This is a genomic window from Sphingobium sp. LSP13-1-1.1, assembly GCF_040676415.1.
GTDB lineage: Bacteria > Pseudomonadota > Alphaproteobacteria > Sphingomonadales > Sphingomonadaceae > Sphingobium.
The window spans coordinates 1-40775 of the sequence record NZ_JBEGHU010000016.1 but is presented as its reverse complement, the minus strand read 5'-3'; the positions used below and the strand labels follow the sequence as shown (position 1 = coordinate 40775).

Sequence of the window (40775 nt, the reverse complement as noted above, 5' to 3'; positions counted from 1 at the left end):
TCCGCTTCGCGTTCGCCTTCTCAACGCCAACCTCTTCCATGATCGAGCCGCGCCAGCTTGATACCACCGGGCGCCAATTTTCGGGGCTGATCCAGGGATTATGCTTCTGATGCTGCTTGGCGGCCGAGCCGATATCCCACATGATCGGTTCGCGATCGCGCATGATGAGCGCGCAGCGAAAATATTTGTCGCGCGCCCAATTGCCGATGTGCGCCGCAGTCGTATAGCGGATGTTGTTCATGTCGAACAACAGCACGGCGCCCATGTTCGACGTCTTCAGCTGGTCCTGAACGCGCTTGAACCGATATTTGCGAAGCCGGTCGAAATCGACCCGATTCTCCCAATCCACGGCCATGATCGCATTTTGCGAAGCACCCCGCTTGAATTCCTCCGGCAGCATCTCCGGAGTACAATGGATGTGTTGAGGGTGGCTACACATGTCGCTCTCCAATGGTCCAATTAAACAGGTGCGTATTCGTCGGCAGACGCCGTATCAAAATGCGCACAGGGCGAATCCGCAGGGGCGAATCCAGAGCCTGATTTCGGTCAGATAGTTAGGTGGCCGCTGCCCACCGGTCGCGCGCAATGCTTCATGAAATGCCATGCCCAAATCCCCTATCTTCAGGCTCGTCGCGTATTTCAGTCGCTACGCCGAGGACCCACACTCGGCGAACTTTGTAAGAGAATAAGGGCTGAATGGCCGTCGCCGTTAGGATTGAAGGCTTGATCGCTTGAACTACTTTGTCTGCTGCACAGCGTGCAAAGTAACTTTCTAGAGCGGGTTTCGATCTGATTGAATCAGATCGCCGCTCTGAATTCTTTGGCTTCCGCGATTTCTTAACCAGCGATCGGTTCCGATCGCTTGGAAATCACTCTATTCTTCGATCGCGACGTGATCTTTGGTATTCTGAACATACTTCAGCGGATTGTATCGCACCTCCGGTGCGGAGACGGGGGGTGTCGCCGCACACATGGATAGAACCGTCATCACCTGGGGATGATAGCTCAATGTAGACAACCAATACCCCCAGCCCGAGACGCAAATATATTTAAGTTCACAACGGTCATCGAAACGTGGCGAAGTTTTCCGACCCAGTTCCAAATGCTCGATACCGTAATGGCGGCATGATCGGCCTCCGCAGCACCGAGATCGAGTACGCGCCGACAACCGCGCAGGTGATGGGCTGGATCGTCCACATCGATCCAGCCCATCACCGGACACTTCAGCCATCGATCAGACACGCGTCAGATCGGTAGGCTTAACAGTGGTCAACAGATCCTGATCACGCCGGCTCGGCGGACAGTTCCTTGAGGACGTCCCGGGTCAATTCGGGAGTGAGCTTGATGAAATGCCCATCGACGGTCGGCGGAAAAGATGTGAGCCCGCCCAATATGTCGGTCTTCGCCAGGATTACCGTCGGCCGATCCGACGCAAGCGCATCATCCATGCCCTGCCGGAGCGCATCAATGTCATGGCCATCGCATTCGACGACGTTCCATCCGAAGGAACGCCATTTGTCAGCAATTGGTTCGACCGTGGTGACGAAGGTGATCGGCCCGTCAACCTGGGAATTGTTGACGTCCATCACCGCAATCAGATTGTTGACCTTGTGATGAGCGGCGAACATGGCCGCTTCCCAGGTCTGTCCTTCTTCCATCTCGCCATCGCTGATCAGCGCGATCGTTCGTCCGCTTTCGCCAGCAAACCTCTGGGCGAGCGCCAGGCCAATGCCGCCGGAAAGCCCCTGCGCCAGCGAACCGCAGGTGATGTCGACAATCGGCGTGCGTTCCGTACTGATCGCTTCCAGCAATGCTTCGTCCTTGCCATAGTCGGCCAGCGCCTCGCGCGGGAGAAGGCCGATCTCCGCGGCGACGGCATAGAAAGTAATGGCATAGTGCCCCGGCGACAGCACGAAGCGGTCCACGCCCTGCCGCCAGTAATTTTCGCCGAAGATCACTGCCATGATCTCCGCCGTGCCGAGCGCCTGGCCCAGATAGCCGAAGCCCTGAATATCAACCATATTAACGGCGTTGACGCGAATCCGTCGGGCGAGATCTTCGGTGTTGGTGGACTGTGTCATGCCCCATACTCCTTGCAATATTCAAACTTCAGCGAAATGGGGGCCTGTTGGCCGCCCTCGACCAGGGGAACAGACCTGCTGAAAGCAACTTTCCGAACAGATCAACTATCGGCTGGCTTCGCCGCCCTCCCCCAATCAATGGCGCTGGGCGCTGATCGCAGACAAATCGATCTCCGATAGCTGCCGACGCCGGAATTCGAGTGGCGACACACCCAGATCCTGCCGGAACCGCCGCGAGAAATAGGCGTGATCGTCGAACCCGCATTCAAACGCCACCTGGGACACCCGCCTGTCGGTATAGATCAACAACTCACGCGCATGCTGCAGCCGCGCCTTGAGCAGAAGCTCGCCGAATGTCTGCCCGGTCACCCGCTTGATGCGGGCGGCCAAGCAGCTGGAAGAGATTGCAAGGTGGCGGGCCGCTTCGTGGATCGACAGGCGCTCGGCCAGATTGGCGTCAATGAACTGACGCAACTCGTCGATCTTGTCCGAAGCACCTTCATGCTGCTCCATCTCGGCCACCTCGACGATCTCGCTCTCAAATGCCTCCACCACCTCAAGCAGCAGGATGGAAAGCTGCGCGCGCGCATATTGCTCAGCGCCCAGGCTTTGCGAGCCGTTGCGTTCGATCAGCGAGGTCCAGATCCCCTGGAGCTTCTCCGTCAGGCAGGGATCGCATTCATAGCGCATCTGCTTCTGCGCTACGAAGGGCAGAAGTTCAGGGGCCGCGCTCAGCGTACTGGGGTGCGACCACAGGCGTTGGGCATCCGCCGGCAGTTCGGGATGCAGGAATTTCAGATTGAACTGGATGGAAAGGCTGGCGGTGTGCCCGACGATGGTCGCGCCATGGCGCAGCCCTGGCGGGGTGAAGATCAGGCTGCCGGGATTGGCTTCAATCTCCGAACTGCCATAATGCTGCATGCGGCGACCAGAGAGGATCAGCAGCGCTTCGAAATGATCGTGCGAATGGACGGGAAATACGCCACCGCGATGGCTTTCCTGGCGCGCCATGAAATATTCCGCAGTGTCGCCCCAGGTAGCCGATGCCGATAGATCGTTCATCATTTCCCCTCATTACGGAGTCGAAGGACCGTGCTGTCGTACTGGAGCTAAGCATGCCAAATCGAAAGCCGTTAGGATAGCCAACTTGATTATTGGACGAATTGGCCGTCAGCACCGGCAGCTGAGGAGGTCGAAAGAGAATGGGTGTCCCGCGCCAGCCCATATTGATCGACAATGACGTGGGAGCGATCGCGTGCGTCAGAATCTCGGCGTGGATGTCGATGACGCCCTTGCATGAAGCATGATCATCCCGATGTCTTCTGCGCGACGCTGCTCAACGCCCAGCCCCTCCTGCTCTTAGTGCCAAGAGACTTAATCCATTTCCGCCTTCCACCGATGAAAGGACGGAGATTCGCAGGGATAGCGCGCCGGAAATAGTATGAGCCGCCGTCGCGCCTAAGGAGATATGTCGACAAGAATCGCCTGCTACGTTTGCAGCAGAAAGTCGTAACAAACCCTATTTTGCGGATTTTCTCTAACAAATTCAATGTGTTAGAGTTAGTGGTGCCGCTTACGTGACTCGAACACGTGACCCTCGCATTACGAATGCGATGCTCTACCAACTGAGCTAAAGCGGCATTGGGGCGGGCAGATAACAGCGCTTGACGGGAAGGACAAGGAGGCAAATGCGATTTGCCGGTCCTGCTCGTCATCAGACCGCTTCGGATCATCATTTTGTCCCGCCTTTACGTCATCTTTACCATCCCGTGGCACCGTCGATTCTCAAGGAAAAGCTTTACCTGAACCAAGGACCGATGGAATGGACACTCTGCGGGGGCATGAAATCGCCGATGACGAGGATGATTTCGGTCCTGCCGACGACGCGGCTATCGAAACGCCGCCGCTTGTCGGCGCGGATGAGCGCCGGATGCAGGTGCGCGCCTATAATTATTGGGCGTCGCTGCTCGGCGACCGCAGCCTGCCGTCCATTGAGGATCTCGCGCCTCAGGATCTGGAGGATTTCGGCCCTTACAGCGTCCTGCTGGATTTCAGCACCGGGCTGGAGAATCCCGCCATCGTCTATCTTGGCACCGCCTTGCGCGAGGAGTGCGAGATCGAGGGCTCCATCCAGTATATCAATGATGTGCCGGCCCGATCGTTGCTGTCACGGCTGACCGATCATTATCTGCAGATCATCGCCAATGCCGCACCCATCGGGTTCGAGGCCGGCTTCATCAACCAGCGCGGCGCTGAAATCCTCTATCGCGGCATTTTGATGCCCTTCTCCTCCGACGACGAGACGATCGACTTCGTCTTCGGCGTCATCAACTGGAAGGAAGCGGCAAGCCAGGCCGTCACGGCCGAAATCGATCGGGAGGTGGAGGCCGCCCTGCTATCCAGCCCCGCCGCGCCGCCCGTCGCACCGATCTGGGCGGACGGTCCGGCGGTCGACGGGTTCGACACGCTCGACCTGGGCGGCATGGAAAGCCCGAATGAGGACGCACCCCTTGCCGACTGGCTGGCCCTCGCCCGCGACAGTGCGGAGCAGGCACGCACCAGCGAAGCGCGCAGCCATGCGGCGCTCTATCGCGCCATCGGCCTCAGCTACGACTTTGCGCTGGTCACGCTTGCCCGGCCCGACGAATATGCCGAACTGCTGGAGGATAGCGGCCTCAAGGTCCAGGCGCGCGCGCCGATGACCGCTGTCGTCAAGCTGGTCTTCGGCTCCAGCTACGACAAGACGCGCATCACCGAATATGCCACGGCCCTGGATCATGCCCGTGCCAACGATGTCGCCTTGGGCAGCTTTGGCGATTATCTCGCCAATTATGATGGCGGGCTGAAAGCACTGGTCCGCAACGAACGCGCCCAGCGCCGCACCGACGGTCCGGCCCGACCCGATCGCCAGCAGACCGCCCGCGCGGCGATGAGGACGGCCGCCGCGCTTGATCCCTTCGCGATCGCCACCGACGGCGACGGGCTGGCCGTGGTAATCGCCCGGCGGGAAAGGGACGGATCGCTCGCCATCGTCGGCGCTCTGCCGGAAGGATCGGAAATCAGCCAGCGCGCCATTACCGCCGCTGCCGGTTGAACACGCGACCCGCGACGTCATTGATCCACCCGGTTCGTTCGAAACCCGTCGCCTCCAGACGGGTTTTTGCCAGCATGGCCTTCGGGCGATCTTCCCAAGCCGCAAATGGGTTCCCATCGCGGCTCAAGCCCTGTCCATCGGCAGAAACCGCCGCGGCAGATTGACAGAACGGGATCATGCCCCGATTTCCTGACCTATCCTCACGGGCCATCCGCCCCATGCTGCACCGCACATAATATTTCAATTTTATGTAACTTTATTTCTTATTCTGGGTTGAGCCTCCGGATGCAGTGGCGCATAGTGGACGGCATCGGTTTGAGAAGTCGCGCGGCGGTTCTCCGGCGTCTTCTCCGTTGACAGAAGCGGGACTGAACCCGCGGGCAAGAGGCAGGCGCATGACGGCATTGGCTGAATCGAAGCAAGTTGATCGGGGCATAAGCGACGCGCTGGAGGCAGCGCTGGCACGAGGCACATTGCCTGGCGAAAGCGAAGGCTTCGACCAGCACGCGATGCTGTCGGCAGCCGCCTTCATCGCCGGCACTGCAGCGACCCGCCGGCCAGGCAACGTCGCCATCGCCATGGAAACGCTGGGCGAAGGGGCGAATGGCCGCTACATGCGCATCGCCATCATCAATGACGACATGCCGTTTCTGGTCGATTCCATCGCAAATGCGCTGGCGGCAGCCGACATCATCATCCACCGCCTGCTGCATCCCGTGTTGTCGGTCGAGCGGGACGGCAACGGCCATTTGAAGGCGATCCTGGACAATGACGCCGCCGGCGCGCGTCGGGAATCAATGATCTATATCGAGGCGGACCGCGCCGATGCGAAGGCTCGCCGGACGCTTGAGAAAGCGTTGGAGGAAACGCTGGCCGACGTTCGCGCCGCGGTTATCGACTGGCCGAAGATGCGGGAGGCGATGGGCGCCGACGCAGACGCAGCGCCAGACGAGGAAGGCGCGGCGCTGCTGCGCTGGTTCCTTGCCCGTCACTTCACCCAGATCGGCCATGAAGTGCGTCATCGCGACGGGAAGGCGGGCGCACGCATCGGCGTCTGCGGCCTGCGCGACCGGCCCATGCTGGCACCCGCCACGCTGGAGGCGGCGTTCAACTGGTTCGAGGAAGGCAGGCGCGCGCCCCTCATCATCAAGTCGAACCGCCTCTCTCGGGTCCATCGGCCCGTCCTGCTGGACATGATCATCGTACCAGTGCGGGAGGGCAAGCAGGTGACGGCGCTGTCTATCCACGCTGGCATGTGGACCAGTGCCGGGCTGGCGACGACGCCTGACAAGGTGCCTCTGCTGCGGTCGGCCCTGTCGGCGCTGATGGACAAGTTCGATTTCGATCCGCACGGCCATGCGGGCAAGGTGCTGACCCATGCGCTGACTGCCCTGCCCCACGACATCCTCATCGGCTTCGACCGCGAGACCCTGGAACGGCTGGTGCTGACCTTCATGTCGCTGACCGACCGGCCGCGCCCGAAGCTGGTGCTGGGGACGAGCGCGCTCGCCCGCCATCTCTACGCCTTCGCCTGGTTGCCGCGTGAGGAACTGACCACGGCGCGACGCGTCGCGGTGCAGGACATGTTGAGCCAGGCCTGCAACGGCCCGGTGCTGAGTTGGTCGATCGCGCTGGAGGAAAGCGGCCTGGCGCTGCTGCGCATCACGCTCGATCTGCGCGACGGTGGCGTGGTGCCCGATGAACAGCCGCTCGACCGGCAATTGAAACAGATGGTGCGGGGCTGGCTGCCCGCCGTCGAGGAGGCATTGGCCGAAAGCGAGGAGGCGGGCCGCGCCGCAACGCTGGCGCAGCGTTACGCTCCCGGTTTCCCCATGGGCTATCGCAACGGCGCCGGCCCGGCGGAGGCAGCCATAGACATCCGTCTGCTCCACAGCCTTTCGGGGCCTGGCGACAAATCGATCCGTATCTATCGCAATGAAGAGAATGAGCCCGAACGGCTGCGGCTGAAGCTCTACAGCCATGACGCCATCGCCCTGTCCGAAGTGGTCCCCGCCTTCGAGAATTTCGGTTTCCGCGTCATCGACGAGATGCTGACGGCCGTTGATGCCAAGGGGCAGGAAGGTGCGCTTGGCCATGTCCAGCGCTTCGTCTTGGAACTGCCGGCGGGGGGCGATGCCGAAAGCGTGATCGCCCGCGCTGATGTCGTTACGGAGGCGATCGCCCAAGTCACAGAGGGTGTGGCGGAAAATGACCGCTTCAACGAGCTGATCGTCACCGCCGGGCTTGACCAGCGATCGGTCGTGCTGCTGCGCGCCCTGTTCCGCTATCTGCGGCAGACCGGCATGGCCTATGGCATGGCGACATTTGCCGAAACGCTGCGGCGGGAACAGGGCATCGCCCGCCAGCTCATCGAACTGTTCGAAGCGCTGCACAATCCCGAGGCGAAGGATGGCGCCGCCCGCGCCGCCGCCGCGCAACGGGAGATCGAGGCGGGACTGGGGAAGGTCACCGCCATCGACGAGGATCGCGTTCTGCGCCTGCTGCGCGCCGTGATCGCCGCAACCCTGCGCACCAATTTCTACAGCGCGGCCGCGCAGGAGGCGCTGGCGTTCAAGCTCGACAGCGCGCAGATCCCCGGCCTGCCCGCGCCGCTGCCATGGCGCGAAATCTGGGTCTATTCGCCACGGGTGGAGGGCATCCATCTGCGCGCTGGCCCCGTTGCGCGCGGCGGGCTGCGCTGGTCCGACCGGCGGGACGATTTCCGCACGGAGATCCTGGGTCTCATGAAAGCGCAGCGGGTGAAGAACGCCGTCATCGTGCCGACCGGCGCGAAGGGGGGCTTCTATCCCAAGCAGCTTCCCAGTCCGCAGGTCGATCGCGACGCCTGGTTCGCCGAGGGCACGGAAAGCTATCGCATCTTCATCCGCGCGCTGCTGTCGGTCACCGACAATATCGTCAAGGGCAAGGTGAAGCACCCGGCGCAGGTCGTCATCCATGACCGCGACGACCCCTATTTCGTCGTCGCCGCCGACAAGGGCACTGCCACCTTTTCCGACGTCGCCAACGCCCTGGCGCTGGAGCGGGACTTCTGGCTGGGCGATGCCTTCGCCAGCGGCGGCTCCAATGGCTATGACCACAAGGCGATGGGCATTACCGCGAAGGGCGCGTGGATCAGCGTGAAGCGCCATTTCGCGGAAATGGGCGTCGATGTGCAGAGCGAACCGGTCCGCGTCGTCGGCTGCGGCGACATGTCGGGCGACGTGTTCGGAAATGGCATGCTGCTCAGCCAGGCGATCAGGCTGGTCGCCGCCTTCGATCATCGCCACATCTTCCTCGATCCCGATCCCGATCCGGCGAAAAGCTGGGAGGAACGCAACCGCCTGTTCCAACTGCCCCGCTCAAGCTGGGACGATTATGACAAGAAGCTGATCTCCAAGGGCGGCGGCGTCTTCCCGCGCAGCCTGAAGAGCATTCCCCTTACTGCGGAAGTGCAGGCGATATTGGGCGTCACCGACACGGAAATGGAGCCTGGTGCGCTCATCTCCGCGATCCTGAAAAGCCCCAACGACCTGCTCTGGTTCGGCGGCATCGGCACGTATGTGAAGGCCGCTGCGCAAAGCCATGGCGACGTGGGCGATCCGGCCAACGACCGCCTGCGCGTCAATGCCGAGCAGCTTCGCGTGAAAGTCGTGGGCGAAGGAGCCAATCTGGGCGTTACCCAGGCGGCGCGCATCGCCTTTTCGCTGCGCAGCGGACGGATCAACACCGACTTCATCGACAATTCGGCGGGCGTAGACTGTTCGGACAATGAGGTGAATATCAAGATCGCGCTCAACAAGGAAATGGCGGAAGGCCGCCTGACCTTCGACGACCGCAACAAGCTGCTGGTCAGCATGACCGATGCCGTGGCCGACATCGTGCTGGAGGACAATCGCCTCCAGGCACTCGGCCTGTCCATCGCGGAGGCGGGCGGCGCGGCGGAGCTGGCGAGCTATGTGCGGCTGATCGAAACCTTCGAAGAGTCAGGCCGGCTCGATCGGCAGGTGGAGGGCCTGGCCGCCAACGACCAGTTGCTGCGGCGCGGGCAGGACGGGCTTGGCCTCACCCGGCCTGAACTGGCGGTGCTGCTCTCGACCGCCAAGCTGGCCCTGCAGGACGCGATCGAGCATGGCAACCTGGCCACCGATCCCAGCATGGACGACGAACTCGCCCAGGCCTTCCCACCCGCCATGCGCAAGAAGGAAGCGGACGCCATCGTCGCCCATGCGCTGAGGAAGGAGATCATCGCCACCAAGGTCGCGAACCGGATCGTCAACCGGCTGGGCCTTATCCATCCTTTCGAACTGGCGGAGGAAGAAGGCTGTTCGCTGGCCGACCTTGCCAGCGCCTTCCTGATCGCGGAGCGGCTCTACGACATCCGCCAGCTATGGGAGGATATCGACGCGGCGGAGATGTCCGAAGCGGCGCGCCTCGCGCTGTTCGGCGACATCGCCAATGGCATGCGGGCGCAGATCGCAGACATTCTCCGCAGCCTCCCGTCCGGCGCCTTGCCGCAGGCAGGGCATGGCGCACTGGCCAAGGGCGTGGACAAGCTGGCGAAGCGGGTGGACGACCTGCTCACCAGCGAAGCGCTGCGCCGGGTCACGGCCGTCTCCGACCGCCTGCTGTCCCTGGGCGCGCCGGAAGCGCTGACCCGCCGCACCGCCGGGCTGTTCAAGCTGGATGGCGCGGTCGGCATCGCGGCGCTGGCCGGACGCCTGTCACTCGACGAGGTCGCCCTCACCCGCGCCTTCACCCATCTGGGCGAAGCAGTCGGCATTGACTGGGTCCAGTCCACCGCCGCGCGCATGGCCCCGTCCGATCCATGGGAACGTCTGCTTATTTCCGGGGTGGCGCGCGACATGCAGCAGGTGCGGCTCGACTTCCTCGCCCAGGGGTCAGGCAAGGATATCGCCCATCATGTCGAATCCTGGCTGAAGGCAAAGGGTGCGCGGATCCAGCAGTTCCGCGCCCTTGTCCAACGCGCCAAGGGGGCGGCGACGCCCAATGTCGCGATGCTGGCGGAAATTGCCGGCCAGGCGCGCGGATTGCTGGGGCGGTAAAGCGCTTTTCCTCGATTGCCGCCCTTCCGCAAAGACAGGAAGGGCGGCAATCGAAGACGCTTATTCGACCGCTTCCGGCTCGGCCGTCACCGGCCCTTTGCCCATTCCTGGCCCATAGACCGGCGTCAGCGGCTCCACCACGCGCCCGTGCAGCGCCTCGATCTCGGCCTTGCGCTGCTTCAGATATAGTTCGCGATAATAGGCGTAGGGATTTTCCTCGTCACGGATCTGCTGGATCGTCTCGTCAAAGGCGGCGCGTTCGCCAAGCTGGTTCAGAATCGTCGCGGGGATGACATATTTGGGTTCGTTGAACGGCTTGCCGATGGCAAAGGGCACGATCATCTTGTCGACCGTGTCACCGATGATGTCGCGAAGGGTCGTGGGGCCGACGATCGGCAGATACATGTAAGGCCCCGGACCTACCCCATAATAGCCGAGCACATTGGCAAGGCCGTTGGGCCGATAGGGCAGGAAGAAGGGCTTGCGCTTCGCCACGTCGAACAGTCCCGCCACCCCCAGCGTGGTGTTGATGGTGAAGCGGCCGGCCGTCTCCACCGCCTTGCCCGGCTTGAATTCGAGCAGATAGGCCAGGAAGACCACAGGCTCCTGCAGATTGGAGAAGAAATTGCGCAGTCCCTTGCGCGCAGGCTTGGGCAGGCCCTTGTTATAGGCCTTGGCGACCGGCTCCACCACGGCCTTGTCGACGGACTGCACCGCCTCGAAGCTCTTTTCGTTCAGCCGCTCCAGCGGATCGCCCGGCGGCGGCCGGGTGTGGCCAGTCACCACGATCTCGCCCGGCTGCGGCGCTGCCGCCGCGGATGCGGTGCTGCCCGGCAGGTTCGGCATGACCGGCGGAGGCGGTACGACCAGCACCGGCGACGCACCATCCTGTGCCGCCTGCGGGTCCACGGAGGCTCCGGACGCCGGTGCAGCGATCGCAGGGGGGGCGACCGCTGGGGCGGTGGACACAGGGGAGGCCGGCGCCATCGTCCCTTCCGGTCCCGCTTGTACCCCCATCATCAGCATTCCAGCGGCTATGGCCGGCGTCAGCATATCGTCATTCCTTGCAGGCAGGCCTTTGCGACTGATGACATTTTCCGTGTCACGCTCGTCATCAAAGGCGGCTAGTTGCCAAGGGGTCACGCGTCAATAGCATGACGTCGCCCCCTGCGCCGGACCGCCGTTCATCGGCAAGGATCCGGTCGCATACATTTTGATACAAATTTGCCGTGGCCCCCGTTTGCAATTGCGAGTCGTTCGCGTTATGGAGGCCGCCTCTTCTCTACAGGACTCGTCCCGCTTCCGATGCACGCCCCCGTCCGCACTCAGCCGAACAAGAAGAAGAGCCCCAAGGCCTTCTGGCTGAAACAGCTTCATACCTGGCATTGGGTGAGTTCAGCGATCAGCCTGATCGGATTGCTGCTGTTCGCCTTCACCGGCATCACGCTGAACCACGCCGCCGATGTGGAGGGCACGCCGCAGACGGTGAGCAAATCCGCCATCCTGCCGCCCGCCCTGCGCGGGCAGGTGGCGCCCGACGATGCGCCCGACGCCAGGAAACCGCTGCCTGCTCCGATCGCCCAATGGGTGGAGAAGACGATCGGCCAAAGCGGCGCGGGCGAAGCGGAATGGTCAGCGGACGAAGTCTATCTTGCCTTGCCGCGCCCCGGCGGCGACGGCTGGATATCGATCGACCGGCATAGCGGCGAGGTCACCAGCGAGGCGACCAGCCGCGGCTGGATCAGCTATCTCAACGACCTGCACAAGGGCCGCAATGCCGGCGATGTCTGGAAGTGGTTCATCGACATCTTCGCCATTGCCTGCTTCCTCTTCGCCCTGACCGGCCTGCTGCTGCTCTGGCTCCACGCCAGGAAGCGCCCGACCACCTGGCCGCTGGTCGCCGCGGGCCTCGCCATTCCGGCCATATTGGCCGTCATCTTCATCCATTAAAGGGGGAGTTCCTCACCGCATGCAGATCAACCACAAGATCGTCCTGACTGGCGCAGCCATGGGCGCGAGTGCAATCGCCCTGCCTGCGGCCGCGCAGACGCTGGACGTCACGCTCACCCTGCCGCGCCTGTCGGTGGCGGAATATCACCGCCCCTATGTGGCGATCTGGCTGGAGAAGGAAGGCACGCCCGCCCGCACCCTGTCCGTGCTCTACGATGTCGACAAGCGCAACAATGGCGGCGTCAAATGGCTGCGCGACATTCGCATGTGGTGGCGCGCCTCCGGTCGTTCGCTGACCCTGCCTGCCGACGGCATATCCGGCGCCACCCGCGCACCCGGCACCCATAAGCTGAGCTTCCCCGCCGGCAAGGGCGGCATGCCGGCATTGTCCCCCGGCAAATACACGCTGGTGGTGGAGGCCGCGCGCGAATCCGGAGGACGCGAGGTGGTTCGCGTCCCGCTCAACGTGACGGCGGCCGGCGCCAAGGGCAGCGGCAGTGGGCAGTTCGAGCTGGGCGCGGTCAACGCCGTGCTGTCGCGCTGAGGGGAGGAAGTCATGATGAAGTTCCGCAAACCGCTGTTCCTGCTCGCCGCGACGGTCGCCATGGCTCTGCCGCAAATGGCGGGCGCGGCGCGGCCCTGGATGCTGCCCTCCGAAACCATGTTCGCCGGCTCCGGCAATGAATGGGTAACGGTGGACGCCGCCATTTCGAGCGATCTTTATTATTTCGACCATCCGGGCCAGGACTGGCAGCCGGTGGTGACCGCACCCGACGGCAGTGCAGTCCAAGTGGAAAATCGTAGCGTCGGCAAGTTGCGCCAGACCTTCGACCTGGGCATCAAGACCAAGGGCACCTACAAGATCGCCATCGTCAACGAGATGCTGATGGGCAGCTACATGCTGGATGGCGAGCGCAAGATGCTGCCCCGCGGCACCACGGCCGCGACGCTGGCGACCGCCGTGCCGCAGGGCGCGACAGACGTGCAGACGGCGACGGCGCGCACCCGGATCGAAACCTTCGTGACAGCGGGCGAACCGGACCGAAAGGTCTTCACAACGACCGGCACGGGGCTGGAGATGGTGCCCGTCACCCATCCCAATGACCTTGCGGTGGGTGAACCCGCCACCTTCCAGTTCCTGCTGAACGGCAAGCCGGCAGCTGGCATGGATGTCGTCGCCATTCCGGGCGGCATCCGGTATCGGTCGGACCTCGGGCAGATGGACGTGAAAACCGACGCCAACGGCAAGGTCAGCTTCACCTGGCCGGAAGCAGGCATGTATTGGGTCAGCATCAGTTCCGGCGGACGGCGCGGACCTGGTCCGGGTGCGGGCGGTACAGGCAATGCGCCCGGCGCGGGGCGGCCGCAGGGTCAGGCGCAGGGTGAAGGCGGCCCCCGCCCGCTCATGGGTCCGCCCCAGGACCGCGCCACCTATGCGATGACGGTAGAGGTGCAGGGCTGATCCCCGACGCGATCCGCATCGCCATCCCGCCCGGCCTCTCGCCCGCCCTGTTCGAATCGAGCAATCGGGCGGGCAGGATCAGCGCCCTTGGCGGTCCGACCATGGGCACAAGCTGGTCCGCCCGCATCGTGGACGCACCCCCCGACAGCAGAGCGGCGATAGAGGCAGTGCTGGGCCGGGTCATTGCGCAGATGAGCAATTGGGAGGAGCATTCCGCCATTAGCCGCTTCAACGCCGCGCCGGTCGGCGATTGGATGCCGCTTCCCCCTGACATGATGACCGTGCTGCGCGCCGGACTGGACATGGCCCGGATATCGGGCGGCGCCTTCGATCCGGCGGTGGGCCGGCTGGTGGAGAAATGGGGCTTTGGTCCCAACGGGCCGACGGGCCTTTCCGTCGTGCCCCATCACCCCTCCCCCTGGAGCGTCATCGAGATCAAAGGCGACAGCGCCCGGCGGACGGCTGATGTGACATTGGACTTTTCAGGCATCGCCAAGGGCTTTGCCGTGGACATGGTCGCCGATACGCTACGCGAGTTGGGCGCGGCACATTTCCTTGTCGAAATCGGCGGCGAATTGCGCGGACAAGGCGTCAGGCCTGATCTTCAGCCCTGGTGGGTGGATGTGGAGGCCCCTCCCGGTCTTTCGCTGCCAAGCCTCCGCATCGCTCTTTGCGGCCTGTCCGTCGCGACGTCCGGCGATTATCGCCGCTTCCGCGAAGAAGGAGGCGCTCGCCTCTCCCACAGCATGGATCCCGCCCGCGGCGCGCCGATCGCCAACGATGTCGCCTCGGTGACGGTGCTCCACGACAGCGCGATGTGGGCCGATGCCTGGGCCACGGCGATCACCGTCCTTGGCCATGACGCCGGCATGACCCTCGCCACCCGCCACGGGATCGCTGCCTGCCTGATCCGGAGGCTGCAAGGAAGGGGGCAGGAATATGTGACCCCTGCCCTTGCCGCCATGCTGGAGTGAATGGCGGATGGTCGGATCCTCCTCATCGCAAGACAAGGAGGATCGCCCGGCTCAGTTGCAGACCCGCACCTTCACGCGACGGTCGCGATAATGGTTGTAGCGCCACTCCGTCCAGCAACGCTGGCGATAATGCCCGCGCCAGTAGCGCCGGTCGCCGCGCCAGTGACGGCGGTCGTCATCGCGCCAGTCGCGCCTGCCGTCCCAACGGCGGTCATCCCAACGGTCGCCGTGATATCCGTCGCGATAACCGTAGCCGCCATAATATTGCGCCTGTGCAGGGCCTGCACCGACCCCCATGGCGGTGATCGCCAGGCCCAGAGCCGCCGCACCCTTCCACAAGATATTCATGTCCGTCTCTCCTCAACATGGACACCCGTCACCGGGCCATGGTGGGAAGATGCGCCGACCTTACTGAACCGTCCGGGAACGACGTCGTCAGCCCCCGTTCATGGATTCTCAGCGGCCGCGCAGGGCGCCTTCCGCCTCCAGCATATAGTCGCGCGTGATCGGCAGGCTGCGGCGGTCCCGGACATATTGGACCTGGTAATTCACCATGCTGCCATGCTCGAACACCGTGGCGGCACCCGCCAGATAGAAGGTCCAGAGGCGGAAGAACCGCTCGTCATAAAGCGCGATGATGTCGGCCTTGTGCGCCAGGGTCCGCTTGTACCATTCGCGGATGGTGAGGCCGTAATGCATCCGCAACACCTCCACATCCGTGACCATCAGCCGCGTGCCCTCGCTGCCCTGGATCATCTCCGACAGGGCGGGGATATAGCCGCCGGGGAAGATATATTTCTGGGTGAAGGCATCGGTGATCCCCGGCCCGTCGACCCGCCCGATGGTGTGGATCAGCATGACCCCGTCGGGCGTCAGCAGGTCGCGGCATTTGTTGTAGAAGGTGCGGTAATCCTTGGTCCCGACATGCTCGAACATGCCCACCGACACGATGCGGTCAAATGGCCCCTCCATGTCGCGATAGTCGATCAGTTCGAAACGCACATGGTCGGCCACGCCCAGGTCCTGCGCCCGCTGCCGCGCGACTTTCAACTGCTCCTCCGACAAGGTGATGCCGGTCACGTCGACACCGCAGGTGCGATGCAGGTACAGCGCCATGCCGCCCCAGCCGCAGCCTATGTCCAGCACCTTCATCCCCGGCTTCAGGTGCAGCTTGGCCGCGATATGGGCCTTCTTGTCCTCCTGTGCTTGTTCCAGGCTGATGCCCGCCTCATTGTCGGCATCGGGGAAATAGGCGCAGCTATATTGCCGGTCACGGTCAAGAAAGAGCGCGTAGAGCGCGCCCGACAGATCATAGTGATGCGCGACATTGGCCTTCGCACGGGAACGGTGATTGGCCGCCCACAGCTTCCGGCGGATCGCCTTGAAACCACGCTTGACGGAACCCAGGTCGCTGATCGACTTGCCCGTTTCCCACGCATTGTTCATGCGGATGAGCGAGATCAGTTCCATGATCCCGCCGCCCTCTATGGTGACCCGCCCGTCCATGAACGCCTCGGCCATGCCCAGGCGCGGATCCTTGATGATGTCGAACGGCACCCGCGCATCATGGAATTTCAGCGCCAGCGCAGGAAAGCCGGGTTCGGCGACCCCGACCGTGATCTTCCTGCCGTCATGATAGTAGATGTCGAGCTGGCCGCGCGTGACGAGCCGTTTGATGACGCGATCGAACAATTTCATGGGACCACCCTGTCAGGTCATTTCGTTCGCGTCAAATGCCTGCATACCAATCATAGCCGGCGCGGTCCTCCCAATAGCCGCCCTTCCCTCCTGCTATGCCGTGGAGACTTGCAACCGCTTCAATCTTCATCAGATATTTCGCCTGCTTGTAGCCCAGTTGCCGCTCCACCCTCAGCCGGAGCGGCGCGCCGTTCGCCACGCGCAAGGGCCGGTCGTTCAGCGCGAAGGCCAGGATGGTCTGCGGGTGGAAGGCGTCCACCAGATCGATGCTCTCATAATAGCCGCCTCCGCCGCCCATGTCGTCGGCGCAGTGAAAGACGATGTAGCGTGCCCCATCCCGCAGCCCCGCCACGTCCAGAATCCGCTTCAACGGCACGCCCCGCCATTTGCCGATGGCACTCCACCCCTCGACGCAGTCATGGCGCGTGATCTGCTCGCGATGGGGCAAGGTCCGGATCTGCGCCAGCGAAAGGGAAAGCGGCCGTGCCACGAGTCCGGCTACATCCAGCCGCCAGTCGGCAAAATCGCGGCGCCACAGCGCCTTATATTCGGGCGTGTTCGGATTGGCGGTGCCGTTGGGCCGGAAAAAGGGCGAGATCTGGTCGGGCCGAAACTCCCGCGCCAGCGCGTCCCGGGTCATCAGGCTGCGCTGCGCCCATTTGTGGAAATTCGCGGCGGAAAACAGCGTCTCGCGGACTGTCTCGTTCTTCGCAAGCCGATCGCATCCCACAAGCGTCGCAGCGGCGCCCAGCACCAGGCTGCGCCGGTTGAGGATCAGGCTCATCGCCGCACCTCGGGCAGGCGGTATCGACCGCTGATCATCGAGCGGATTTCGTTCAGGGGGCCGGCAAGCAGCACCATCAGCATATGCACCAGGAAGAAAGCCACCAGCGTGAAGGCCGCGATGAAATGGATCGAGCGCGCCGATTGCCGACCGCCGAACAGGTCGACCAGCCAGGGCCATGCCGCGTTCATCCCCGGCGCCATCGTCAGCCCGGTCAGTATCACGAGCGGCAGCAAGACGAAGATCACGCCGATATAGCTTCCCTTTTGCAAAACATTGTACCGCAGCGCCGCTTCGCCGGTCGGGAAGCGCAGCCGGGCATGGTCCCGGATGTCCTGCCAGATGTGGCGGGGCGCCAGCTCCCCCCGCCGGAAGGCGAGGTCACGCCCCAGATGCCCGCCGAACAGGCTCCAGAGCATATAGAGGAGCAGCGCAAAGGCAAAGATCGGCGCGGCGGTCAGATGCCAGTGCCGCGACATCGCCAGATCATAATGGGCGGGCAGGGTCAGCCAGCGTCCGAACCGCCCAAGTTCCAGCCAGGGCCGGTCGAAATTCGCGCCATATTGCCCCCAATAGAGCCGGGGATGCGCGTTGAAGATGCCAAGCCCGCTGGCGAACAACGTGTAGAGCAGCAACGCATTCAGCCAATGCCACAAACGCGTCGGCCACCGGTGGCGCAGCACCAGCTTCGGTTCGGCCGATCCTGCCTGGGATGAGAGACGGTCCATGGGCAACTGTTACCCCTTTGCACCAGCAGCGTCAAAAAGGATGGACTGCCCTGCCCCATGAATCATTTTTCATGCTTCCATTCATGTGGGAGCCAGATTTCGGGTCCATAAGCACCCCTGCCGGGAGCAAGTCAATTTCCCGGCTTTTGAAGCTTCTATGGATCGATGCCCTGTCAATTCAAGAGGGACAAAATGGAAAATATTTTACAACTCAGTCTCTTTTAAAAACCGATTGAGAACATAAATCGATCTCACCCGGTTCAGGGTATAGAACAAGTCAAGAGGAATACCATGAAAACTGCGATTTTCGCAGCGATTGCTGCTGCCACCGTTTCTGTTCCTGCCTTTGCTCAGGATGCTGCACCCTTTACTGGGCCGCGCGCTGGCGTCACCATGGGTTATGACAAGGTCCATGGCGGCGACGGCTTCAGCTACGGTGTATCCACCGGCTATGACCTGGCCGTCACCCCGCGCGTAACCTTCGGTCCGGAAGTGTCGTTCAGCGATTCCACGGCCAAGTTCGGCGGCGTCGATGCGAGCCGCGATCTCGCCGCATCGGTGCGCCTGGGCTATGTCGTGACGCCGCAGGTGCTGGCGTTCGGCAAGGTGGGCTACGCCAACAGCCGCTTCGAAATTCCCGGCGACCACCAGACGCTGGAAGGCGTCCGCTATGGCGGTGGCCTCGAATATTCGGTAACGCCGCGCACCTATATCTCGGCCGAATATCAGCGGACCGAATATGAAAATAATTTTGGCGGTCGGGACGCGGGCGTAGTGGGCGTCGGCTTCCGCTTCTAGAGCGGGTTTCCCGCGATTTCCTAACCAGCGATCGCTTCCGATCGCTTGGAAATCGCTCCAGGCGAGACGCGATTCAAAAATGGGGCGGCCCCAGCGGAGCCGCCCCATTTTCATGCAAAGTCAGACTGTTGCGAAAAAGCATCATACATTTGTAAAGTTCATATCCATGTTGCAACAATGACAATCTCGTTACATATGCGCGTCGTCAGCGATCAGTTTCGCTGCATGCAGGACGGGAGGATAGGCCGGTCAATATCGGCGTTCCAGATGACGATCAAATAATGACATGTAACGTCATCCCGTAAAAAGAACAAACGACAGTCCAAATTACAGGACTGTTCGTTTCTGATGATATGAGGATTTTATGAAGACTGTGATTTTCGCAGCCCTTGCTGCTGCCGCCATTTCCGCTCCCGCTTTCGCTCAGGACGCCGCGCCCTTCACTGGCCCGCGCGCGGGCGTCATCGGCGGCTATGACAAGCTCGGCGGTAACGACGGCTTCGCTTATGGCGTGTCGACCGGCTACGACCTGGCCGTCACCCCGAACATCACCTTCGGCCCGGAAGTGTCGTTCAGCGACACCACTGTCGGCGGCAATGGCACGGAAGTCAGCCGTGACCTGGCTGCTTCGGTCCGTCTGGGCTACATCCTGACCCCGCGCGTTCTCGCCTTCGGCAAGGTCGGCTATGCCAACACCCGCCTCGAAGCGTCGAACAGCAACTTCGGTGGTTCGATCGAAGGCGTTCGCTACGGCGGTGGCATCGAATTCGCAGTGACCGGCAACACCTACATCTCGGCTGAATATCAGCGCAGCGAGTATGAGGACAATGTCAGCCGTGATGCCGGCATCGTCGGCGTCGGTTTCCGTTTCTAATCCCTCTCGGATGGAACAGGGAAAGGGCGGTCCTGACGGGCCGCCCTTTTTCTATGCCCAAGGCAGGGGTTTCAGGTCCGGCGCCATCCAGGTCCGCCGCGCTTCCGCCGACATCAACCGCTCACGCGACCAATAGGCAAGCGGCCAATCCTTGTCGGCCATGGGGGAGGCCATCAGCGCGGCAAAGGCTTGCCCTGGCGACACGCCTTCCGGCAATCCCGCCAGGACCGCCCGCGCCGCGCCCAGCGACGCCTGTGTGATCGTCTCATGATAGCCGGACGTATCGCTGTTCACGCCGCCCACGCTTTCATTATAGGCCGCGATCATCCCCGGCATGTCGCGCTCCGGCACCAGATCAGGCCGCCGCAGCATCAGCCATAATGCCATCGCAAAATGGGCCCTGTGGGTCCACTCCTCCTTGGGGAGCGTTCGCGCGCAAAAGCCCGTCGCGATCCATTCAATCTCTTCGTCCGTCATTCCCATTCACCCTTCTTCATGCCGCCCGGACGAAGGGCCAAAGAAAAACCCCGCCGTTCCGGGCGGGGTTTCGTTTCTCGTGCCACTTGGGCGCGCACCATCAGCCCCGCTCTATCCGAGCGCGGCTTGCTTCTCCGCCGCCAGCCGGTCGAGTTCTGCGCGACTCTTCTTCTCGCTCGCGGACTTGAGCTGCCCGCAGGCCGCCATGATGTCCCGTCCGCGGGGCGTGCGCACCGGCGCGCTGATCCCGCCCTCGAACACGATGTCGGAAAAGCGCCTGATGCGTTCGGGCGTCGAACATTCATAATCCGTGCCCGGCCAGGGATTGAACGGGATCAGATTGACCTTCGCCGGCAGCTTGTACTGGCGGAGCAGGCGGACCAGTTCCCGCGCATCCTCGTCGCTGTCGTTCTTGTCCTTGATCATGACATATTCGAAGGTGATGCGCCGCGCATTGTTCGCGCCCGGATAGTCGGCGCAGGCCTGCAAAAGCTGATCGATGCCGAACTTCCTGTTGAGCGGCACCAGTTCGTCGCGCACATCCTTGGTAACGGCATGCAGCGACACGGCAAGGTTGACGCCGATCTCTTCGCCCGCCCGCGCCATCATCGGCACGACGCCGGAGGTGGAGAGGGTGATGCGCCGCTTCGACAGGGCGAGGCCATCGCCGTCCATCACGACCTTCAACGCGTCGCGCACATGGTCGAAATTGTAGAGCGGCTCGCCCATCCCCATCATCACGATGTTGGTCAGCATGCGACCGTCGGTCGTATATTGCGAGGCGTCGTCGGCCTCATCGTCATTGGCCGACGCCATGCTCCCCTTGGGCCATTCGCCAAGGGCATCGCGGGCCAGCATGACCTGGCCCACAATCTCGCCCGGCGTCAGGTTGCGCACCAGCCGCATCGTGCCGGTATGGCAGAAACGGCAGTTGAGCGTGCAGCCCACCTGGCTCGACACGCAGAGCGTGCCCCGATCCGCGTCCGGGATGAACACCATCTCATAATCCTGGCCATCATCGGAGCGCAGCAGCCACTTGCGCGTGCCGTCGCTGGAGACCTGCGCCTCGACCACTTCCGGGCGCCCTACGACGAAACGCTCCGCCATCCAGCCGCGCATCGGCTTGGCGAGGTCAGTCATGGCGTCGAAATCAGTCTCGCCGCGATGATAGAGCCAGTGGAAAAGCTGCTTGGACCGCAGCTTCGCCTGCCTGGCGTCGAGCCCGGCCTCTTCCAGCACATCCTTGATCTGCGGCCGCGACAGTCCCATCAGGTCGATCCGTCCATCCTCGCGGGGCGTAACGGCGCGGGGCACGGGCACAGGGTCGATAGCGCCGGGAATCGGCATCAGGGGGTTGGCGGCTGTCTGCATGGCCGCGCCCATAGCGGATTTTGGGGGAATTTGGAAGGGCGACCGCATGAACCCGCCCACTTCCACCCGGCTCACCGCAATCGCGCGCATCCCAGTGCCGCCGCATCGATCGCCGTGGCCGCGCCGCGCAACGCATAGGTGTCGGCAAAGCCGCGCCCGCGCCCGTCCCGCGTTTGCACGCTCATGCTGGTCGCGGAGCGCATCGCAGCGACGATCGCGGCATCCACCCGCGCATCGGGCGCCCAGGCATCGACCTGCCCCGCCACCAGTGAAAAGCGGCGATCCCCCACATTCAGGATCACCGCCGCATCGCTCGCCCGCATCCGGCTCAGGCGGAAATGCACCTGACCCCGCACCCGCTGGCGCGGCCAGCTTCCCACCGCGGCAAAGCCGTCACCGCCGGTCGCCACCGGCACGGACAGCGCATAGCAGCGCGGACCATTGGCATCAGGAAGGGCAGGATCGCGAAACGCGCCCCATGCTTCGAAAACGCCCAGCGAATCCCGCGCCTCGGCCGCGACGCCAGTCATCATGAAGGGCAGGACGAGGAGCCATGGAGCTTTCACATCACCGGCAAAGCGCATGCTGATCCCTTTTGCAACCCTTTGCCAAACGAAACGATCACCCAGCGCTTGCAGGGGCCGTCACAGCGGCTATGAAGGACCATCCATCATTGTCGCCCGGATTCGACCGAGTTCGGGCTTTGCGCAGAAAAGAAACGGACAGAACAGGGACATGAAGGCCACCATCGAACGCGCAACGCTGCTCAAGAGCCTCAGCCACGTCCAGTCGGTGGTGGAGCGGCGCAACACGATTCCGATCCTGTCCAACGTGCTGATCGAAGCATCGGCGGATGGCGCGATCAAGCTGATGGCGACCGATCTCGACCTCCAGATCGTCGAAAGCGTCGCCGCGCAGGTCGAACAGCCTGGCGCGACCACGATTTCCGCGCACACCCTGTTCGACATCGCTCGCAAGCTGCCCGAAGGATCGCAGGTCTCGCTCCAGGCGGCCGAGGGCAAGATGCTGATCCAGGCGGGGCGCGCCCGCTTCAACCTGTCCACCCTGCCGCGCGACGATTTCCCGGTGATCGCGGAAGGCGACCTGCCGACCAGCTTCGAACTGCCGGCCGAAACGCTGAAGCAGATCATCGACAAGACGCGCTTCGCCATCTCGACCGAAGAGACGCGCTATTATCTGAACGGCATTTATTTCCATGTTTCCGACGAGGGGCAACCCGTCCTGAAGGCGGCCGCGACCGACGGCCATCGCCTCGCCCGCGTCACCGTGCCGCGTCCGGATGGCGCCGACGGCATGCCCGGCATCATCGTGCCGCGGAAGTGCATCGGCGAACTGCGCAAGCTGCTCGACGAGGTCGAAGGTTCTGTGCAGATTTCGCTCTCCGCCAGCAAAATCCGCTTCGGCCTGGGCAACGCGATCCTGACCAGCAAGCTGATCGACGGCACTTTCCCGGATTACAGCCGGGTCATCCCGACCGCCAATGACAAGCTGCTCAAGATCGACCCGCGCAGCTTCGAGGAAGGTGTTGACCGCGTTGCCACCATCGCCACGGAAAAGACGCGCGCCGTCAAGATGACGCTGGACCGCGACAAGATCACCCTGTCCGTCACCAGCCCGGAAAACGGCACCGCGGCCGAAGAAGTGCCCGGCGCGTTCCAGGGCGAAGGCTTCGATATCGGTTTCAATGCTCGCTATCTGCTCGATATTCTCGGCCAGATCGACAGTGAACTGGTGGAACTGCATCTCGCCGACGCCGCCGCGCCGACGCTGATCCGGGAAGACGACCGCAGCCCGGCGCTCTACGTACTGATGCCGATGCGCGTCTGAGGATCGGCCGCGCGCTTCGAAAGCGCGGCTATTCTCAGCGCTTGCCGATGTCCTGATCGACGCTATGTCCAAGCTGTTGATCGGAGCGGGAAATGGCATGGGCCCAGTTGTCGAGAAAATCATGAGGGGATTGGGCGCGGCGCTGCTGTTTCTGGCGGTGACGCTGTGTCTGGCGGTTACCATCGTTCCACCCTTTCTCGACCGCATCTATTATGAAGGGCCGGTCAGCCGCCATTATGACGGCGCGCGTTTCTTCAATCCCGATGGGGAAAGGCGCTATCCCGCGCCGCCGGGCCATAACCAGCGCGGCTTGGTGGCACGCTGGCTGCTGCGGCAGGACGACCGACCCCCATGGCCCGACAGGGTGGCGGTAAAGCCCTCCCGCCCTCCGGCCTTCGCCGCGCCACGCGGCATGGTCGCCACCTGGGTGGGACATGCGACAGTGCTGGTTCAGGCGGCCGGCCTCAATATCCTGACGGATCCGATCTGGTCCGACTATGCCAGCCCCTTCCCGCCGCTGGGTCCGAAGCGGGTGACGCAGCCGGGCGTGCGCTTCGACGATCTGCCGAAGATCGACCTCATTCTTCTCAGCCACAATCATTATGATCATATGGACATTCCCACCCTGAAAAGACTGTGGGCGCGGGACAGGCCGAAGATCATCACCAGCCTGGGCAACGACATCATCCTGAAGGCTAACGGCATTCCTTCAACGGCGCTGGACTGGGGCCGTTCGACAAGCGGCGCTGCGCTGAACGGCCTGGGCGAGAATAGCGTGATCCAGTGCGAGAATTACGAGCATTGCCCGGATTATCGCGTCCATGTGGTGCGCAATCATCATTGGAGCAGCCGCTGGGGCACCGACCGAAACCGGGCGCTCTGGTCTGGCTTTTTCGTCAGTACGCGAGCGGGCAATATCTTCTTCGCGGGCGACACCGGCGCAGGCGACATGGCATGGGCAGAGGAAGCGGCGCGGCTTGGGCCGATCAGGCTGGCGCTGATCCCTATCGGCGCTTTCCGCTTCTGGCCGGGACAGATGCAGTCGGACGCGCATATCGGACCGGAGCAGGCCGTGACGCTGTTCAAGACGCTGAATGCTTCAACCGCGATCCCCATCCACTGGGGGACCTTTCATCTCTCCTACGAGAAATGGGACACGCCGCCCAAATTGCTGGAACTGTATCTGCGCTGCGCCGGCATCGACCGTCAGCGTTTCGCGCCCTTGAAGGTGGGGCAGGCGATCCAGGTTCCGGCCTGGTCGTCCGCGCGGATCGGAAAGCGGCGCTGCGACGCGGACGCAGTTGCGCGGCTGGAATAGTCGGGCATGGCGTGCCGCCCTCCTCCCCATTCCTGTCGCGATCAGGCGTCTGCCCACCGCCGTAACAGATTGTGATATACGCCAGTCAGCCGGATGACCTGCGCATCCTCATGCCCCAGCGTGCTGGCCAGCGCCTGGATGCTGCTGTCGAGATCGAACAGCATCTGGCGCGCCGCATCGTCCCGCACCATCGACTGGAGCCAGAAGAAGCTGGCCACCCGCCGTCCGCGGGTCACAGGCTCCACCCTGTGCAATGACGATGATGGATAGAGCACGGCATGGCCCGTCGGCAATTTCACCTGCTGCACGCCGAAATTCGTCTCGATCGTCAATTCCCCGCCGTCATAGCCGCCGGGCTCTTCCAGAAAAACGGTGATCGACAGGTCGGATCGGACGCGAAAGCCGGTACCCGCCTGTATCCTGACGGCATTGTCCACATGGGTGCCGAAGGCCTGCCCGCCCGCATAGCTGTTGAACAGTGGAGGGAAGACCTTGAGCGGCAGCGCGGCGGCGATGAACAGGGGCGATCGACCAAGGGCGTCCAGCACGATCTGCCCGGCCTGCTTCGCTTCAGCGCTATCCTCCGGCAATTGCAGGTTGTGCTTGGCGAGCGCCGACTGATGTCCGGAAGTGACGTTGCCGTCGACCCATTGCGCCGCGTCGATCAATGCGCGGACGCGCGTGACGGCCTGGTCGTCCAGCAGGTCGGGGATGACGGTCAGCATGCCGATGAAGGGATCCGGGCACGAAGGATGCAGGCCATGTCTCTCACTCTACTCCGCTGCGCAGGACGAAGGGGATTTCGACCACGCCCTTGACCCGCACGGGCTGGCCGTCGCGCATCACGGGCTTCCAGCGCCAGCCGCGTACCGCGTCGCGCGCGGCATTGTCCAGTCGGGCAAAACCACTGCTCTGCGCGATGGAGAGGCTTTCCACCGCGCCATCCAGACCCAGCGTCAACGCAAGAAGGACGGTCCCCTGCTCACGCTTGCGACGGCTCTCCACCGGATAGCGGGGCGGCTTGCCCGCAATCATCTGCGTGCCCAGGTCGCCGCCCTGAACGATGCTCGGCCCCACGGAGATGGCGGGCGGCGCAGGGGGCGCGGGGACTGCCAGCGGCGGCGCGGGTGGTGCAGGAGGAACGATGGTCGGCGTGGTCGCCACGGTCGGCACCGGCGCCGGAGGTACTTTCACCAGCGGCGGCGGCGCGACGATCCTGCTCTGCGGCGGGGGCGGCGGAGCCTTCACAGATGGAGGCGGCGGCGGCATGAGATTCACGACCGACAGCCGGGCTTCCCGCATCCGATGCACATGATGCCGGGCATGGACCAGCGCGGCGATGATCAGGGCATGAAGCAGGAGGATGACAAGGATGGCGGGGACGTTCACCCCGCTCCGGGCACCATAGCGGGCCGGAGCAGCGTCGAGTTGAACCGGCACGCTGGAAAGGGATGGCCGCGCGGCAGACAGGGGGACGACCCCATCATCCCCACCCTCTTCCACAAATCTATCTGCTACGCGAAGCATGCCAGATCCCCTTTGCCGCCGTGCAGGCGAAGGCCGTCCATAACGCGAATCCTAATGCTACTCAATCGCATCTTTATATGGGATCGGGCGGGTGGCGACCCGAGGAGGATAGGAGTGCATCGCCACCCGCCCGTGTCCCCCGGCAAGGGACGATTGCCGGGGGACAGGATCGTCAGAACATGTAGTTGAGGCTGAACACGGCCGATCGGGTCGGGGCCGGCTGCGCCCAGCTGTTGTTGATGTTGGTGCGAACGGTGGTCACATATTTCTCGTTGGTGAAGTTCTGCACGTTCACCTGCGCCTTCAGCTTTTCCGTGATCGGATAGGACGCCATGAAACGGTGAATGGTGTAGCTGGGCACCCGGTAGCCGACATAGCTGTTGGCGACGAGCTGGGCGAGACTAGGCTGGTTCATCAGGAAGCTGCCCTGATAGGTCAGGCCATAGCCCAGCTCCAGCCCAAAGCCGAAGCGGTAGGTGGTGAACAGGCTGCCCGAATGCTTCGGCGTGTTGGTCAGCGAATAGCCCGCAGTCGGATCAGGGAAGGCAGTGCTGTTCGCGCAGGTGCCCGCCGCCGGATCGGTCGCGCCGGGATGGGCAAGGCAATAGTCGGAGACGCCCTGCTTGATCTTGCTCTTGAGATACATGTAGTTGGCCGAAATGGTCCAGTTGCTGGTGATGTTGCCCGACGCGCCGAAGGACAGGCCCTGCACCCGCTGGAAACCGTCCGTCGCCTGATCAGGCAGAAGCGGATCGCCTGACACGACCTTGATCTGGTTGCGATCATTGCGGAACAGCGCCAGCGTCAGCAGCAACTGCTTGTCGAAGAGGTCCGCCTTCGCGCCGATCTCGTAATTCTTCGTGGTCTCGGGCCTGACATTGCAGGAGCCGCCACCGCCGGCCACATTGTCCGCCGTACAGCTGCCGTCGACCGACGATTTCGATGGCAGCTTGGAGTTGCCGAAAGCGACATACAGGCTGGTATCTGGCGTCGGCTTCACGACAGCGCCCACGCGGAAAGAGAAGAGATTGTCATCGATCTCCAGCCGGTTGCCGACCGTGCTGATCTGGCCGAGCTGCGCCGATCCGCCGGTCGTGTTGTAGGTGAAGGTGCGGTTGAAGCCCCGGACCTTCTCATAACGGATACCGCCGTTGATCTCGAACCAGTCGGTGAACTTCATCGTGTCGAACAGATAGGCGGCATAGCTGGTCTGCTCGCCCACATTATGCGTGCCGAGGGTGAAGTTGACGGGGCCGACATAATTGTTGCTGCCATAGACGCGCGCCAGGCCAGAGGTCGCGGCCGGGCCGACGATGCCCGACGACGGATCGGCTATGTTCACCAGCGGCAGGTAGAAGCCCAGGCTGGCGGCGGCATTATAGGCCAGGTTGGCCGCACCCGCGCCGGTTGCCGGGGCCGTAAAGGGCGCGGCATAGGGATCGAAGCCGCTGGCGGTGCGGCCCAGGCTGCCCTGCAACTGGTCGTAACGCTCCCACAAGGCAGAGCCGCCGACGACCAGCGTATGGCCGATGCCGCCAGTGTCGAAATCGGCGCTGAGGTCGATCTGGTTATAGGCGGTCTCATTGGTGATGAAACGCTGGTTCCCGCGACCGCCCGTCGGTACATAATAGCCCACCGGAATGGTCAACGTCTCGCCCGCCGCTGTTGTCCCGATGCGCTGGGTGCAGGCGCCGCCGGTGTCCGGATTGAAGCCGGCTGCCGTGCCGTTGTCGAGGCAGAAGACGCCGTTCGGCTGGCTGGTCACCGTATCCTGGCGGATATGTTCGTAGCGCGTCAGGTTGCGGACCTTGACCGTGTCGCTGAAGGCATGGCTGAAGATCGCCTGCAACGACTTGGTCTTGCTGTCCTGCCGGTCCAGATTGGCGAAGCCGTAATAGCCGGAACGGTCGAACTGCTTGAGGATGCCGCCCAGCGCCGGGAAATAGCGGATGCCATATTGCGGCATCGCCTTGTCATCCAGATATTCCCCCTGCAGCGTCAGGCTGGTCGGGCTGTCGATACCGATCGTGATGGCGGGCGCGACGCCCCAGCGCTTGTAATCCTCGACATCGCGACCGGGCACGTCATTGGCGTGATAGACGGCATTGAGGCGCACCGCGATCAGGTCGTTGACACGCTTGTTCGCATCGATGGTCGCGCGATAATAGTTGTCGGTGCCGATCCCTGCATTGAGGATGATCTGGTCGTCGGCCAGCGGGCGCTTCGTAACCAGGTTGATCGTGCCGGCAACCGAACCGCCACCGTTCATGACCGAATTGGCGCCGTTGGTGACTTCGACCTGCTCGATATTATAGACTTCGTTGCGGTTCAGGAATGCCCCGGATCGCACGCCATCGACCGTCACGTCGTTCTTCGCGTCCTGCCCGCGCAGGATGATGCGATCGCCATAGCCGAAGCCGCCCTCGCCAGCGCCAAAGGTGATGCCTGGAACCGTGGACAGCACTTCGCGCAGCGTCAGCAGGTTCTGCTGCTGGATGGTTTCCTTGCCGATCACGGTGATGGTCTGAGGCGTATCGAGCAGCGGGCGAGTATATTTGGGCGATTCGGCCTTCTCTACCTTGACGGGGGATTCGTCGATCGCCGTATCGGTGACCGTCATCCCGCCGAGCCTGGGCCCCTGCGCATTATCCTGAGCCTGGGCGGACGATGCGAACGCCATGGCGCCGACGCAGCTCAGCGCCAGGAAGGAAGGCCGTGACAGTGCTTTGGACATGAAAACAGAACCCCTTTCTTGAAACTTGAGGGGTCTGCTATTGCGACTTGTTCGCAGAGTCAACGCTATTGCGAATAATTATTATTTTATGATCGTATAGTATCGTCGAAGAGCCAGCACCTTATGGCGCTGCCAAGGTTGGGTGGGTCGGCCGCCGCCATGCGGGCCACATCTATGCGCGCGATCAACGCGTTTACCGGCAAATCCTCTCGCGCAGCGGCCGCGCGAAGGGCTTGCCAGAATATCGGCTCAAGGCTGATCGCGGTCTGATGGCCCGCAATGGTCACGCTGCGCTTGACCGGCGGAGCGAAGGGCGATGTCGCCGACGCCGAAGCGCCTTGGGAACGCCCCTCCTCTTCCATCAGTACATGTGCTGGCCGCCATTGATCGACAGCGTGCTGCCGGTCACGAAACCGCCGTCCTCACTGCAGAAAAAGGCGACCCCACGGGCTATTTCCTCGGCGCGGCCCAGGCGGCCGACGGGAATCTTGGCCACGATCTTCTCCAGCACCGGCGGCGGCACTGCGGCTACCATGTCCGTATCGATATAGCCCGGCGCGATCGCATTGACGGTGACGCCATATTTTGCACCTTCCTGCGCCAGCGCCTTGGTGAAGCCATGGATGCCCGACTTGGCGGCGGCATAGTTGACCTGACCATATTGGCCCGCCTGGCCGTTGATCGAACCAATATTGACGAAACGGCCCCAGCCGCGTTCCCGCATTCCCCCGAAGGTCGCCTTCGCCATGTTGAAGCAACCGCCCAGATTGATGCGCATCACCTCGTTCCAGTCGTCAAAGCTCATCTTCGCCAGCACGCCGTCGCGCGTGATGCCGGCATTGTTGACCACGACATCGATCGGCCCCAGCGCCTCTGTCACCTGCGCGCAGCCGTCCAGGCAGGCCTGGTGGTCGCCCACGTCCCATTTGAAGGAGGCTATGCCGGTCTTTTCCGAAAAGGCCTGCGCCTTGGCGTCATTGCCGGCATAGTTGGCCGCGACCGTGAACCCCATCTCCTTGAGGGCCAGGCTGATTGCCTCGCCAATTCCACGTGTTCCGCCCGTGACGACTGCAACTTTGCTCATGGTGGCTCTCCTTCAAAAAACGGGACGAAACTTATCTCTCCAACCAGCCAGCCAGTTCGCGACGGGCCAGATCTTCATACAGATTAATAGCGTCCGAAGACGCGTTCAAACAACTCAAATGGACAAAATTATTACCGCCGGAAGCGATAAAGTCCTCTTTACCGCGAATGGCGATTTCTTCTAGGGTTTCCAGGCAGTCCGCCGAAAATCCGGGGGTCAGGACAGCAACATTCCGGACATTTTCGGAAGGGAGCTGGCGCAGCAACTCATCCGTCGCCGGACCCAGCCATTTCGCAGGGCCAAAACGCGATTGAAAGGTGACGCGCACCTCCCGCCCCAATGCCTCGCCCAGCAGCCTTGCGCTATCCACGCATTGGTCGCGATAGGGATCGCCCAATTGCCTTGTGCGCTCCGGCATGCCGTGGAAGCTGGCGATCAGCAGGTCCGGCGCGAAATCCAGCGAGGCGAGTTGCGCCTGCGTCGATGCGCGCAGCGCCTCGATATAAGCCGGATCGACATGATAGGGCGGCAGCGTACGGATCGCCGGTTGCGCCCGCATCTTTGCGAGCGCGGCATAGGCGGCGTCGAGCGCACTGGCCGTCGTCGCCGCGCAATATTGGGGATAAAGCGGCGCCAGAAGGATGCGATTGCACCCGGCGGCGACCATGGCTTCCAGCCGCGCGCCGACCGCCGGATTACCATAGCGCATCGCCCAATCCACCATCACGTCCGGACCCATCCGTTCCTGCATGGCGTGGGCGGTATCGCGCGTGTAAACCGCGAGCGGTCCCCCCTCCTTCATCCAGACCTGGCGATAGGCATGGGCGGATTTCCTGGGACGCGTCAGCAGGATCGGGCCGCGCAATATCGGCTGCCACAGCAATGGCGGGATTTCCACGACGCGGCGGTCGGACAGGAATTCGGCAAGATAGCGCCGCACCGACGCAGGGTCCGGGCCATCGGGCGTGCCGAGATTGATAAGGAGCAGGCCGATCTTGCCCACAGGCTTCACCCTTCCATCAGCAGGGGCACGGTGCGGAAACGCCGCCCGGCAGTGGTGAACAGTGCATTGGCGACAGCAGGCGCCACCAGCGGGGCGCCGAGATCCGTCAGCCCGGCGGGGGGCGCGGTGCTGCGCACCAGTTCAACGGTAACCTCCCCCACATCGCCGAGGCGGGGCAGACCCATGCGGCCCAGAATCGCCCGCGTCGGCATGCCCTTCGCATAGGGGACGGACGCACCCATGGCGAAGGCCAGGCCGTGGATCAGGCCGCTTTCGACCTGCTGTCTGGCGACGTCGGGATTGATCTGCTCCCCCCCATCAACGGCAGCGATGATCCGCGACACCTGGAGCTTGCCCTCGGCTATGCCCGCCTCCACCATGACGGCGATGAAGGCGCCGTTCATCACATGCGCCGCCAGCCCCTGCCCGCTTCCCTCTATGCCGCCCTGCCAGCCGCCCATCGCGCCCACCGTGGTCAGGCAATGTGCGAGCCGGGGATTGCCGCCCAGCATCTGGATGCGGAAGGACATCGCCTCCATCTGCGCCTGATGGGCAAGTTCGTCCATGAAGCTTTCGGTGAAGAAAGCGCCGTGCAGATGCGCGTTGCCGCGCGCGAACCCCAGGCGCAGGCCGACATCGGCCGGGAAATGATCCACCGCCCAATTGGGCACGGCATAGGGCAGTTCCATGCCCGCCACCGCCAGCCGGGTGGACGTGCCGGCGGCATCGGCGCTGGCTTCATATACGGGTTTGCCATGGGCGATGCGCGCCCATGTCTGGGTCATGGCGCAGGGGGCGGCAACCTTCGCCGACCAGCCTTCGACCGCTCCGTTGCGACCCAGCTTGCCCGCCATGCGCGCATGGGCGGGGGCGCTGGGCCGGTCCTGGATCACATCCTCGAGCCGGGACCAGAGCAGTTGCACGGGACGCCCCATTTCGCGGGAAAGCAGCGCGGCCTGCACACCCGCGTCGAAGTCCATACGGCGTCCATAGCCCCCGCCGGCATGCAGCGGGTATAGCGTTACCGCCTGCGCCGGCAGCCCCAGCGCGCGGGCGATGGCGGCGCGCGCCAGGCCGGGCGCCTGCGTCGCCATCCACACCTCCGCGCTGTCCTCGCTGATCCGGGCGGTGGCGCACATCGGCTCCGGCGCCAGGTGCAGCCCTGGAGCCACCCTATATTCACTGGCGAGGATGGTCGCATCCTCGAACAGCGGCCCCAGATCACCCTGCGCGTAGAGCCGTTCGCCGGAACCGGAAAAGGCCTGCTCCAGCGTTGCCTGGATCCCGGCACTGTCCACCGGCTTGCCGGACAGCGCGAAGAGGGGATCGGCCAGGTCCAGCGCCCTGTTTGCCGCCCACCAGTTGCTGGCCACCACCGCGACCCAGCGTTCCTGCCGCACCAGCTTCAGGAATCCGGTGACGGATTTCGCCGCCCGCTCATTGACGCTTTTCAGGACGGCGTCGCCGATGGGACCCTGGCGGATGGAGGCGAAGACCATGTCGGGCAGGCGGATGTCGGCCGCGAAATTATGGCTGCCGTCGATCTTGGACGGGGTGTCGAGCCGCGGCAGATCCTGCCCCGCCAGCCGGTCCACCTCCGACTGGCGGAAAGGCAGGATCTCGGGCAGGTCGTAGGTGGCCGCATCCTCCACCACCTCGCCCAGCTTCAATCTGCGCTGTCCGCCGTCGGAAATGATGCCGTTCTGGATATCGCAGCTTTCCCAGGCGACGTCCCAGCGGGCCGCCGCCGCCTTGCACAGCAGAACCCGCGCCGCCGCCCCCGCCTCCCTATAGGCCTGGTGGAACATCGGGATCGACGTGCCCGCTCCGGTCAGCATCAGGGCGCGGCGGATCGCATATTGGTCGATGGTCCATTCGCCCGCTCCGCCCGCCAGCCGGCTCCAGTCACTGGCCAGCCATTCGCGCGCCAGCAGGACATTGGCATAGAGCGGGCCGATCGGCGCGCTCTGCACCCCGACGGTCCGCCAGTCCGCCCCCAGTTCGTCCGCCAGTATCTGCGGCAGCAGGGTGGTGACACCCTGCCCCATCTCCGTCTGCGGCACGATCACGACCACCTGGCCGGTCCGGTCGATCTTCAGGAATGCGTTGAAGGCCGTCTCACCCGGCGCGGTGTTGAGATTGGGGCGATAGGATCGGGGCCATACCGCCCATGCCAGCAAAAGCCCCGCCGTCGCGCCCCCGCCGACAAGCAGGCTGCGCCGGTTCAAGCCCCTTTTCGTCTGCTGACCCTGCTTCCGCGGTGCGCGCCCCATGAAACCGCTGATAAAGAGGCTTGGAAGCTCTGCAAAGCCCTATTGCGCGCCTGCCGAACGGTTCGTGACCGGGTCGAGCCGGAGGCGGCGTATCTCGATCGCGGGACAGCGATCCATGACCACCTTGAGTCCCGCCGCCTCCGCCCTGGCGGCGGCCGCCTCATTGATCACGGCCAGTTGCATCCAGACGGCCTTGGCCCCGGCGGCTATGGCATCGTCCACCGCATCCCCCGCCGCCTCGCTGCGGCGGAAAATGTCGACCATGTCGATCGGCACGCCGATGTCCGACAGGCTGGCCCAGACGAATTCGCCATGGACATGCTCGCCGGCGATCTGCGGATTGACCGGCAGCACGCGATAACCGTGATCCTGCAGCGTCTTCATCACGCCATAGCTCGGCCGGTCGGGCCGGTCGGAAATCCCGACCAGCGCTATGGTACGGGTTTCGTTCAACAGATCAGCTATGTCCTGCGCATCGGTAAGCGGCATGCAGCGGTCCTCCATATTTACCATGACATGGGAAGGACGCGGGAGGGACGCAAGCCGTTCCCCCAACCACGGGCGAGGCTTAAGAGCCCGCCCTGCCCTCCAGCCAGGCCGCAACCTTCTCCGCAATGGCTCGGAAGGTGGCGCCGTACCCATCCGCGTCGGCCGCAGGAGGATCGCCCGCATCGGAGCGGCGACGAATGTCGATGGCCAGCGGAATGCGCCCCAGGAAGGGCATGCCCATCTCCCCGGCGGCGGCTTCCGCACCGCCCTGCCCGAAGGGATCGGACATTTCCCCGCAATGGGGACAGGCATAGCCGGCCATATTCTCGACCAGACCGATGATCGGCACCTGCGTCTGTTCGAACAGGCTCACCGCCCGGACCGCGTCGATCAGCGCGAGATCCTGGGGCGTGGAGACGATGACGGCGCCGACCGGCTTGTGCTTCTGCACCATCGAAAGCTGGACGTCGCCCGTGCCCGGCGGCATGTCGACGATCAACAGTTCCACATCGCCCCAATCCGCCTCGATCAGCTGGGCCAGGGCATTGCCCGCCATGGGCCCGCGCCAGGCCAGCGCCTTCCCGGGTTCGACCAGATGTCCCATGGACAGCATCGGAATGCCGAGGGGGCTTTGCACCGGGATAAGCTGCTTGTCCCGCGCCTGCGGTTTCCTGTCCTCGCTCGCCATCAGGCGCGCCTGCGAGGGGCCGTAAATGTCGGCGTCGACCAGTCCGACCTTTACCCCCAGCCGCCGCAGCGCGACCGCAAGATTGGCCGAGAGGGTTGATTTGCCGACCCCGCCCTTGCCGGATGCGACGGCAACGATCCTCAGCGGCTTGCGCTCGGCCGTCATGGCGATGCGCACATCATCGACGCCGGGCACGGCCAGCCCGCCCTCGCGGATCGCGGCGGCCACCGCATCACGCTGCTCGGGCGACAGGCCCGCCACGTCCAGCGCCAGCGACATCACCCCGTCCTTGAGGCGCGGCGCGCTGGCGCGGCCGTCGGTCAGCGTTTTCAGGCGGGCGGCGAAATCTTCAAGCTGAGTCATGGCAGGCCATCTAGGGAATTTCCTCATCGGACGAAACCGGCAGGCGGCCGTTTTTCTTCGCCACCGACATCATTCGAAACAATAATCGTTGCGATGGGCACTGTTTTTCGCCGGAGAGCCTACCTATAGAGAGGGCATGAAGAGATTTTTCGGGTGGATACCGGGCATAGCGAACGCCATGGTCCAGGGTCCGTGGGGCGGCAAGGGCGACGGCCCGGACGGCAGTGACGGCCAGGGCAAGGGCGACGAAGGCAAGGGGCGCGATGGACCGCGCAACCCCTGGACCCAGCCGGGACGCCCCGGCGCCAAGGGCCCTTCGGCGATCGAGGAACTGCTCCGCCGCAGCAAGGAAAGCTTCGGCCAGGGCGGCGGCGGCTTCGGCAATCTGCCGCCACGCCCGTCCGGCAAGGCACTGTGGCCCGCCGCCATCGGCATATTGGTGGTGCTGTGGCTGGTCCTGACCTGTTTCCACCGCGTGGGTCCGCAGGAGCGCGGCGTCGTCACCCTGCTGGGCAAATACAGCCGTACCCTCTCCCCCGGCATCAGCCTGACGCTGCCCGCGCCGCTGGAGAATGTGACGACCGTGGATGTCGAGGAAATCCGCACCATAGACATCGGTTCGACCCGGGCAGAGAGCGAGAATCTGGTCCTGACCGGCGACCAGAACATCATCGACCTCGCCTATTCGGTGCGCTGGAACATCCGCAGCCCGGAACTTTACCTGTTCCAGCTTTCCGACCCGGACTCATCCGTGCGTGAAGTCGCCGAAAGCGCCATGCGCTCCGTCGTCGCCAGCGTCAGCCTGGAGGATGCGCTGGGCGCCGGTCGTACCGAGATCGAGCAGCAGGTCGAGCAGCGGATGCAGGAAATATTGGACGGCTACCGATCCGGCATCCGGGTGCAGGGCGTCGCGATCAAGCAGGCCGATCCGCCGACCGCCGTCAATGACGCGTTCAAGGCGGTGTCCGCGGCGCAGCAGACGGCGCAGACCTATCTCAACGAAGCCCGCGCCGCCGCGCAGCAGGTGACCGCCAAGGCGCAGGGTGAAGCCGCCGCCTTCGACAAGGTCTATGAGCAGTACAGGCTGGCGCCCGACGTCACCCGCCGCCGCATGTATTATGAAACCATGGAGGGTGTTCTGTCGAACGTCGACAAGACCATCGTCGAAAGCGGCAATGTCACGCCCTATCTGCCCCTTCCCGAACTCAAGCGCCGGGCGCAGGGCACTGCCGCGCAGGGCAGCGCGACCGTGGAGGGCCAGTGATGCAGAACCTTGTCCGCCATCCCGTCGCGCTGGCGCTGCTCGCCATCGCCGCGCTGCTGCTGATCGGCAGCACCATCGCCATCGTGCCCGAAACCAAGCAGGGCGTGATCGTGCGTTTTGGCGATCCCAAGAAGATCATCAACCGTTATCGCCCGAACGAGGATTTCGGCAAGACCGGCGCGGGCATCATCCTGCGCTGGCCGTTCATCGACCAGGTCGTCTGGATCGACAAGCGCGTCCTGTCGGTGGAGATGGAGCGGCAGCAGGTGCTTTCCACCGACCAGTTGCGCCTCCAGGTCGACGCCTTCGCCCGGTACCGCATCGTCGATCCGCTGCGCATGTACATCGCGGCGGGCAGCGAAGACCGGGTGTCGGACGCGCTGCGCCCGATTCTGGGCTCCGCGCTGCGCAACGAACTGGGCAAGCGGCCTTTCGCGGCGCTGCTCTCCCCTGAACGGGGCCAGGTGATGGACAATATCGAGGCGGGCCTTAATCGCGTCGCCCGGCAATATGGCGCGCAGATCGTCGATGTGCGGATCAAGCGCGCCGACCTGCCCGACGGCGCGCCGCTGGAAAGCGCGTTCACCCGCATGCGCACGGCGCGGGAGCAGGAAGCGCTCACCATCCGCGCCCAGGGCGCGAAGCAGGCGCAGATCATCCGCGCCGAAGCGGATGCCAACGCCGCCCGCATCTATTCGGAAAGCTTCGGCAAGGACGCCCAATTCTATGATTTCTATCGCGCCATGCAGGCCTATCGCTATACTTTCGCTCCGGACCGGCAGGGGTCGACCACGATGGTCCTTTCCCGGGACAATGATTTCCTGAAGCAGTTCCAGGGACACTGATTTCATTACGGAACCAGCGTCATTCAATGAGGGTTAAGGCTAGGCGGCGCATCCCGCTCATCGCAGAGTCCCGCCTTTCCTTCGCCAAGTTCATGAGAGGACCGTCACGAGTGCGTTACGCTTATGCCATTACCGGCGCCCTGCTGCTCGGCGGCACCGCCATAGCCGTTACCTCCAGCCCGAATGTCGGCGCGCAGATCGCCCAGAATGAGGGCATGCAAGCCGCTGCGCCGGCCGGCGCCCCGGCGAGCCTGGCCGACATGGTCGAAAAGCTGCAACCGGCGGTGGTCAACATTTCCACCAAGCAGCGCGTCCAGGTGCAGAACCCCTTTGCCGGCACGCCCTTTGGCGACCTGTTCGGCGCTCCGGGCGGAAAGCCCCAGACCCGACAGGCGCAATCGCTGGGGTCGGGCTTCATCATTTCGGCTGACGGCTATATCGTCACCAACAACCATGTGGTGTCGGCCGGAGCGGAAGGCGCGAGCGTCGATTCCATCACCGTCACGCTGACCAACAGCGAGGAATATCCCGCCAAGCTGGTGGGCCGCGACCCCGCGACCGACATCGCCGTGCTCAAGATCGAGCCGAAGAAGGCCCTGCCCTTCGTCAAGTTCGGCGACAGCACCAAGGCGCGCGTCGGTGACTGGGTGATCGCCATCGGCAATCCCTTCGCCCTGTCGGGCACGGTGACCGCCGGCATCATCTCCGCCGTGCATCGCGGCACCGGGGGCACCTACGACAAGTTCATCCAGACCGACGCGTCGATCAACCAGGGCAATAGCGGCGGCCCGATGTTCGACATGCGCGGCAATGTGATCGGCATCAACAGCCAGATCCTCTCGCCCTCCGGCGGCAATGTCGGCATCGGCTTCGCCATTCCTTCGGAACAGGCTGCGCCCATTGTGGACACCCTGCGCAAGGGCCAGGCCGTCAAGCGCGGCTATCTGGGTATCCAGATCAGCCCTCTGGGCGAGGATCTGGCCGATTCCCTGGGTCTGGCCAAGAATCGCGGTGAGTTCGTCCAGGGCGTGGAGCCGGGCAAGGGCGCCGACAAGGCCGGGATCAAGGCGGGCGACGTGATCGTCAGCGTCGCGGGCCAGGAAGTGACGCCGGACCAGAATCTCTCCTCCATCGTGGCTTCCCAGCCGATCGGCGCGCGCGTCCCCATCGTGCTGCTGCGCAACGGCCAGCGCCAGTCGGTGACGGCGGTCGTGGGCGAACGCCCGTCGGAAGACGAACTCAACGCCTTCGCCCAGAGCCAGGACGATGATTTCAGCCAGCAGCCGGACAACCCGTCCAGCAACGGGCAGGCCAGCCAGCAGTCGCTCGGCATTTCGGCCATTCCGCTGACCTCGACCATCATCCGCCAGCTCGGCATCGCAGCCGATACGCGGGGAATCGTGATCACAGCCGTCGACGGTTCGACCGATGCGGGCGCCAAGGGGCTGCGGCGCGGCGATGTCATCATCACCGCGAACAACCGCCCCGTCGCCACCCAGGCGGAACTCGACGCGCAGGTGAAGGCGGTGTCGGCGCAAGGCCGCAGCGCGATCCTGCTTCAGGTGCTGCGGCGTGGCCAGCCGGCCGTGTTCCTGCCGGTGCGGCTGCGCGACAAATAAGGCGCGCACCGCCCGTCGGGCAAAGAACTGAAAACCAGCCGATCGTTACGGGTCGCGCTTGCCGGAAGGGCTGCCTCGCCTCTACAAAGGGACGGCAGACTCCGGTGGGCGCGACCCGTCACCTTTTGGGAGAATGACGCGAAATGAGCGACGGCATCTTCATCGGCCTTGGCGCGCCGGACAAGGACGGCGGCATCCCCCAGACGCTGAACCTGCGCCGGGCCAACCGCCACGGGCTGATCGCCGGCGCGACCGGCACGGGCAAGACCGTGACGCTCCAGGGCATTGCCGAGGGCTTCTCCGCGCAGGGCGTCCCCGTTTTCCTTGCCGATGTGAAGGGCGACCTGGCGGGCATTTCCATGGCCGGTTCCCCCACCGCGAAAAATGCCGACAAGCTGGTCGCCCGCGCCCGGGAAATCGGCATCGACAATTACAGCTATGCCGACAACCCCGCCATCTTCTGGGATCTGTATGGCGAACAGGGACATCCCATCCGCACCACCGTCAGCGAAATGGGACCGCTGCTGCTTTCCCGCCTGATGGACCTCAACGAGACACAGGAGGGCGTGCTTTCCATCGCCTTCAAATATGCCGATGAGGAAGGGCTGCTGCTGCTCGACCTGGGCGACCTGCAGGCGATGCTGACCTATTGCGCCGAAAATGCCGACAGCCTCTCCGCCCGCTACGGCAATGTGACCAAGGCCAGCGTCGGCGCGATCCAGCGGCAATTGCTTCAGCTTGATGCGCAGGGCGGCGATCATTTCTTCGGCGAGCCGGCGCTCGACATTCACGACATGCTGAAGGTCGACGAGAAAGGGCGCGGCTATGTGAACATCCTGGCCGCCGACAAGCTGATGCAGAGCCCCAAGCTCTACGCCACCTTCCTGCTCTGGCTGCTTTCCGAACTGTTCGAGACGCTGCCCGAAGTGGGCGATCCGGACAAGCCGGTGCTCGTCTTCTTCTTCGACGAGGCCCATCTCCTCTTCGACGATGCGCCCAAGGCGCTGACCGACAAGATCGGGCAGGTCGTGCGCCTGATCCGCTCCAAGGGCGTGGGCGTCTATTTCGTGACGCAGAACCCGATCGACATTCCGGAGGATGTCGCGGGCCAGCTCGGCAACAGGGTGCAGCACGCCCTGCGCGCCTTCACCCCCCGCGACCAGAAGGCGATCAAGGCAGCGGCGGATACCTTCCGCGTCAATCCGGACCTGAACGTCGAAACCGCGATCACCGAACTCAAGGTGGGGGAGGCGCTGGTGTCGCTGCTGCAGGAGGACGGATCGCCCGGCATCGTCCAGCGCACATTGATTGCGCCGCCCCGCTCGCGCCTTGGCCCGCTCGATGCGAAGGAACGGGCGATCATCCAATCCATATCCCCCTGCGCCGGTAAATATGACGTGTCGGTCAACCGCGAATCCGCAGAGGAGATCCTTGCCGCGAAAGGTCAGGCCGCTGTCGCCGCGGCACAGGCCGCCAAGGCCCAGGCCGAAGCCGACAGGGCCGCCGCCGCGCAGGCCAAGGTCGAGGCCAAACAGCGCGAGGCTGAACTCAAGGAACAGGCCCGGCAGGACGCCGCCGCCGCGCGCGAAGCCGCCAGGCCATCATCCTTCGACAAGGCGATCCAGTCCGCCACCCGCTCGGCCGCCTCATCGGTCGGGCGTCAGGTCGCCAATGAACTGGGCCGCGCGGTCTTTGGCGGGTCGAGCCGCAGGTCGGGCGGAATTGCGGGGCAACTGGTGCGCGGCATCCTGGGCAGCCTGTTCAAATAAGCGGGGGAGAAACATCATGCGAGAGACGATCATCTTCACCATGCGCGCGAGTGCCGTGGCCATGAGCGCACTGGGCCTGGCACTGGCCTTGCCCGTGCGCGCGCAGGATTATCGCGACCTCCACCGCGCCGCGGACGCCGCGATCGCCAGCGATATCGCCCGCGACCGCCAGGCCGAACGCGACGCCAGGCGCCAGCCCTATGTTTCGCCCGGCTACGGACCGATCCGGACAGCGACGGCAGCACGCAATGCCTGCGCCGCCAAGGCGCGGGAGGAAGCCGGGCCAGGCGCCAGGATCCTGGGACGGATCGCCGCCAGCACCATGTCGACCGGATGGGAAGTCGAAGGCGAGGTCCGCCCATCTGGCGACAGCGGCGCCGTGCCCTTCGTGTGCTCGGTCCGCAATGGTTCGGTGAGCGGCATCCTGCTGCAGCCGGATCGCTGAAGAACCCTTACCGGGCTGGCTGATTTGGGTGGGTTGCAGTCAGTCCGGTTCGGAGAGGCCTGCAGCTAAATTTCGCTTGGACCGGACGTGCATCCTGAGCTTTTTCAATCGCCACCATCTGCAAAGCGTGCCGAGCACAACGAATACCCCGC

36 protein-coding genes and 1 tRNA gene are annotated in these 40775 nt (G+C 63.8%); 15 read left to right on the top strand and 22 right to left on the bottom strand.

The annotated features are described in order from the left end of the window. The 5 genes from MRBLSP13_RS11205 to MRBLSP13_RS11185 form a co-directional block, all read right to left on the bottom strand. A partial coding sequence (locus MRBLSP13_RS11205) for a hypothetical protein (RefSeq protein ID WP_363754540.1) occupies window positions 1-400 on the bottom strand: 400 nt, incomplete at its 3' end. 883 nt (window positions 401-1283) lie between these two features. Next, window positions 1284-2081 carry a transketolase gene (locus MRBLSP13_RS11200; protein WP_363739551.1) on the bottom strand — a complete coding sequence of 266 codons (798 nt, stop codon included), beginning with the start codon at window positions 2079-2081 and terminating at the stop codon, window positions 1284-1286. Between the two features lie 135 nt (window positions 2082-2216). Further along, a complete protein-coding gene (locus tag MRBLSP13_RS11195; protein WP_363739549.1) occupies window positions 2217-3146 on the bottom strand; it encodes an AraC family transcriptional regulator in 930 nt (309 codons plus the stop codon). Between the two features lie 242 nt (window positions 3147-3388). After that, on the bottom strand, window positions 3389-3559 hold the full coding sequence (locus MRBLSP13_RS11190; RefSeq protein ID WP_363739547.1) for a DUF6538 domain-containing protein: 171 nt from the start codon (window positions 3557-3559) through the stop codon (window positions 3389-3391). Window positions 3560-3645: 86 nt separating this feature from the next. After that, a tRNA-Thr gene (locus MRBLSP13_RS11185) sits at window positions 3646-3721 on the bottom strand. A 182-nt stretch (window positions 3722-3903) separates the two neighbouring features. Between MRBLSP13_RS11185 and MRBLSP13_RS11180 the strand changes: the two genes are divergently transcribed. Together MRBLSP13_RS11180 and MRBLSP13_RS11175 are read left to right on the top strand one after the other, a co-directional pair. Continuing rightward, window positions 3904-5175, top strand: a complete 1272-nt coding sequence (locus tag MRBLSP13_RS11180; protein ID WP_363739520.1) for a PAS domain-containing protein — start codon at window positions 3904-3906, stop codon at window positions 5173-5175. 395 nt (window positions 5176-5570) lie between these two features. Further along, window positions 5571-10238, top strand: a complete 4668-nt coding sequence (locus tag MRBLSP13_RS11175; protein ID WP_363754538.1) for an NAD-glutamate dehydrogenase — start codon at window positions 5571-5573, stop codon at window positions 10236-10238. A gap of 60 nt (window positions 10239-10298) precedes the next feature. Here MRBLSP13_RS11175 and MRBLSP13_RS11170 read toward each other — a convergent pair whose 3' ends face one another. Further along, window positions 10299-11291, bottom strand: coding sequence for an MlaA family lipoprotein (locus MRBLSP13_RS11170; protein ID WP_363754536.1), 993 nt, complete (start codon window positions 11289-11291; stop codon window positions 10299-10301). A gap of 252 nt (window positions 11292-11543) precedes the next feature. Between MRBLSP13_RS11170 and MRBLSP13_RS11165 the strand changes: the two genes are divergently transcribed. The 4 genes from MRBLSP13_RS11165 to MRBLSP13_RS11150 all read left to right on the top strand — a co-directional run bounded on the left by MRBLSP13_RS11165 (window position 11544) and on the right by MRBLSP13_RS11150 (window position 14624). Further along, complete coding sequence (locus tag MRBLSP13_RS11165; protein ID WP_363754534.1) at window positions 11544-12188, top strand: PepSY-associated TM helix domain-containing protein; 645 nt, start codon at window positions 11544-11546, stop codon at window positions 12186-12188. Window positions 12189-12207: 19 nt separating this feature from the next. Then, window positions 12208-12732 (top strand): DUF2271 domain-containing protein, encoded by a 525-nt coding sequence (locus MRBLSP13_RS11160; protein WP_363739512.1) that lies wholly within the window; start codon window positions 12208-12210, stop codon window positions 12730-12732. A 12-nt stretch (window positions 12733-12744) separates the two neighbouring features. Next, window positions 12745-13650, top strand: a complete 906-nt coding sequence (locus tag MRBLSP13_RS11155; protein ID WP_363739510.1) for a DUF4198 domain-containing protein — start codon at window positions 12745-12747, stop codon at window positions 13648-13650. A gap of 101 nt (window positions 13651-13751) precedes the next feature. Continuing rightward, a complete protein-coding gene (locus MRBLSP13_RS11150; protein ID WP_363739508.1) occupies window positions 13752-14624 on the top strand; it encodes an FAD:protein FMN transferase in 873 nt (290 codons plus the stop codon). Window positions 14625-14675: 51 nt separating this feature from the next. On the opposite strand, the gene MRBLSP13_RS11145 is transcribed toward MRBLSP13_RS11150, so the two are convergent. The 4 genes from MRBLSP13_RS11145 to MRBLSP13_RS11130 all read right to left on the bottom strand — a co-directional run bounded on the left by MRBLSP13_RS11145 (window position 14676) and on the right by MRBLSP13_RS11130 (window position 17834). After that, window positions 14676-14972, bottom strand: coding sequence for a hypothetical protein (locus tag MRBLSP13_RS11145; protein ID WP_363739506.1), 297 nt, complete (start codon window positions 14970-14972; stop codon window positions 14676-14678). A 108-nt stretch (window positions 14973-15080) separates the two neighbouring features. Next, window positions 15081-16322: a cyclopropane-fatty-acyl-phospholipid synthase family protein gene (locus MRBLSP13_RS11140; RefSeq protein WP_363754532.1), complete on the bottom strand. Its 1242-nt coding sequence runs from the start codon at window positions 16320-16322 to the stop codon at window positions 15081-15083. 31 nt (window positions 16323-16353) lie between these two features. Continuing rightward, window positions 16354-17106 (bottom strand): molybdopterin-binding protein, encoded by a 753-nt coding sequence (locus MRBLSP13_RS11135; RefSeq protein WP_363754530.1) that lies wholly within the window; start codon window positions 17104-17106, stop codon window positions 16354-16356. Further along, entirely contained in the window at window positions 17103-17834 is a 732-nt protein-coding gene (locus MRBLSP13_RS11130; RefSeq protein WP_363739500.1) for a cytochrome b/b6 domain-containing protein, read from the bottom strand. Before MRBLSP13_RS11130 ends, MRBLSP13_RS11135 begins: the two co-directional genes overlap by 4 nt. A gap of 291 nt (window positions 17835-18125) precedes the next feature. Here MRBLSP13_RS11130 and MRBLSP13_RS11125 point away from each other — a divergent pair, with 291 nt between their 5' ends. Continuing rightward, window positions 18126-18632: a porin family protein gene (locus MRBLSP13_RS11125; protein WP_363754528.1), complete on the top strand. Its 507-nt coding sequence runs from the start codon at window positions 18126-18128 to the stop codon at window positions 18630-18632. A 364-nt stretch (window positions 18633-18996) separates the two neighbouring features. Then, a complete protein-coding gene (locus MRBLSP13_RS11120; RefSeq protein WP_363739496.1) occupies window positions 18997-19506 on the top strand; it encodes an outer membrane protein in 510 nt (169 codons plus the stop codon). 51 nt (window positions 19507-19557) lie between these two features. Here MRBLSP13_RS11120 and MRBLSP13_RS11115 read toward each other — a convergent pair whose 3' ends face one another. The 3 genes from MRBLSP13_RS11115 to MRBLSP13_RS11105 form a co-directional block, all read right to left on the bottom strand. Next, window positions 19558-19983, bottom strand: coding sequence for a hypothetical protein (locus MRBLSP13_RS11115; RefSeq protein WP_363739494.1), 426 nt, complete (start codon window positions 19981-19983; stop codon window positions 19558-19560). Window positions 19984-20094: 111 nt separating this feature from the next. Then, window positions 20095-21354 carry a 23S rRNA (adenine(2503)-C(2))-methyltransferase RlmN gene (rlmN, locus tag MRBLSP13_RS11110; RefSeq protein ID WP_363739492.1) on the bottom strand — a complete coding sequence of 420 codons (1260 nt, stop codon included), beginning with the start codon at window positions 21352-21354 and terminating at the stop codon, window positions 20095-20097. Between the two features lie 71 nt (window positions 21355-21425). Further along, the gene (locus MRBLSP13_RS11105; protein WP_133653353.1) at window positions 21426-21938 is read right to left on the bottom strand and encodes a hypothetical protein; all 513 of its coding nucleotides are present in this window, start codon (window positions 21936-21938) and stop codon (window positions 21426-21428) included. A gap of 151 nt (window positions 21939-22089) precedes the next feature. On the opposite strand from MRBLSP13_RS11105, the gene dnaN reads away from it, so the two are divergent. Next, window positions 22090-23202 (top strand): DNA polymerase III subunit beta, encoded by a 1113-nt coding sequence (gene dnaN, locus MRBLSP13_RS11100; protein WP_133653354.1) that lies wholly within the window; start codon window positions 22090-22092, stop codon window positions 23200-23202. Window positions 23203-23299: 97 nt separating this feature from the next. Continuing rightward, on the top strand, window positions 23300-24520 hold the full coding sequence (locus tag MRBLSP13_RS11095) for an MBL fold metallo-hydrolase (RefSeq protein ID WP_363754543.1): 1221 nt from the start codon (window positions 23300-23302) through the stop codon (window positions 24518-24520). Between the two features lie 41 nt (window positions 24521-24561). On the opposite strand, the gene MRBLSP13_RS11090 is transcribed toward MRBLSP13_RS11095, so the two are convergent. From MRBLSP13_RS11090 to MRBLSP13_RS11050, 9 genes are all read right to left on the bottom strand, one after another. Continuing rightward, the gene (locus MRBLSP13_RS11090; RefSeq protein ID WP_363739488.1) at window positions 24562-25245 is read right to left on the bottom strand and encodes a Fe2+-dependent dioxygenase; all 684 of its coding nucleotides are present in this window, start codon (window positions 25243-25245) and stop codon (window positions 24562-24564) included. 43 nt (window positions 25246-25288) lie between these two features. Beyond that, window positions 25289-26047: an energy transducer TonB gene (locus MRBLSP13_RS11085; protein WP_363754526.1), complete on the bottom strand. Its 759-nt coding sequence runs from the start codon at window positions 26045-26047 to the stop codon at window positions 25289-25291. Window positions 26048-26219: 172 nt separating this feature from the next. After that, window positions 26220-28781 carry a TonB-dependent receptor gene (locus tag MRBLSP13_RS11080; RefSeq protein WP_363754524.1) on the bottom strand — a complete coding sequence of 854 codons (2562 nt, stop codon included), beginning with the start codon at window positions 28779-28781 and terminating at the stop codon, window positions 26220-26222. Window positions 28782-28867: 86 nt separating this feature from the next. Beyond that, window positions 28868-29143 carry a ribbon-helix-helix domain-containing protein gene (locus MRBLSP13_RS11075; RefSeq protein WP_363754522.1) on the bottom strand — a complete coding sequence of 92 codons (276 nt, stop codon included), beginning with the start codon at window positions 29141-29143 and terminating at the stop codon, window positions 28868-28870. Next, entirely contained in the window at window positions 29143-29865 is a 723-nt protein-coding gene (gene phbB / locus MRBLSP13_RS11070) for an acetoacetyl-CoA reductase (RefSeq protein WP_363739480.1), read from the bottom strand. The genes MRBLSP13_RS11075 and phbB overlap by 1 nt, the downstream gene beginning before the upstream one ends. Before the next feature lie 31 nt (window positions 29866-29896). Continuing rightward, complete coding sequence (hemH, locus tag MRBLSP13_RS11065) at window positions 29897-30868, bottom strand: ferrochelatase (protein WP_363754541.1); 972 nt, start codon at window positions 30866-30868, stop codon at window positions 29897-29899. A 5-nt stretch (window positions 30869-30873) separates the two neighbouring features. Then, window positions 30874-33141 (bottom strand): molybdopterin cofactor-binding domain-containing protein, encoded by a 2268-nt coding sequence (locus tag MRBLSP13_RS11060; RefSeq protein ID WP_363754520.1) that lies wholly within the window; start codon window positions 33139-33141, stop codon window positions 30874-30876. A 39-nt stretch (window positions 33142-33180) separates the two neighbouring features. Continuing rightward, a complete protein-coding gene (locus MRBLSP13_RS11055; RefSeq protein WP_363739476.1) occupies window positions 33181-33630 on the bottom strand; it encodes a CoA-binding protein in 450 nt (149 codons plus the stop codon). 79 nt (window positions 33631-33709) lie between these two features. Continuing rightward, a complete protein-coding gene (locus MRBLSP13_RS11050) occupies window positions 33710-34483 on the bottom strand; it encodes an Mrp/NBP35 family ATP-binding protein (RefSeq protein ID WP_414714667.1) in 774 nt (257 codons plus the stop codon). Window positions 34484-34817: 334 nt separating this feature from the next. Between MRBLSP13_RS11050 and hflK the strand changes: the two genes are divergently transcribed. The 5 genes from hflK (at window position 34818) to MRBLSP13_RS11025 (ending at window position 40623) form a co-directional block, all read left to right on the top strand. After that, the gene (hflK, locus tag MRBLSP13_RS11045) at window positions 34818-35945 is read left to right on the top strand and encodes an FtsH protease activity modulator HflK (protein WP_363754518.1); all 1128 of its coding nucleotides are present in this window, start codon (window positions 34818-34820) and stop codon (window positions 35943-35945) included. After that, complete coding sequence (hflC, locus tag MRBLSP13_RS11040; protein WP_363739470.1) at window positions 35945-36790, top strand: protease modulator HflC; 846 nt, start codon at window positions 35945-35947, stop codon at window positions 36788-36790. The genes hflK and hflC overlap by 1 nt, the downstream gene beginning before the upstream one ends. Before the next feature lie 110 nt (window positions 36791-36900). Next, window positions 36901-38409 carry a Do family serine endopeptidase gene (locus MRBLSP13_RS11035; RefSeq protein WP_363739468.1) on the top strand — a complete coding sequence of 503 codons (1509 nt, stop codon included), beginning with the start codon at window positions 36901-36903 and terminating at the stop codon, window positions 38407-38409. A gap of 143 nt (window positions 38410-38552) precedes the next feature. Continuing rightward, a complete protein-coding gene (locus MRBLSP13_RS11030) occupies window positions 38553-40178 on the top strand; it encodes a helicase HerA-like domain-containing protein (RefSeq protein ID WP_363754516.1) in 1626 nt (541 codons plus the stop codon). 16 nt (window positions 40179-40194) lie between these two features. After that, window positions 40195-40623: a hypothetical protein gene (locus tag MRBLSP13_RS11025; protein WP_363739464.1), complete on the top strand. Its 429-nt coding sequence runs from the start codon at window positions 40195-40197 to the stop codon at window positions 40621-40623. Window positions 40624-40775 lie beyond the last annotated feature (152 nt).

Excerpts from the sequence above, each read along its gene's own strand:
- MRBLSP13_RS11200 (WP_363739551.1), bottom strand. The coding sequence starts at position 2,081 with ATGACACAGTCCACCAACACCGAAGATCTCGCCCGACGGATTCGCGTC.
- MRBLSP13_RS11195 (WP_363739549.1), bottom strand. The coding sequence starts at position 3,146 with ATGATGAACGATCTATCGGCATCGGCTACCTGGGGCGACACTGCGGAA.
- MRBLSP13_RS11180 (WP_363739520.1), top strand. The coding sequence starts at position 3,904 with ATGGACACTCTGCGGGGGCATGAAATCGCCGATGACGAGGATGATTTC.
- MRBLSP13_RS11175 (WP_363754538.1), top strand. The coding sequence starts at position 5,571 with ATGACGGCATTGGCTGAATCGAAGCAAGTTGATCGGGGCATAAGCGAC.
- MRBLSP13_RS11170 (WP_363754536.1), bottom strand. The coding sequence starts at position 11,291 with ATGCTGACGCCGGCCATAGCCGCTGGAATGCTGATGATGGGGGTACAA.
- MRBLSP13_RS11165 (WP_363754534.1), top strand. The coding sequence starts at position 11,544 with ATGCACGCCCCCGTCCGCACTCAGCCGAACAAGAAGAAGAGCCCCAAG.
- MRBLSP13_RS11160 (WP_363739512.1), top strand. The coding sequence starts at position 12,208 with ATGCAGATCAACCACAAGATCGTCCTGACTGGCGCAGCCATGGGCGCG.
- MRBLSP13_RS11155 (WP_363739510.1), top strand. The coding sequence starts at position 12,745 with ATGATGAAGTTCCGCAAACCGCTGTTCCTGCTCGCCGCGACGGTCGCC.
- MRBLSP13_RS11150 (WP_363739508.1), top strand. The coding sequence starts at position 13,752 with ATGGGCACAAGCTGGTCCGCCCGCATCGTGGACGCACCCCCCGACAGC.
- MRBLSP13_RS11145 (WP_363739506.1), bottom strand. The coding sequence starts at position 14,972 with ATGAATATCTTGTGGAAGGGTGCGGCGGCTCTGGGCCTGGCGATCACC.
- MRBLSP13_RS11140 (WP_363754532.1), bottom strand. The coding sequence starts at position 16,322 with ATGAAATTGTTCGATCGCGTCATCAAACGGCTCGTCACGCGCGGCCAG.
- MRBLSP13_RS11135 (WP_363754530.1), bottom strand. The coding sequence starts at position 17,106 with ATGAGCCTGATCCTCAACCGGCGCAGCCTGGTGCTGGGCGCCGCTGCG.
- MRBLSP13_RS11130 (WP_363739500.1), bottom strand. The coding sequence starts at position 17,834 with ATGGACCGTCTCTCATCCCAGGCAGGATCGGCCGAACCGAAGCTGGTG.
- MRBLSP13_RS11125 (WP_363754528.1), top strand. The coding sequence starts at position 18,126 with ATGAAAACTGCGATTTTCGCAGCGATTGCTGCTGCCACCGTTTCTGTT.
- MRBLSP13_RS11120 (WP_363739496.1), top strand. The coding sequence starts at position 18,997 with ATGAAGACTGTGATTTTCGCAGCCCTTGCTGCTGCCGCCATTTCCGCT.
- MRBLSP13_RS11115 (WP_363739494.1), bottom strand. The coding sequence starts at position 19,983 with ATGACGGACGAAGAGATTGAATGGATCGCGACGGGCTTTTGCGCGCGA.
- rlmN (WP_363739492.1), bottom strand. The coding sequence starts at position 21,354 with ATGCAGACAGCCGCCAACCCCCTGATGCCGATTCCCGGCGCTATCGAC.
- MRBLSP13_RS11105 (WP_133653353.1), bottom strand. The coding sequence starts at position 21,938 with ATGCGCTTTGCCGGTGATGTGAAAGCTCCATGGCTCCTCGTCCTGCCC.
- dnaN (WP_133653354.1), top strand. The coding sequence starts at position 22,090 with ATGAAGGCCACCATCGAACGCGCAACGCTGCTCAAGAGCCTCAGCCAC.
- MRBLSP13_RS11095 (WP_363754543.1), top strand. The coding sequence starts at position 23,300 with ATGGGCCCAGTTGTCGAGAAAATCATGAGGGGATTGGGCGCGGCGCTG.
- MRBLSP13_RS11090 (WP_363739488.1), bottom strand. The coding sequence starts at position 25,245 with ATGCTGACCGTCATCCCCGACCTGCTGGACGACCAGGCCGTCACGCGC.
- MRBLSP13_RS11085 (WP_363754526.1), bottom strand. The coding sequence starts at position 26,047 with ATGCTTCGCGTAGCAGATAGATTTGTGGAAGAGGGTGGGGATGATGGG.
- MRBLSP13_RS11080 (WP_363754524.1), bottom strand. The coding sequence starts at position 28,781 with ATGTCCAAAGCACTGTCACGGCCTTCCTTCCTGGCGCTGAGCTGCGTC.
- MRBLSP13_RS11075 (WP_363754522.1), bottom strand. The coding sequence starts at position 29,143 with ATGGAAGAGGAGGGGCGTTCCCAAGGCGCTTCGGCGTCGGCGACATCG.
- phbB (WP_363739480.1), bottom strand. The coding sequence starts at position 29,865 with ATGAGCAAAGTTGCAGTCGTCACGGGCGGAACACGTGGAATTGGCGAG.
- MRBLSP13_RS11060 (WP_363754520.1), bottom strand. The coding sequence starts at position 33,141 with ATGGGGCGCGCACCGCGGAAGCAGGGTCAGCAGACGAAAAGGGGCTTG.
- MRBLSP13_RS11055 (WP_363739476.1), bottom strand. The coding sequence starts at position 33,630 with ATGCCGCTTACCGATGCGCAGGACATAGCTGATCTGTTGAACGAAACC.
- MRBLSP13_RS11050 (WP_414714667.1), bottom strand. The coding sequence starts at position 34,483 with ATGACGGCCGAGCGCAAGCCGCTGAGGATCGTTGCCGTCGCATCCGGC.
- hflK (WP_363754518.1), top strand. The coding sequence starts at position 34,818 with ATGAAGAGATTTTTCGGGTGGATACCGGGCATAGCGAACGCCATGGTC.
- hflC (WP_363739470.1), top strand. The coding sequence starts at position 35,945 with ATGCAGAACCTTGTCCGCCATCCCGTCGCGCTGGCGCTGCTCGCCATC.
- MRBLSP13_RS11030 (WP_363754516.1), top strand. The coding sequence starts at position 38,553 with ATGAGCGACGGCATCTTCATCGGCCTTGGCGCGCCGGACAAGGACGGC.
- MRBLSP13_RS11025 (WP_363739464.1), top strand. The coding sequence starts at position 40,195 with ATGCGAGAGACGATCATCTTCACCATGCGCGCGAGTGCCGTGGCCATG.